General features: G+C 27.8%; 51 protein-coding genes and 5 pseudogenes (1 of these 56 cut by a window edge). 11 read left to right on the forward strand and 45 right to left on the reverse strand.

Annotated features, from left to right (window positions below):
• The 3 genes from KHQ81_08185 to KHQ81_08195 form a co-directional block, all read right to left on the reverse strand.
• Positions 1-1,794, reverse strand: the 5' portion of a protein-coding gene (locus KHQ81_08185) for a hypothetical protein (protein ID QVK16884.1). 1,227 nt of this gene lie to the left of the window's left edge; only the first 1,794 of its 3,021 coding nucleotides appear in the window; the start codon lies at positions 1,792-1,794; its stop codon lies beyond the left edge, outside the window.
• A gap of 430 nt (positions 1,795-2,224) precedes the next feature.
• Positions 2,225-2,374, reverse strand: a complete 150-nt coding sequence (locus KHQ81_08190) for a TetR family transcriptional regulator (protein QVK19597.1) — start codon at positions 2,372-2,374, stop codon at positions 2,225-2,227.
• A 269-nt stretch (positions 2,375-2,643) separates the two neighbouring features.
• Positions 2,644-2,931, reverse strand: a complete 288-nt coding sequence (locus KHQ81_08195) for an HXXEE domain-containing protein (protein QVK16885.1) — start codon at positions 2,929-2,931, stop codon at positions 2,644-2,646.
• A 333-nt stretch (positions 2,932-3,264) separates the two neighbouring features.
• Between KHQ81_08195 and KHQ81_08200 the strand changes: the two genes are divergently transcribed.
• Positions 3,265-3,471 carry a hypothetical protein gene (locus tag KHQ81_08200; protein QVK16886.1) on the forward strand — a complete coding sequence of 69 codons (207 nt, stop codon included), beginning with the start codon at positions 3,265-3,267 and terminating at the stop codon, positions 3,469-3,471.
• Positions 3,472-3,574: 103 nt separating this feature from the next.
• Here KHQ81_08200 and KHQ81_08205 read toward each other — a convergent pair.
• The 7 genes and pseudogenes from KHQ81_08205 to KHQ81_08235 form a co-directional block, all read right to left on the reverse strand.
• Positions 3,575-3,799 (reverse strand): annotated as a pseudogene (locus KHQ81_08205) (hypothetical protein).
• Positions 3,800-4,122: 323 nt separating this feature from the next.
• Complete coding sequence (locus KHQ81_08210) at positions 4,123-4,917, reverse strand: helix-turn-helix domain-containing protein (protein ID QVK16887.1); 795 nt, start codon at positions 4,915-4,917, stop codon at positions 4,123-4,125.
• Between the two features lie 386 nt (positions 4,918-5,303).
• Complete coding sequence (locus KHQ81_08215; protein ID QVK16888.1) at positions 5,304-6,092, reverse strand: class I SAM-dependent methyltransferase; 789 nt, start codon at positions 6,090-6,092, stop codon at positions 5,304-5,306.
• 378 nt (positions 6,093-6,470) lie between these two features.
• Entirely contained in the window at positions 6,471-7,046 is a 576-nt protein-coding gene (locus tag KHQ81_08220) for a hypothetical protein (GenBank protein ID QVK16889.1), read from the reverse strand.
• Between the two features lie 234 nt (positions 7,047-7,280).
• Positions 7,281-7,823, reverse strand: coding sequence for a GNAT family N-acetyltransferase (locus tag KHQ81_08225; GenBank protein ID QVK16890.1), 543 nt, complete (start codon positions 7,821-7,823; stop codon positions 7,281-7,283).
• 308 nt (positions 7,824-8,131) lie between these two features.
• On the reverse strand, positions 8,132-10,237 hold the full coding sequence (locus KHQ81_08230) for a 5'-nucleotidase C-terminal domain-containing protein (protein ID QVK16891.1): 2,106 nt from the start codon (positions 10,235-10,237) through the stop codon (positions 8,132-8,134).
• Positions 10,238-10,909: 672 nt separating this feature from the next.
• Positions 10,910-12,355 (reverse strand): amidohydrolase family protein, encoded by a 1,446-nt coding sequence (locus KHQ81_08235; GenBank protein QVK16892.1) that lies wholly within the window; start codon positions 12,353-12,355, stop codon positions 10,910-10,912.
• 931 nt (positions 12,356-13,286) lie between these two features.
• Between KHQ81_08235 and KHQ81_08240 the strand changes: the two genes are divergently transcribed.
• Both KHQ81_08240 and KHQ81_08245 read left to right on the forward strand, forming a co-directional pair.
• Positions 13,287-13,847, forward strand: coding sequence for a cupin domain-containing protein (locus tag KHQ81_08240; GenBank protein ID QVK16893.1), 561 nt, complete (start codon positions 13,287-13,289; stop codon positions 13,845-13,847).
• Between the two features lie 1,083 nt (positions 13,848-14,930).
• The gene (locus tag KHQ81_08245; protein ID QVK16894.1) at positions 14,931-16,364 is read left to right on the forward strand and encodes an InlB B-repeat-containing protein; all 1,434 of its coding nucleotides are present in this window, start codon (positions 14,931-14,933) and stop codon (positions 16,362-16,364) included.
• 288 nt (positions 16,365-16,652) lie between these two features.
• On the opposite strand, the gene KHQ81_08250 is transcribed toward KHQ81_08245, so the two are convergent.
• Positions 16,653-16,802, reverse strand: coding sequence for a hypothetical protein (locus KHQ81_08250; protein ID QVK16895.1), 150 nt, complete (start codon positions 16,800-16,802; stop codon positions 16,653-16,655).
• Between the two features lie 83 nt (positions 16,803-16,885).
• On the opposite strand from KHQ81_08250, the gene KHQ81_08255 reads away from it, so the two are divergent.
• Positions 16,886-17,743: a hypothetical protein gene (locus KHQ81_08255; protein ID QVK16896.1), complete on the forward strand. Its 858-nt coding sequence runs from the start codon at positions 16,886-16,888 to the stop codon at positions 17,741-17,743.
• Between the two features lie 579 nt (positions 17,744-18,322).
• Here KHQ81_08255 and KHQ81_08260 read toward each other — a convergent pair.
• From KHQ81_08260 to recJ, 13 genes and pseudogenes are all read right to left on the reverse strand, one after another.
• Entirely contained in the window at positions 18,323-18,625 is a 303-nt protein-coding gene (locus KHQ81_08260; protein ID QVK16897.1) for a hypothetical protein, read from the reverse strand.
• Positions 18,626-18,710: 85 nt separating this feature from the next.
• Positions 18,711-19,619 (reverse strand): flotillin family protein, encoded by a 909-nt coding sequence (locus KHQ81_08265; GenBank protein QVK16898.1) that lies wholly within the window; start codon positions 19,617-19,619, stop codon positions 18,711-18,713.
• 87 nt (positions 19,620-19,706) lie between these two features.
• Positions 19,707-19,935: pseudogene (locus KHQ81_08270) on the reverse strand (D-aminoacyl-tRNA deacylase).
• 45 nt (positions 19,936-19,980) lie between these two features.
• Complete coding sequence (locus KHQ81_08275; protein QVK16899.1) at positions 19,981-20,472, reverse strand: GNAT family N-acetyltransferase; 492 nt, start codon at positions 20,470-20,472, stop codon at positions 19,981-19,983.
• 130 nt (positions 20,473-20,602) lie between these two features.
• Positions 20,603-20,797: a hypothetical protein gene (locus KHQ81_08280; GenBank protein ID QVK16900.1), complete on the reverse strand. Its 195-nt coding sequence runs from the start codon at positions 20,795-20,797 to the stop codon at positions 20,603-20,605.
• Positions 20,791-21,453, reverse strand: coding sequence for a hypothetical protein (locus KHQ81_08285; GenBank protein ID QVK16901.1), 663 nt, complete (start codon positions 21,451-21,453; stop codon positions 20,791-20,793). The genes KHQ81_08280 and KHQ81_08285 overlap by 7 nt, the downstream gene beginning before the upstream one ends.
• 113 nt (positions 21,454-21,566) lie before the next feature.
• Entirely contained in the window at positions 21,567-22,346 is a 780-nt protein-coding gene (locus tag KHQ81_08290) for a hypothetical protein (GenBank protein ID QVK16902.1), read from the reverse strand.
• A 232-nt stretch (positions 22,347-22,578) separates the two neighbouring features.
• Entirely contained in the window at positions 22,579-23,175 is a 597-nt protein-coding gene (locus tag KHQ81_08295; protein QVK16903.1) for a type IV toxin-antitoxin system AbiEi family antitoxin domain-containing protein, read from the reverse strand.
• A 197-nt stretch (positions 23,176-23,372) separates the two neighbouring features.
• Positions 23,373-23,684, reverse strand: a complete 312-nt coding sequence (locus KHQ81_08300; GenBank protein ID QVK16904.1) for a hypothetical protein — start codon at positions 23,682-23,684, stop codon at positions 23,373-23,375.
• 213 nt (positions 23,685-23,897) lie between these two features.
• The gene (gene dtd, locus KHQ81_08305; protein QVK16905.1) at positions 23,898-24,344 is read right to left on the reverse strand and encodes a D-tyrosyl-tRNA(Tyr) deacylase; all 447 of its coding nucleotides are present in this window, start codon (positions 24,342-24,344) and stop codon (positions 23,898-23,900) included.
• A 129-nt stretch (positions 24,345-24,473) separates the two neighbouring features.
• Positions 24,474-26,666 (reverse strand): bifunctional (p)ppGpp synthetase/guanosine-3',5'-bis(diphosphate) 3'-pyrophosphohydrolase, encoded by a 2,193-nt coding sequence (locus KHQ81_08310; GenBank protein ID QVK16906.1) that lies wholly within the window; start codon positions 26,664-26,666, stop codon positions 24,474-24,476.
• A gap of 36 nt (positions 26,667-26,702) precedes the next feature.
• Complete coding sequence (locus KHQ81_08315; GenBank protein QVK16907.1) at positions 26,703-27,215, reverse strand: adenine phosphoribosyltransferase; 513 nt, start codon at positions 27,213-27,215, stop codon at positions 26,703-26,705.
• A gap of 21 nt (positions 27,216-27,236) precedes the next feature.
• Positions 27,237-29,453, reverse strand: a complete 2,217-nt coding sequence (recJ, locus tag KHQ81_08320; GenBank protein ID QVK16908.1) for a single-stranded-DNA-specific exonuclease RecJ — start codon at positions 29,451-29,453, stop codon at positions 27,237-27,239.
• An 83-nt stretch (positions 29,454-29,536) separates the two neighbouring features.
• On the opposite strand from recJ, the gene spoVB reads away from it, so the two are divergent.
• Positions 29,537-31,063, forward strand: a complete 1,527-nt coding sequence (gene spoVB / locus KHQ81_08325) for a stage V sporulation protein B (GenBank protein QVK16909.1) — start codon at positions 29,537-29,539, stop codon at positions 31,061-31,063.
• Here the strand turns inward: spoVB and KHQ81_08330 are convergent.
• Positions 31,053-31,697: a DUF421 domain-containing protein gene (locus KHQ81_08330; protein QVK16910.1), complete on the reverse strand. Its 645-nt coding sequence runs from the start codon at positions 31,695-31,697 to the stop codon at positions 31,053-31,055. The two genes, spoVB and KHQ81_08330, sit on opposite strands and share 11 nt — an antisense overlap.
• Before the next feature lie 92 nt (positions 31,698-31,789).
• On the opposite strand from KHQ81_08330, the gene KHQ81_08335 reads away from it, so the two are divergent.
• From KHQ81_08335 to KHQ81_08345, 3 genes are all read left to right on the forward strand, one after another.
• On the forward strand, positions 31,790-32,164 hold the full coding sequence (locus KHQ81_08335) for a TIGR04086 family membrane protein (GenBank protein ID QVK16911.1): 375 nt from the start codon (positions 31,790-31,792) through the stop codon (positions 32,162-32,164).
• Between the two features lie 88 nt (positions 32,165-32,252).
• Positions 32,253-32,669 (forward strand): hypothetical protein, encoded by a 417-nt coding sequence (locus tag KHQ81_08340; protein ID QVK16912.1) that lies wholly within the window; start codon positions 32,253-32,255, stop codon positions 32,667-32,669.
• Positions 32,653-33,030, forward strand: coding sequence for a hypothetical protein (locus tag KHQ81_08345; GenBank protein ID QVK16913.1), 378 nt, complete (start codon positions 32,653-32,655; stop codon positions 33,028-33,030). Before KHQ81_08340 ends, KHQ81_08345 begins: the two co-directional genes overlap by 17 nt.
• A 358-nt stretch (positions 33,031-33,388) precedes the next feature.
• Here KHQ81_08345 and KHQ81_08350 read toward each other — a convergent pair whose 3' ends face one another.
• The 6 genes from KHQ81_08350 to KHQ81_08375 form a co-directional block, all read right to left on the reverse strand.
• Positions 33,389-34,009 (reverse strand): flavodoxin family protein, encoded by a 621-nt coding sequence (locus tag KHQ81_08350; GenBank protein QVK16914.1) that lies wholly within the window; start codon positions 34,007-34,009, stop codon positions 33,389-33,391.
• Between the two features lie 19 nt (positions 34,010-34,028).
• Entirely contained in the window at positions 34,029-35,951 is a 1,923-nt protein-coding gene (locus KHQ81_08355) for an FAD-dependent oxidoreductase (GenBank protein ID QVK19598.1), read from the reverse strand.
• A 32-nt stretch (positions 35,952-35,983) separates the two neighbouring features.
• On the reverse strand, positions 35,984-36,520 hold the full coding sequence (locus KHQ81_08360) for a nuclear transport factor 2 family protein (protein ID QVK16915.1): 537 nt from the start codon (positions 36,518-36,520) through the stop codon (positions 35,984-35,986).
• A gap of 56 nt (positions 36,521-36,576) precedes the next feature.
• A complete protein-coding gene (locus KHQ81_08365) occupies positions 36,577-37,164 on the reverse strand; it encodes a TetR/AcrR family transcriptional regulator (GenBank protein ID QVK16916.1) in 588 nt (195 codons plus the stop codon).
• 305 nt (positions 37,165-37,469) lie between these two features.
• A complete protein-coding gene (locus KHQ81_08370) occupies positions 37,470-38,144 on the reverse strand; it encodes a hypothetical protein (GenBank protein QVK16917.1) in 675 nt (224 codons plus the stop codon).
• The gene (locus KHQ81_08375) at positions 38,145-38,324 is read right to left on the reverse strand and encodes a hypothetical protein (GenBank protein QVK16918.1); all 180 of its coding nucleotides are present in this window, start codon (positions 38,322-38,324) and stop codon (positions 38,145-38,147) included. It abuts the gene before it with no gap.
• Between the two features lie 61 nt (positions 38,325-38,385).
• Here KHQ81_08375 and KHQ81_08380 point away from each other — a divergent pair, with 61 nt between their 5' ends.
• The 3 genes from KHQ81_08380 to KHQ81_08390 all read left to right on the forward strand — a co-directional run bounded on the left by KHQ81_08380 (position 38,386) and on the right by KHQ81_08390 (position 41,241).
• On the forward strand, positions 38,386-38,643 hold the full coding sequence (locus KHQ81_08380) for a hypothetical protein (protein QVK16919.1): 258 nt from the start codon (positions 38,386-38,388) through the stop codon (positions 38,641-38,643).
• A gap of 854 nt (positions 38,644-39,497) precedes the next feature.
• Positions 39,498-39,944 carry a transposase family protein gene (locus KHQ81_08385; protein ID QVK16920.1) on the forward strand — a complete coding sequence of 149 codons (447 nt, stop codon included), beginning with the start codon at positions 39,498-39,500 and terminating at the stop codon, positions 39,942-39,944.
• Positions 39,931-41,241, forward strand: a complete 1,311-nt coding sequence (locus KHQ81_08390) for an ISL3 family transposase (GenBank protein ID QVK19599.1) — start codon at positions 39,931-39,933, stop codon at positions 41,239-41,241. Before KHQ81_08385 ends, KHQ81_08390 begins: the two co-directional genes overlap by 14 nt.
• A gap of 124 nt (positions 41,242-41,365) precedes the next feature.
• Here the strand turns inward: KHQ81_08390 and KHQ81_08395 are convergent.
• The 14 genes and pseudogenes from KHQ81_08395 to KHQ81_08460 all read right to left on the reverse strand — a co-directional run bounded on the left by KHQ81_08395 (position 41,366) and on the right by KHQ81_08460 (position 57,470).
• Positions 41,366-42,921 (reverse strand): annotated as a pseudogene (locus KHQ81_08395) (IS66 family transposase).
• Positions 42,922-42,998: 77 nt separating this feature from the next.
• Entirely contained in the window at positions 42,999-43,352 is a 354-nt protein-coding gene (gene tnpB, locus KHQ81_08400; GenBank protein QVK16921.1) for an IS66 family insertion sequence element accessory protein TnpB, read from the reverse strand.
• Positions 43,349-43,666 (reverse strand): IS66 family insertion sequence element accessory protein TnpB, encoded by a 318-nt coding sequence (locus tag KHQ81_08405; protein ID QVK16922.1) that lies wholly within the window; start codon positions 43,664-43,666, stop codon positions 43,349-43,351. Before KHQ81_08405 ends, tnpB begins: the two co-directional genes overlap by 4 nt.
• A 503-nt stretch (positions 43,667-44,169) precedes the next feature.
• Positions 44,170-44,640, reverse strand: coding sequence for a phage integrase N-terminal SAM-like domain-containing protein (locus KHQ81_08410; GenBank protein ID QVK16923.1), 471 nt, complete (start codon positions 44,638-44,640; stop codon positions 44,170-44,172).
• Between the two features lie 239 nt (positions 44,641-44,879).
• Positions 44,880-45,353 carry a hypothetical protein gene (locus KHQ81_08415; protein QVK16924.1) on the reverse strand — a complete coding sequence of 158 codons (474 nt, stop codon included), beginning with the start codon at positions 45,351-45,353 and terminating at the stop codon, positions 44,880-44,882.
• Between the two features lie 41 nt (positions 45,354-45,394).
• On the reverse strand, positions 45,395-45,538 hold the full coding sequence (locus KHQ81_08420; GenBank protein QVK16925.1) for a hypothetical protein: 144 nt from the start codon (positions 45,536-45,538) through the stop codon (positions 45,395-45,397).
• 332 nt (positions 45,539-45,870) lie between these two features.
• Positions 45,871-47,111: pseudogene (locus KHQ81_08425) on the reverse strand (IS110 family transposase).
• A gap of 146 nt (positions 47,112-47,257) precedes the next feature.
• Positions 47,258-48,055 (reverse strand): annotated as a pseudogene (locus KHQ81_08430) (recombinase family protein).
• Between the two features lie 470 nt (positions 48,056-48,525).
• Entirely contained in the window at positions 48,526-49,068 is a 543-nt protein-coding gene (locus tag KHQ81_08435) for a hypothetical protein (protein QVK16926.1), read from the reverse strand.
• Between the two features lie 3 nt (positions 49,069-49,071).
• Positions 49,072-53,901: a hypothetical protein gene (locus KHQ81_08440; GenBank protein QVK16927.1), complete on the reverse strand. Its 4,830-nt coding sequence runs from the start codon at positions 53,899-53,901 to the stop codon at positions 49,072-49,074.
• A 12-nt stretch (positions 53,902-53,913) separates the two neighbouring features.
• A complete protein-coding gene (locus KHQ81_08445; GenBank protein ID QVK16928.1) occupies positions 53,914-54,276 on the reverse strand; it encodes a hypothetical protein in 363 nt (120 codons plus the stop codon).
• The gene (locus KHQ81_08450) at positions 54,273-55,838 is read right to left on the reverse strand and encodes a hypothetical protein (protein ID QVK16929.1); all 1,566 of its coding nucleotides are present in this window, start codon (positions 55,836-55,838) and stop codon (positions 54,273-54,275) included. The genes KHQ81_08445 and KHQ81_08450 overlap by 4 nt, the downstream gene beginning before the upstream one ends.
• 17 nt (positions 55,839-55,855) lie before the next feature.
• Positions 55,856-56,422: a hypothetical protein gene (locus KHQ81_08455; GenBank protein ID QVK16930.1), complete on the reverse strand. Its 567-nt coding sequence runs from the start codon at positions 56,420-56,422 to the stop codon at positions 55,856-55,858.
• Between the two features lie 694 nt (positions 56,423-57,116).
• The gene (locus tag KHQ81_08460; protein QVK16931.1) at positions 57,117-57,470 is read right to left on the reverse strand and encodes a hypothetical protein; all 354 of its coding nucleotides are present in this window, start codon (positions 57,468-57,470) and stop codon (positions 57,117-57,119) included.
• Positions 57,471-57,671: the final 201 nt, after the last annotated feature.

The raw sequence follows: 57,671 nt of genomic DNA on the forward strand, positions 1-57,671 counted from the left end.
TTCATTCAATCCTTCATTTAACTGCATTAGAATTGGGTCTGGATTATCATCAATAATGTGATCGATTATGAATTCATATTTTCCTTCACAATATGTATCTACTTGAATATAATATTGTCCAGATTCAAAAAAATACATGCTTTCCCCAATATCTTCATTAAAATCTAACTTTTCTCCATTAGCATTATAAAGAGTAAATTTCATATCTCCTGTAATATAAGAAGTTCCATAATTATATTTAAATCTGATACTATACAATCCTGAATCCTCAATTTTAAATTTAAAAACATCATCTTCATAGTTATTGTATGAATGTGCTTCGTAATATTCATTTAGAGGTATTTCTTTAACATTTTCTGAAATGTAATCTGGGTGATCATCATTATATTCATTATAGTATTCAATATTTAAAGTAAAGTCTCCTATATTATCATCTACTAAATAAACAACAATATAATAAAACTTATTGTATTGAGAATCTGATAAAGTTTTAATTATAGGTTGTTGTACATGTTGATTAATATCATCAACATACAATGCTCTAATACTTCCATTATCAGTATTGAACGTGATATTGGTATACCCATAACTTTCATTAAACTTGTATATTTTATAATCACCTTTATAATCTAATGAATCTTCAATAGTCATATGATCATTAATAGTTAAATCTACAGAATCATTTATTGAAATTAGCCTGTGATCCATTTTGAATCTAGCATTTTCAAAATTAGCATCACTAATGACTGTATTATTTATATCATCTAGAGATAAAGTATATTTTAAATTTTCAATTTTTATTGAGTTTAAACTATTTATTGAAAACATATCTATTAAATCAGTAAAATCAAATTTAGCTGTTCTAAATATACCCGTTTCCTGTTCAAATACTAACTCAATTTTTATTTTGCTATCACTTATATTATCCTTCATTATTACATTTGCATTACCTAGTATATCATCAAAATATTTCTTTACATTAGCTAAACTTGACAAATTTATTAAGTATTCTAAAGAATACCCTTTTTTACTATCTTCTCCATAATTACTTTCAGTAATTATAGGGTTAGAAGAATTTACTATTGATGTTATAATATCTCCATACTCATTATAACCATTTCCTTTTTCACCATAAATCTTTTCAAAACTAATAGGAGACTTATAGAGAGTATCTTTATCATAATTTTCACCGTAATAATAAGTATAGTAGTTTTCTCCCTCTAATGTATAAAACACCTTATTGTGATATTTATTACATTTAGTATTTATCTCAACAATTTTATCTATATTATCAAATTTTGAATTAACTTCGACACCTAATACTGATTTTTTTTCATTATATACAGTTTCAATTAACATATTCTCTTTTAATGAAAAACTTTCTAATAAACTAAAGCTACTCATTGAGCTATTTAATGTTATAATATAGTTCTTATTATCACCATTACCACATAAACCTTCAATTTTTATATAATAATTATCTGTCGGTGACAGTCCTTCAAATGTTAAACCAGTTATATCATCCTTCATAGATATTTTATCTTCAATTATACCATTTTTATATAAAACTGCCTCTAATGTATCTAAATTTATAACTTTATTATCATCTATTATATTAACATCAAATGTAACCTTAGAATCTTTAAAATACAAGTTATGAATAACTGCAATTGGATTTTTGCCTTCTGTTTTTGGTAATAAATCACTTTCTAATGAAGAAAACAGATCAGATTCACATCCAGATATCATAAATACACTAGCAACAAAAATAAAAATATAAATAAATTTCTTCATTTATTAAATGCTCCCCTCTATTTTCTAAAAATATATATACCTAACAGTATATAACTAGTATTACTTAAAAGAATTTGTTTGTCAATATTGTTTTTGTGAAATATTTAAAATATAAAATGATATTGTCTCTAGTCAATAAATAGAAAGAAAAAAAAGGAGTTACACATTATCGTTATTTATAATGAATAACCCTAACTTTTTTAAGTATTCTTAACAACATCAGTATAATTTAACAAATAACACTTTTGAGACAAGCATGTAACTAAATCCATCAGTAGGGTAGTATTTCTATAAATTAATCATCAGATACTTACAGTTCTCTTTTAATACATTTTGTATCTGCATTATACCCTTGGATTGAACATTTATTTCAAGTAATAATAATTTACATAATTTTTTTAATTAATGATTTATAATATTATTTGCTAAGTTATAATAACTTAATTGCAACTAAAATTAAGTTATCTTTAGAACCAAAATAGTAACTAATCGCAGCAGAATTAATATTTGATAACCTACCTATTTCTCTAATACTATTATCGCAATTACCATTTTCAGTTTCTAATACCACTTTTACAATTTTTTCTTTTTTCGATTTATTAACTCACATTATTTTTTAACTTTCTTTAAAAAAGTTATTGAATTTTCCAGCTAATTTATGAGCGAAAACTAAGTTAATCCAGACAAAAATTATTCCTATAACACTCCACATTATTAGTAATAATATCTCCATATCACTGTTATTATATATAAAACTTATGGCATATAATGAATATATCATTGCAGGAACTGTGGTTGCAATAGCAGGTATATACTTCTTAAATATTATCCATTGGATGATATGTACTACTAAATGAACAAAAAACCTATTAATACACCAAGCCATAAATAGTACCAATTAAATATAATTGATCCTAATGTAATTAAGAATAAAATAATAAATTCTTCACTTACAGCTAATGCAAAAGCTTCTGTACTAAATTCATTATATACCTTAGAAATTTTAGAAAACTTTTTAAGCAATACCAATCTATTCCTCTGGATCCACCATTTCATAAATATAATTTCTTCAAAATCATGTAACATAAAAACAATTGGAAACAACCAAATAACACTAACAAATTCTATATTTATCATTCTCTTTCTCCCTTCTAATCTTTTTAATAATAATTTAGAGTTTTTTTCAAAAAGAAGTATACCATTATAGCAGATTGTATCTCCCTATCAATCACACTCTTAGTTATTTAATCACTGATTAAATTGTATTTCTATTTTACTCATCTGTAAATAATTAGTTTAATTTTTTTCATCTAAACTTTGATGATTAATTAAAAAAGAATCCTCTACAGATGAGAAATCTTAATAGGGTACAGTAATAACGTAAATATTTTAATAATGACTATAAATAAGGCTTACCCATATTGAGGTAAGCCATCTGATTCTTTATTCAAATTTGTCATTAAAAATATATTGGCTGTTGTTAATCTTCATGCTGTGTATGATTGGTTGTTGCTAGTATCAGGTATTTATCATACAGTAGCTGATTCAACAGCAAGAGTTGATACTTCCGTTGTATCAGGTTTAATCATTGGTATGCTGTATATACCTTTTGCATTAGTTGGTTTTTTCTTAATTAGAAAAGAATGGAGCAAAGTTATATCTCAGTCTACAACATAAAGTAAATATAATCGAATAAATGTTTTTTTACTTGTAATACCATTTATGATTATAACATACCTAAATAATTTATTTCCATAAATATCTACTTTGCTTAGATTTTTTAAACCAATGTCCTAATTGTTTGCTCTTCATCAATTCCTAATTTTATTAAGGATTTGATTTGTTTACTTGGTACTTTCCATTGTTTCCAAATGATTACTCTTATACGTACACGAAGTTTTTAGTCTAATTTGGTCATGAAATATTTCATTTTACTTATTCTAAAGTAGTTTATCCATCCAGTAATTAGTTGTTTTATCTTTAATAGTCGATAGTCTAGGGTTATACTCCAACACTATTTGTGTGTTGTTTTAGTTATCGTTAAACAATGCCTTACGTCCTCTTTGTTTATACGTACTTAGTAACATAGTAAAATTTAAATCCTCCAAAACTTCTTTAAGTGTATAAACAGAATCGTTCTCAGGTAATCCAATTTCATATAATTTAAATTTAAAAAACTGTTGTCTTTTTTCTGAAAATTAGTTATCATAGTTATATTTTAACAAATATAACGCAAAAAGAGCAACTCCTAGTAGTTGCCTTTTTTGTTTTTGAAGAGCTTTAGTTATTAAATTTACCGATAGCCCCTTTGTATGAAATCTCTATTATTTAGATTAACTCACAAAAAGTTATAATTGAACCATCGATAGTTGTAACATTACAGGTTCTGCCTCCCCATGGTTGCTCTTTTATTTCTGAAATTTTATTCCAACCATTTTCTTTCACAAATGAATAAAGTTTATCAATTCCAGTAATATTTGTGAATAGTATTACTCTTTTATCAGGCTCTCCATAGAACATATGAAATCCATTGAAATCTGCTATTTTCATATGCACTAGTTCTCCTGGAAAAGGCAATACACAACCATAAGTTCCAATCCCTTCATCATTTCTAGCTTCAACACCTGCATACCATCCTAAAACATCCTCAAACCACTTTGATGTTTTATCCATATCGTTAGTATAGTATACTGCACCATTATCTTGGACTGAATATCCTCTCTTGCTTAAATCTTTCATTCTACCTGACTCTCCTTCTAACATTGATTGAATAGAAATTTTTGCAAATGAGTCCAAAGAACACTGTCTCCGTCGTGCTGCCAAAGGTGTGACTCCATAAAACCTATAAAATGCACGAGTAAATCCTTCGGGTGTACTATAACCATATTTAAATGCAATGTCTATTATTTTCATGTCTGTAGATAATACATCTTCTCTTGAAAACGAAAGTCGTCTATTTCTAATATACTCACCCAGTGTATAGCCAATTATTAAAGAAAAAAGTTTTTGAAAGTGGAAACTTGACATATAAGCCTGCTTAGCTATGATACTGTATTCAAGTTTCTCACAAATGTTATCTTCAATATAGTCAACAGCTTTTTGGATGTTAATAATAGAATCCATTTGCATTCACCTCCTATTCACTTATATTGTAAGGTATTAAAACATAATCATCTTGATAGTTTTTGCTTGAATTTGTCATAAGGATAATATCAAAAATAAAAATATACCTTGAATCATTATTCTGGTTCATCAGGTTGTATACAACGGTGGTTTATGTATAAATGTACTATTAAATATATTAAAATTATATCATCCTTACAATGACAACATTATGTCAGCTATCACTTGATAATATATATTTTAAGGAATAACTGATTTGTATATAAATAATTATTAGTTGTTTTAAACTAAAAAACTGAAACCTTGGTTACTTATGGTATGGCTCTCCTTACTAATTATATTCACGGTTTATTCTTATCTTGTTTAACTGTTATTTGTAAGCATATCTACTTCTTTAAGAAGAAAAAGGTTATTGCAACTTCTTCTTCAAATATTCCTTTAGAATTAATGCTTAACAAAGTTTCCTTTAATTCATTTTCAAACGTATCAATATTTTCTCCTAGTAATCTTTTATTACAAAATGAAGTAGAGTATAAATAACCAATTAAGTTTTCAATATTCCACTCATAAATGAACTTATAATCTCCTTTTTTCATTAAATGAAACTTACTTTCTTGAATATACTCCTCATGTAATTTATTCTTTGTAGGATATTCTCCCTTTCCAGCTTTTCTTTTTTCTCCTAACCATTTCTTAATTATCTTCAGAGTTTCTTTTTGCCATAACTTCTTACCAGTCCAAACACTGCCACCTGCTAAAATAACCATACCTCCAGAAGGCTTCAAAATATCGTATGATTTGTTTAGAACTAATTCTCTATCCATCCAGTGAAATGCATTACCACATAATATTAAATCAAATTGTCCTAATTTTGAATCAATTTTTTCTGATTCCATTGTTATAAAACGAATATTATGAGCATTTTTCTCTAATCTAATTCTTCTCGCTTCATTTACCATTTCTTCATTTATATCGATACCAATTACCTGTTCAAAGCATTTATGTAATGGAATTGATAATTGACCTGTACCACATCCTAAATCTAAAAGATTCTCTTTACAGTCAATTTGATAAAACTTTAGTATCATATCTAACAAATGTTTTGGATATTCTATTCTAAATTTAGAATAGTATTCAGCTGTACCTGTAAATAATTCTTTATTTGAAAAACTCATAGCTTGACTCCTATCTAATTTTTATCATCTCTATCAATATGAACCGCACCTATTTATGGTACGGTTCACCATAACTAAATTAATACAATATATATTCTACATAATTATGGTATAACAGCCTAGTTACAATATGAAACTTCCCTAGTAGGATGGCTAGGGAAGTTTTGGACATTTTATCCTCTTGGGCTATTGGTGAACTATTTCACTATAACTAGGGAGTGGTATTGAAAATGATTTTATTTCTAAAATAATTATCAAGATTACATTTCAATTTAATAATCTTAATTTCAATTATAAATTGGAAATTGTTTTTCTATTAGTATTTAATTACGTATTAATTAGAAATAGTGGATTTTTATTATACTTATAATTTCATATTTATTCGTTCAAAGATTTTACGAAAGAACTAACGACATTCTTCCTATTATTTGAAGTTTCAAAATAAGGCAAGTCAAATTTTAAGCATTGTTCTTTTAACAATTTACTTACTTCCACAATTGAAATACAATTTTCCATGTTTTCTTTATCAGATAAATAATATGTGTAATCATTTGGTGTATCGTATGCTTTCAATATTTCATATCTTTCTTGAACTGTAACCTCTGATGTTATAAAGTAATAAATATCACAAATAGAACCATCTATATACTTAACGAAATCTTGTGGCAAAAGTTGATAAATATCAATTACCATTCCATAATCAAGCTCATCATATTCACCACTGTCCATCATTGCACAGATAAACGGTGCCATTCTTGCACTTATATTAACAAGGTTATCACATGGTTGGATATCAGCATCCGAATCAATTCCTGTTTCAGGAAAGGTTTTTTCAATTCCAGCAATAATTGAATCCATGCTAATATGTTGATACCCGAATTTTTTTGAAATCATCTGTGAAATTGTACTTTTACCAGCGCGCGGTACACCTGCAATAATTATATGCTTTTTCATGTTACCTCCTAAAAAAATATAGATTTTTTTATCTAAAATTCCGATTTACCTTATACTTGATTTCTTTCAATTATAACATATTTTGAATAAACCACTGCTTAACTTATTATATTATATTTTATTACTTATAAAAAAGCCTTAACCAAGTAAAAATCAATGGCTAAGGCTATAAAACTCACTTACTTGTAATACGGTTCACCGTACTTCACTAAACTGCGGTTTTTATGGATAGCTTTATTCATATTCTTGATTTAAGAATTCTGATTTATATAGCTTCATTAAGTATTCCTCTGTTCCATAAGATGTATTTATTGTCTTATAGTATTTAAATCCTACCTTCTCATATGCCTTAATTGCAACAATATTACTAGGTTCTGGACCTATTATACAACATTCTGAATCATTTAAATCAAATGCATGATTAGATAAAAACTCCTTCAATATTTTAGATCCTATACCTTTATGGATATACTCCTCTTCACCTATAAATAAGTCCATAGCAAATGACTTTTCTTTTGCATCAACATAAATACAATAATCTGGAAAATCATCAATCAGATATGTTTGAATATAGCCAACTCTCTTATCATTACATTTTATTATGAATGGATGTATTGGCTCTTCACCTGTAATTTTGGGAATGAAATCGCTATATACTTGTTCTAGAGTCATACCATCTTTCTCATACCACTCAATAACAAAATCAGTGTTTAGCCATCTATGTAAAAAATGTAACTCTTCCTCTTTCAATCGCTCAAAAGTTATTATATGTTTCATCATTCTCAAACCTTTCAGTATATATTTTATCTATGAATTCAAAACGGTAAAGTTATTATCTAAAATTGCACTTGTTTATGGTACGGTTCACCGTAACTATTTAACACTAATAATGAATATTGCTTATTAATAAACCAGTTATCTTTTAATGACAAGCTTCTTTAACCTCAATCTTTAAAAATTAATTTGTGAATACTTCTATATCTTTCATCAATTAATATCCTAAATTATTTAACGAATTAATTTAGACTTGATTTTAACTTTTTTTATACCTTGATAATTATTTTGTGTATCTTTAAGTACCTTTTTCAAGGTGTTGAAACATATTTTAAGCCAATTGAAGCTTCTGGATTTGTTATAGGAGAGAATAATTGATCAGCTAATCCTTTTATTTTGATGTCTTCAGCAAGGATGTCTCTAATATAAACACCTGTATCTGTATCACTACTACTTCTAACACTATCCAACTGATCCCAATAATAAACATAACTTATTATCGCTACTGTATATGTTTCTGAATAATTTAGTACAACATCATCAGCCAAAGTATAGTAAACGGATGAACTATTGAGCAATTCTTCAATTTGGGTGTATGTTCCCTCAATTAACCAAATTGTGTTATCAAAAGGACTAACTTCATACATTTGATTCAGAGTTACATTTTCACCTGCTGTGATTCCACCAGTTGAACGGATACCTCCTTTATTGCTAATAGCAATATCTGCTCCTGTAGCCTCTAACATTACATTTCCAGTCCAATCAAATAATTGACTTTTACTGGTTATTGTTTCACCGGATATTGCCAATACCTCATTACCTAATTCCTCACTGTAGTCATCAATGATTTCCTCAACCATTGAGTCATATTTAGTTCCTGCTAAGGAAACGTCTATTATATCTTCTGTATATTCAGTTACATCCATTGAACTTAAATCGATTGTTAAAGTGATTTTACCAAAATAGTTACCGGAACTTCCTGCTTGAATATATGGCATTTCCAATCCATTATCCCTGCTTATCGCTCCCATTTGATAAGAATGTGTATGTCCGTTAATCACAGCATCCACTAAATAGTCTCCATTTTCATCTTTTAAATATGCTAAAGCAGTATCATTAGACTTGCCGCCATGAATATTGACGACAATAACATCAACACTCGATTGTTTTAAAGCACCCGCTATTTCTCTTACAGAATCGGCAATATCCAAATCAAAATAGTAATCATCTACCTTATCATAGGCAATTGAAGAATAGACATTTCCAACATAACTGATGATGCCTACCTCAACGCCTTCTCTTTCGACTACAACAGAATCTAAAACATTTCCTCCAGATACTGTCAATAAAGAATCGTCAGATGTTAAATAAATATTGGCATTCAGTAGCGGAAAGTATGCTTCTCCATTTGATTCGTCTTTATCAAAATAATCCAATATTGTGCCAATTTCCCAATCGAACTCATGATTGCCGATACCCATCGCATCGAATCCCATCTCATTCATACATTCCAAAACTGCTAAACCATTTGTCATATTAGAAATAGAAGTTCCTTGAAACATATCACCATTCGCAATTAAAACAACATCATCCAAACTATTTGTATTTCTTATTTCATTAATCAAATATGACATATTAGACAATCCATCGGTTCCGTCCTCCTCTTGTTCTATATAGCCGTGAAGGTCATTGACCGTTAATATTGTCAAAGGAAAAGAGTCATTAATCACAGTCTCCTCATTCACATCAGTAACTAATAGGTTCCAGTATTGTGTATTGCTGCCACTGACATTAAGCATATATCCTTCGACTGTAATCGTATCTCCTGACATTTCACTTAGACTTAGGCTTGTGTCATTCGTATATAACGATACTACAACACCCGTTCCTGGGATGAATAAATTCTGATAATCTCCACTGATTGTCAATGTTCCTGTTAGCCTAATATAGTCTCCAACTGAAAAAGCCTTTCCATATGTTGTTACTTCGTTGCCACTTAGCTCAGTGGCTTCAAATGTATAACCTTCCTCTGTAGATATTTTTGAAATTGTTGAACCGGTGCCATATTGAACCACTCCACTATCCTCAGAGGTCACTCCGGTTACCTCCACATAATCATTTACTGAAACCATTGGCATACTGTTTAAAAAAACATAAATAAAATCATTTCCGTCGTATATCAATACTCCTTTTGTGGTCGTACCAACGACTGTTGCTCTTGTGGTATATATATCTCCTACCATTCCACTCTTAATCTCAGTAATGGTATTTAATGTGGTTGTATCAGTGGTGGTAGTTTCTGTTTCCGTTGTAGAGGTTATAGTTGTTGTAGTTAAATTAATATTTAAATTTTCACAACCCAACAACAATATACTAACTAATAATAACAAATTCAGTATTAAAAACTTTTTCTTCATTTACTTCTCCTCCATAAAATTTATAAATATTGGTCCAGTTTCTTTCTAGTTTCCATTGTAACACTTTCCTGTTCTTAGAATCAATTATTATTGTAACAGGAACATCATTAACCAGTGAAACATCACTCATTGCATCAAAAATTTCTGTTTCAACTTCAATGTATACTTACCTTATTGCGATTATAAATCATATCATATTATTTGTAACATATAAATCCTATGCTGTAGTTCTAGTTAGGAGTGCATGTATATGACTCCCAAAAAATCTCAATATTGCTAGAAATTAAGCAAAATTATAATATTTATTAATCTTTTATTTAAGGCTATCAATAGTGAAACAGAGTACCAAAGTATATGCTAATCAGAGTCTCAACAGTATATTCATCAGTATATGCTATCCATAAATCATTACCTTTTCTTAAATCTCTCTTAATATTAATCAATGATAAATCCAGTTCCTCATCAAAATTACCAGTTTCATCTTTAATGTTTTCACTTCTTATCTTCTCATTAAAATGATCATATAATTTTTTAGTATAATCTGGTTTTGATGCAGTTGAAAAACCTGGTCAATTACCTTTGCAGGTGTCAGAAAAATGAGTGAAGTATGTTTCTTTTGGGGACAAGAATGCAACCAAATTTATAATATATAAATTATAAGTAATATATTTTTCATTCATTATTTGATTCTTTTGAGTAAACAATGATTCCTTCCTTAATAACATACCTGACTTCTTTCACATTCAATATATCATCCAGTGGATTTCCATCTAATACAACAATATCACCATACTTGCCTATTTCAATACTTCCTATTTTATTTTCTAAACCTAGAAGTTCAGCAGGTGTAAGTGTTGCAGTTTTAATTGCATTAAATTCACTCATACCATTTCTAACAAAGAGCTCTAGTTCTTTATATAATTGACCATGTGGAACATAACAGCTTCCACTAACACCAGCATCTACAGCTGCAACAATCTTAATTCCTTTAGTTAATGCATTTTTAAAGTTCTTTGGAAAATATTCATTATTAAGTTTTTCAATTTCTTTACACATGATAGAATAAAATTTATCATCTTTTTTTATACCATCTCTAATTTTTCCTAATGTTTTTTCACCTAATGTGTAAAATGGTTCTGGTACATTTTTCATCACCGTTTTATATTCATTAGAATTTTTAAGTAAATTAATATAATTATAAGAACAGAATCCTGTAGGCACCCAATATGTTCCTTTATTTTTCATTATGTCAAAAGTCTCATCATCGATTATACCAAAAGGCGTGTGCTCTATACTGTCAACTCCAAATTCTGTAGCAATTTTAAAATCTTTAGGATAACAAACATTATGAGCGGCTACCTTAAGTCCTCTATTGTGAGCTTCATTGATAATAGTCGATAAGACTTCAGTTTTCATACTAGCTTCAATTATTTTTTCCTTTAATCCCCTTTTCAATAATTCATGTTTAAGAGATTCATCATTTTCGATAAAAGGAATAAACTTTCCTGTTGTTACTGTTTTTATAAAATCTACACCTCTTCTATCTAATTCCTTAACAGCTTTTTTAGCTTTTTCTTTAGAATCTACATCAATTGATAAACTTGTTACCAGAAATAGTTTCTTAAATAAAAAACGCAATACCGCATTAAATGGAAAAAACATTTTCGTACTAAAATATCCATATGGTGGTGATAGTGCTGGACCTGAAGTAACAATTCTTGGTCCCTTTAATTTGTTTGCGTTTATTTTATCTCTAAATTTTAATACTGTATATCCCTTACCACCAGGCATATTTCTAACTGTAGTCACACCTGAATTTAAGGTTAGTAATGAGTTTCTCTTTAATTTCTTAAATACACTTTCAGCATACGGTTTTAAATAATCATCTACACCTGACTGCAAAAGATGAGCATGTGCATCTATTAATCCTGGTATTACCGTTTTACCAGTCAGTATTAAAACTTTAGCTTCTTTTGGAGTTGTTAAATCACCATATTTACCAATTTCAGTGATGATGCCTTCCCTTACGATTAATGACATATTTTTTAGTAATTCATTTCTTTTCATATCAACTAAGTTAACATTCTCTAACACTAAAATATTATCATTTTTAAACATATTATTCCCCTCTTTCCTTTATAATCTTAATCAATTTTCTATTGTACTACATTACTTAAAGGTGTTATAACATTCACCTTTCTTACCTCCTTGATAATTTCATATGTTAAATCATTATTAAGTGCTTTATTATTTACTCCTCTACTGATAATATAGATTTTCTTCTCAAATAGTTGTGTATATCGGGTTTTGTTCTTATTTCATTTTTATCTAATCCATTTTCAATAGATTTAATAACCGTCATCTAGTATAAATTCTATAACATTTAATCGCCAATACTTATCATCCTTTTAAAATTACGTTAATATCTTTATTTGAATTAATATCACCTCACATTCTTAATAAACCATATTTTAAAAATACTATTTATGAAATAAATATTTTGAATCTAGATTTTATAAATATTTTTATACATTATGATTATTTCGCCTAATAACCTCTAATTTTAAATTCGATTCGAATCATTTATTATCCAAAAAGATCTATCTTAATAAATTATTTCTCATTTATTATTTGAATTATTATATTATAACTTAAAACCTTTAATTTTTTCTAATAATTGACTTATAACATATTCAATTTGCTCTTCTTAATAACCCGTCATCGAAAATTGTATTCCATTCTCACTTATTACAGTACATTCATAAAATCCATAACTTATTTCATAAATGATAAATTTTCATCCTTTTAAATTGAGAAATTTAATTTCATTCAAAGACATATTTATTTCCTCCTATTAAGGTGAATCTTTTTCATGATTAGGTAACTTCTTTGAAGATTTCAAAAACATAAAATCTTTAAATATATTTATTTCCTCTAAAAAATTTATATTCTGAAAAAAAATTTTTTGATGTCAACTACTATACAATTACCATATTTAAATGTATTACATATCATATTATTAGGACTATGAAAGGGAGGAAGAAGAAGAATGAATAATAATTATAATTCATATCATAGCCCTTATTATGTTAATACATCAATCTATAACACAAATAATATGTATAACGGATATAGAACCTATCCATATCCTTACTGGGTTAATACTCCAATGTATAACTCAAACTTTTGGAGACAATTTATTGAATTAAAAGATTATGGACCAAATCCATTTGTAGTTAATATTGAAGAAGCTACAAAACAAAACAATAATTTCCGTACTACTTTATGGACAGGGGATCATTTACAACTTACTTTAATGAACATCAACCCTGGAGAAGAAATAGGGTTAGAAATTCATCCTAATCTCGATCAATTTATACGTATTGAAGAGGGTCAAGGACTCATAAAAATGGGTGATAGAAAAGATAGATTAAATTTCCAACAAAATGTATATGATGATTTTGCTTTAATTATACCTGCTGGAAAATGGCATAATTTAATTAATACTGGTAATAAACCTCTTAAACTATATTCTATTTATGCTCCAGTACAACATCCATATGATACAGTTCACAAAACAAAAGCAGATGCAGAAGCAGCAGAACATTAAGAAGAATTAATTCAATTATTTTACAGGCTACCAGTAAAACTTAGAAAGATCTAATCTAAAAAGTAAAAATAGGATCATACTGAAATTATATTTAAAAAATCTTGATAAATTCCACTCAGCGTTTCTAAAATCCTCTTATACTAATTGGATCAATAATAACATTTTTCTGCAACTTAACGAACTATAAATGAATTATTATATAGTAAATAACCATTGTTTCATTTAAATATATGCAAATAAATTTTAATAGGACCTTGGATATATCTCTAAGGTCCATAATTTATTTTTGAATAAAAGTACTATTAAAATCAATAGTATTAATATTTGATTTAGATATTCTTTTCCTTACAGATATACCATTTATTTTATAATATAAGATTAACGTATAGATTTGATTATGACCTAGATAAACACATGTAACTTTTAAGTCTTTCGATATTAACAATTTTAATTAACTTTTCCTAAACTCTTAATCTAGGGAATTTTTCATCTCATTATACCTTTTATTTAGTGCAGTATTTCTAAGTTTTATTATATATAATACTTAAATATTAACATATAAGTGTTATAATGTTAATATATATCTAGTAAATTTATAAAAAGGGAGGGATATCTAATAAAAAAATCATTAAGCTTTTTCTAATATTTATGATTTTGTTTGTAGTCACATTTTTATCTGCATGAGAACCTGATGGACTTTTTGACAATTGCAACGTCTTAAGAAAAATTGATTCATGCGGTAAAAATGGTGGAACCAAATATGGGGATGATTAAATTTTATTTGACATAATAGTAGACTTTGTATAGAATTTGACTTTATTATGGCAATAATATTTTCTTAATTTGAAAAAGCTAGAATTTGGACTTGTGTAATATCAATATAAGTTGAAAAATTATTGGGATTATAAGAAATAATTCTATTTAGTTTTTATGGAGAACTTTTTTTATAGTAATGTTAGTATAGAAGCATGGATATGATGATAGTATTATTATGTATACCAGAGTTTTATAAATTAAATTAATAATAAGGAGGTAAGAACTATTAAACTATTTAAAAATCTAGTAGTTGTATTTTTAATAATTATGGTAGGCATTATTGTTAATGGATGTACATCTACTTATAACGTGGTTTATCATGGTAATAATAATACAGGGGGGGATCCTGTTGTAGATAATACTGACTATATGGATGGTGAAACAGTAATCATCATGGATAATGATGGAAATTTAGAGAAAACTGGATTTGTATTTTCGGGATGGAATTCACAAGCTGATGGTCAAGGAACAGATTATCCTGTAGGAAGTACTTTTACCATTCACTCTAATACTGTCTTATATGCTAAATGGATTGAAGAAGATCAACAAATATCACGATATGCATCTTTAAAACAAATTAATGTAAAACCTGTCATATTAGAAATATATTCATCAAATCCATCCTATGATGTTGGTTATTGGCAAGATGTAAAGCTTGATGTATTGTCATTAACTTTTGGTGAAATAGGTTTTGAGGCACCTGCCTATGTTTTTGATGATTATTATGATTTAGAACAAGGTACTTATTATACAATTGATGATGTAGAATATGTAAACCTTCCTGTAGGTGAATACACTGAATTTGATATTGACAGTGATGCAAATTACTTTAAAAAAATGATATCAACCACAAATACATTGTCATTTAAGTCTTGTGTTTCCATTCATAACTTTGCTAAACCAACCTATGATGACCCTATTATACAAAGCCCATTTGCACGAACAGGTGGGTCAATACTAGAAGTTATTTCTCATGAAGATATAGATGTACCAATGGATATTACTACATTAACAGTTGAATCCACAGGCTTAACGCTTTCTGCCGCAGGTTTTGCAGAATTCGATATTCAGTTTATTTTTGACATTACAATAGGTGAAATACCTGATGAAGAGCTATACACAGTAACATATGATGGGAACGGTACAAATGAAAATGTACCTACTGATAATACGAATTATTATGGTGGAGCAACTGTAACAATAGAAGATCAAGGGAATATGATTTATGAAGATTATGTATTTAATGGTTGGAACACTGAACCTGATGGAAGTGGTACGGCTTATAATTCATTTGACCAATTTATGATTACTGAAGATACTATTTTTTATGCTCAATGGACAATGGTTACAGCACAAATATTTGCTAAAACTTTAAAACACGCAGAGATTAGTGGTAGCAATTATGATTCCAATAATGTTACATATTTAAGTGAAAATTTAGAATATGGGATGATGCAATATCTTTATGTCAATTATGATGAACATCCTACCCTTTCGATTTCTGAAATTGTAAATGTAGTCATAGACCCTAGTGACACAGAAGCAATCATAATTTATAAAATGAATAACAATGAAATAGGTTATGAAGAAGTCTTTAATGTACCTAATACAACAAGTAATCAAGTTGCCATTTCCGTTGAAGTAATGGTTAATGATCAACTTATCACTGCATGCATGATTTATATTAGAATGTTACCATAGTAAATATTATTAAATTTAGTATAATTAAAACGGATATAATTTCTATTATCTCAGACTGTTGACAAATTGCCTTTTTGTCGACAGTCTTTTTTAGTGGGAAATCTCCTGATAATTCACTTGAGCATGTTGCTCATAAATTAATATAAGTTACTTTCAACAAGTACATTGTTAATATCTTAATATACATAGCTTTCGATTTTTTTCCATATTTCATATTTTTTATTGATAAATCCATAGAGAATTTTTTAGTTTTTAAACTCTTATCTTTTTTAATTCGTCCTATAATTATTATCCTTTAAAAATTCCTGTTTCAACTTTAATACTTTCTTTTCTAAGTTTCTCAATAAAATCATCATCAAGACCTTTTGCATGTTCAAATTTTGCAGATTCAATAAAGTTTGGACGGTTCCATATTGAATTTCTATTAAAATTTATCAATTATATTTAAAATACATTTATTAAAAAGAAAAAATTTGATATAATATTTTTAATGTTTTTTATAAAATAATGTGGGAGGGTTTATGAAAAAATCACTGAAGAATTATGCTGAAAAAAAAGGATGGACCATTAACAAATCAATTGCTTATGGAGAAGAACGTGGATATTTATTCACTGTAATTCAAAGACAAAGATTTAAAAAATTTATTGTTCCACTAACACATATTACAGATGTAGAGCAAGAAAGTGTAAAAAACTTTTTGAATGATCAAAAAACTGAATTAAAATTACATGAATTTGGTTTTAATAATAGTGTTTTATTTATCAACGTAAAAGAAGTATTTAGTTTAATGACAGAAGATGAAATTAATTCATTATTATCAAACTTGACTAACTTTCTCATAACTAACAACATTGGAACTCAAAAATATTGTGTGTTTTGTGGATTAGAAAATCCTGATGATCAATGTTCATTAAAAAAAATTCAATTCCATACACATAATTATTGCTACGAATATTACTTAAGAAGTAAAAAGAAAAAGAAAAAAGATTTTGCAAGAAGAAATTATTTCTTAGGAACCATAGGCGCTTTATTAGGTGGGTTAATTGGAACTATTCCTTGGTTTATTGTAAGTTATTTTGGCTTTTATGCATCTTTTCTTGGATATTTAATCGGTATTGCTTCATTAAAAGGTTACAAAACATTAGGTGGAAAATATGGTTTTAAAACCCGTTGGATTATTCTAGTTTGTGTTTTATTCAGTGTTGTTTTTGCTGAATTGATGTCATACTTAATTTTATTAGCACCTGATTTTTCATTACTAAATTTATATAATATCATTCTTAATAATTTATTCAATTTTTTACTTAATATAGGTTTAGGCTTTCTATTTGCATTTTTAGGAATATATCGTTTATTTAAAGATTTAGGTGAAATTTAATACTCTTTTAAAAAAGTCATGTAAATAAATTTACCCTAAAATACATTTAGAGCTCCTAAATTATGTATAAGTTCTTTCTAATCAGGAGGATATATAATATTAGTAGGCAATTATAGATTGAAATTCATCTTCGATCAATCTGTTTTCTAATTACAACTCCTTGAGACTTTCAGACTGTTATTATTTCAAATGTATATATAAATTATATTTCAAAAATAAAAAAATAAAAGAGGAAATGACATTTAACTGTGATTCCTCTTTATTTATCTATTTTGGAAATGGATTATAATTGTCACAGGTCCATCATTACTTAATGAAACATAGTTCCAAAAATACCTACTTCAACTTCAGTATTTTCTTTCTTAGTTTATCATTAAATTCACCATAAATTGCTTTTGCTTGTTCAGGTCTTGTTGATTCAATAAAATTTGGTCTATTTATTTTCTTGTATAAGCGAATAAAATTTTAATATTGTTACAACCTTTTAAAAACCCAAAATATTGTCTATCTAATTTTATAAGATGTTAATAAACTTAAATAATATATTAACTCATAATGTTGTATAAAAACACCATTTATTTATAAAACAAACAGATATATAAATGCAACTATCAATCCTAATAAAGATGGTACATGTGCTATTGTAATTCTCAATATTCCATGTTCTCTAGATAAATTATTCAATATATTTTTTCTAATAATAAAATATGAAGATAAAATAGAAATCAATGCTGGTACACCCCATAAAGTTAAAGTCAAATATAGATCCTTATCTACCTCTATATAAACCGACAATAATATTAGTATTATTAAATAATTGACATTAGTCATATATGCTGCTGAATAGAAAAGGATTTTTTTCTGTATTAATTCTGTATTCATGTTCTCCTCCTTGGTTATATCATACTATATACTTGATCTTATCTACAGTCAAAATATTCAAAATTTATTGTACAAAATTATCTTACTAATAATAGACCTCAAATGCTTTACAAGTAATCTTCATTTCAACTCCGTTTAGTAATTTAATATGGATTTGCTGCCAATTTGAATCTGGATTATCAGACAATGCGTTATTATTTCCGTTTGATTTATCTACATCATTGATTAATATTTCTGACACTGTAAAATTATCCCGCTTTCCCAACAATTCATAACCAATATAATCTATGCATTTAATTATAACATTTACATCTGGTTTTCTATTTAAATAGATAATTATCTTGTCGTTACCTAGTTCAATTTTATTAATTTTACTATCAGCCAAATTTTGACCGGTTATGTTCATTAGATCTTGTTTCTCTGTTCCCCCTCCAAATGTACTTATACAATCAAAGTTAATGCGAATCGGTTTTATACCTATTTTTTCAAGTTCATCAGTAGCATTGCTATAGACACCTGACATAAATTCATCGTTGTTCATGTTTAATTCTTTAGCATTCTTATTCTTTACCAGTGACCGCAAATTGCCAACTAGAATATCTTTTGTTATATCATGAATCTCTTCATGGGAAAGTCCGAGCAGACATTCTACAGCATTTTCCCTAACTCCCTCTTCAGTTGATATACTAATGGTAAATTCGGCGTCTATTTCAACAAAAACATTATCTTTTGATAATGCATTTTTTAATTTAATTTCGCCCTTAATCGGCTTAAGATCTAAATATTTATAACTCTGTATTATCGGCCATATAAAGGCTGCTCCTCCATGAATACAGACAAATCCTCGCGGTTCCCCATTCTTATCATTTCCTACTCTACCATAGATAACCATAAGTTTATCTGCAGGACAACGATGATAACGACTAAATATAAATAAAGCATAAATTAATATTAATACAAAACTAATAATAATGATAGGTAAAATTTTTTCCATAATCTCCTAAAGTCCCCTTTCAAAAATACTAATTTAATTATAAGTCAAAAATGAAAAATATAAAAGAGGAATCGACGTATTTAAAGTCTATATCCTCTTAATATTTGATTTATTTTTAAAATCAATTATTATTGTCACCGGTCCAACATTAACTAATGATACTTCCATATACTCACCAAAAATTCCTGTCTCAACTTTAATATTTTCTTTTCTTAATTAATCATTAAATTCATCATACAGTGCTTTAACTTGTTCTGGTCTTGTTGAAACTAGGTCTATTTCCTTTTTTAGTATCAGAATATAATGCGAAGTGTGTTTTTTAAGAGACAAAAATCGGAATGATAAAGTTCATCAATAATGTCTATACCTCATTTAATTTATTTAATAACAACATACTTGGTTCTTCAAAATAAACTGGTTTTTTATTTTTATCTAAATAATGATAATCATAGTGCTGTTTTTTTATAAAATCTGTAAATCCAAATGAATGATACATTCTTGTTAACTTTTCTTCATTTTCTGGATCAACACCAATAGTTACCTCGTTAAAACCTTTATCTATTACATGTTCTAAGACACGTTTCATAAGAGCCTTTCCAAGTTTTCTTCCTCTATAAGCTTCCTTAATTCTGAATGCACATAGATAAGCTCTATTTTTACCATTTGCCTCATCAGCGTCAACTGAATTCCAAAATATATACAATTCACCTACTAGATTATTTTCTTCATTTTCTATAGTCCAAAATTCAATATTCCCTTTTTCAATTCCCTCTACAAAATAATTTTCAGTGGGGCTATACTTTTCTCCCCATAAGATTCTTACTTCTTCAGATGTCCCTATCCTAATATTCATATTATCACCTACTTCAATATCTTCGTTAAAACATACATATATTATCTAGTTTTATTATAGCCTAGAGGAGCATCTATTTATATATTTTTATCAATAATATTTGTCACTGGCCTATCAAAAGAATGATTAATTATTTATTAGTTTTAATAGATTTTAAAGGATTACCATTAAAATCTAAATAGTAAACATTTTCTTCGAAATCTTTAACAATAATTTTATCTTTTTCAAAGATTAGATTATTATCATCATCAGGAGAAACAAAAATATCTGCACCATAATATTCCCAATCTATTCTACCCTTTTTATTTATTCTCTTAATTACCATTTCACCATGGGTAATATAAAATTGATCAAAAGAATAGATATAAAACATATACTATCATCAACTTTAACTTTCCAAACTAATGATAAATTAAGAGTATTTAAACAAAATAAAGTATCACAGACGGAAATCAATAAACGTTTACCATCAATAATAACATTATCTGTGTTTACTGGAGCATCGAAGGAACCTGCCATGAGTAATATAGATTTAATAATTTTATTCTTTTGGCTTAATTTTAATCCATATTTAGAACAATGGCTGTTATAATCATCACTTTTATAAATTTGAGAATAATTAATATGGTTATCATTAGAATTTAAAGAATATGTATATTCATAAAATAATTCAATAACATTATTATCTGATTTAAAAACTAATCCGCCACTCTTACAATACCATATATTATTAAAGTGATGTGATATCGAAGCACAATCCATGGCTTCTTCTACTGAATGGTGTAGCGTATCACTGATTACATTCCAATTTATATCACATGAAAATAAATAATAATCATTATGCCCACAAGTAGAAATTACTAAAGCAGTAATATTTTCTTTATGATCATCATAATGAACATATCCAAAATGATTTGCCTTCTTATTTCCTGTAAAATATAATACATCAGCTTCATCTAATTTGATTGGAACTTGATTCATATAACCACCCTATTCTATCTTGTTCAATCATATATCAATTATAAATTAAAAAGTAAATATATAAAAGATAAATTGACATTTAAAAAGTATAGTTCCTCTAAATTTATTTAGAATCAATAATGATTATCCATAGATTTAGAACCTTTTACATAAGCAAGAAAATCTTCTTCTATTTCACAATTAGTATTTTTATTTATAATAATTTGATATATATTTAAAGATATTTCTTTATGGTTCTTCCATCTCCGATCTAGTTTTAATTTCTTACCGTTATGAGCAATGAGCACGACTTTTTTACTTTTATATTCAATTTTTATGATGTCTATCCATAATCTTCTTTTATTAAAAAATAGGTATTTAACAACAATAGAATTTTTATTTAAATAAACTTTATTATGAGATAATGAAATTAAGAAAAAGAGAAGATATGTCCAAAGAAAAATGTATAGTACGAGTAATAGATTATATATGGAATCGTTAATCTTATAAAATGAAGCTAATAATATTGTCCAAAAGAACATTAGCATGAAATATATTAATATCTTATAAAATAAGACGATTAATCTTTGACTATATTGTTTATAAATGTTGTCATAAGGATCATTCTTACTTGAATCTTCTCTAAGCTCTACATTATCTTTAGTGAAATTTATCTCATTATAAGTTAGTCTTAAATACTCAATAAGAGAATGATCTATTTTGCATGTAGGATTATTTTTTAATATATTCTTATAAATTTGAAAGTACAATTGATTATAATTTTTCCAAGCGGATTTAAAAAACGTTAATTTTGTGTTCGTATTATTAAATAGAATTACAGTATTTGATCTATACTCAACCTTAGAAATTTCTTCCCATTTTAATATTTTTCTTGCTTTTTTATAAAATCTCATAGACTGTATAGAAATCTCTTCAGAATTAATAAATACTTTAATATTGCAAAACCACTTATAGAATAAAGTAAATATCCACCTTTGAGAATGAGTAGCTCTTTGAATTTTTAACACGACAATCTTCTAACAAATTCTTCTTGACAAAATAATATAAGTAATTGCTGAAATTGAATATTACTTTCTTTAGATTTATTTTTTAATTTTGCTAATGTTGATTCAGCTATATTCCCCACTATAACCACACTCCAATGAATGTTTTTACTTTTCCTTTTATATTTAATAATTTAGAATATTTATATAATAATGTAAGGTTTTTTTTATCATCTTTTAAATAACTCTTTATTGCTTGATTAAATATTTCTTTATCTAATTTTTTTTCATATTTTAATACGTCACAAATAGTACGATCTCGATTAAAAATGTTAATTTTTATCCCATCTAGTTGATAATTGGTTAAACCAATATTCATATATCCTTTTTCAATGTAAAATGGTTCTATACTAGGATAGTCAATTTTATACTTGCTTTTTTCACTATCTTTATCAACGGCTATTTGCCATGATGATGGTATCCTATCTGTATAATCGTAGTGCATAAGTGCACTTTCCAAGAAAATTACAGAATCAGGAAACAATCTAGCTATGATTACCTCATCTTGAGTAAAATAATCACTAAGTTCGTAAAAACCATATTTAATTTTAATAATATTACCATCTTCAACTAATCTTTTTATTTGTCGACTTGTAAGTCCTAATAAATTTAGTTCAGATGTTTTTAATATTCCACCATTTTTTATAAATTCAGACTTTACATTTTCAAAATCAAACATTTTTGCACCTCAATATCCGCTTCCGAAAATAAAAGCGGGTAATTTAGTGTAATATTAACATAAACTACTAATAAATACAAGAATTAAAAAATAATATTAGTTTATTTATGTTGATATAAAACACTTTAACTCAATAAAATTAAGGCCAAATAAATCAACATGAATATGTTTAATCTTAAACACCAAAATATAATTTATCAATCACTTGTAAAAAGATTATTACCTAAACAAGTAATGTATTTTTTCTCAATCAATATCAAGTATAAATAATTATATATATCGTTAATAAATTTTTTAAATTCTATATCTTCATGAATATCAATATTTTTATATATTTTACGTTCTTCTCTAAAAACTTTAAGCATTTGATTGAAATATAAATCCTTCTCATTGGATTCTTCTAGAGAACTAACAAGTAACTCATATAACCCTAAATCACTAATATTTTCACCATTTGGGTTTTTAACATGTATAACTTCTCTTCGCCGTTTTTTTACTTCGGTAAGCATATCAAAATATTTTATCTCGATTTATTTAATTTTTTTCCAGTATCACTTGATATTTTAGATATAACTTTCTTAACTTGGTTTAATATTCAATACTATCTCTACTTTCTATTTAGTTTATTGGATAACAAAAAAAGATATGAAACTTTTTAATATATTTTGACTAGACATTACTTTTCACAATTTTTCAATGGTGGACTCTCCCTATAAAAACACCTATTTATTTTTAGAATCAATAACAATTGTTACTGACCCATCATTAACCAATGTAACATTCATATGCTCACCAAATATGCCTGTTTCAACTCTAATATCTTTATTTTTAAGTTCTTCATTAAATTTATTATATAACTTTTCTGCATGATCAGGTTTAGCTGAGTCAACAAAACTAGGTCTATTTCCTTTACGACTATTTGCATAGAGAGTAAATTGACTGATACTAAGTATTCTACCACGAGTATCAATAAGCGATTTATTCATTTTACCTTCTTCATCTTCAAAAATACGCATATTAATAATTTTTCGTACTAGATAATCTATATCCTCTTGCGTATCTTCATGAGTTACTCCAACAAGTAACATCAACCCATCATCAATTTGACCAACTATTTTCTTTTCAACTTCAACCGATGCACTACTTACTCTTTGGATTACTATCTTCATGTAAATTTCACCTATTTCTATCTTAATTGAATTTTTGTTTCAAAAAAATACTATATTATTTAAATATAGTATTAATATATCCTATTTATATTCTTGATTAATAATTTTTTTTGTTCTTTAAATCTAGATTTATTTTGTAATTCGTTCAACAAAATAAATATCTTTTATTTTCTTTAGATTAATGCCAATATTATTTAATCTAGTGACATCTTCAACTAATACTTTAATTTTAACAGTAGCTGTACTATCCTTATTGATATTAGCTGATACAGCGACTAAATTAACACTTAATGCATTAATTGAATTAATCACATCTGTTAATAAATTATTTCTGTTAAACGCCGTAATCATTAAATCAACTTCAAATTTTTTACCTTCCAGTTTATCTGACCAATAAACATCAATTACACGCTCTTTTTCTGAATCAGTAACATTTTTACAATCTGATTTATGAACTGTAATTCCTTTTCCTTTGGTCACATAACCTACAATTGAATCTCCTGGTATAGGGCTACAACATTTAGAAATCTTTACATGTGGATTATCTAAGCCATCAACAACAATTCCTGTGTCACTTGATCGATACACTCTAATTTTATCTTTCGCTTTATCTTCATTAAAATGTTCAAGAATTGCTTGCGCATCAAAAGTTGGATTATTATTTTGAGCTTTTTGAATAATCGTTTGTATAGAAATAATTTTCTTCCCAACGGCATATAACAAATCATCTACAGAATTAACACCTTGTTTTTGAAACTTACTAATATACTTTTCATCACTTAAGAAATCCATCACACTAGGGACTTTACCTTCTAATGCTTTATTAACTAAATCTTTTCCTTGTTCAATAATCGAACTTCGATTTTGTTTATTAAAGAATTGTCTAATTTTTCCTTTAGCATGTTGTGTTTTAACAATTTTTAACCAGCCTTCACTTGGTCCATAAGATTGTTTAGATGTTTTGATTTCAACAACATCTCCAGTTACTAATTCATAAGTTAAAGGAACAATTTTTCCATTGACAATTGCACCAACGGTTTTATCACCAATTTCACTATGAATACGATAAGCAAAATCAAGTGGTGTAGCACCAGCAGGAAAATCTAACACATCACCGTTTGGTGTGAAAACATAAACATTCGCAGAAAAAATATCATCTTTCATAAGCTCGACTATATCATCTGCTTCATCATTTTCTGTGTATTCAACCATTTCTTTATACCACTTTAATTTTTTCTGGATTTCAATATGTTCTTGCTCTGCGGTATTATTGCGATTTTCTTTATATGCCCAATGAGCTGCAACCCCAAATTCGGCAACATTATCCATTTCTTTCGTTCTGATTTGTACTTCAAATATTTTGCCATTCGGACCGATAACTGTTGTATGTAAGGATTGATACATATTTGGTTTAGGCATTGCGATATAGTCTTTAAACCGCTTCGGAATCGGTTTAAAATTAGCATGAATAACTCCTAATACATGATAACAAGTCGCCTCATCACTCACAATTAGGCGTAATGCTAATAAATCAAAAATCTCTGAAAATTCTTTATTTTTTTCACGCATCTTTTTATGAACACTATAAATGTTTTTAATACGTCCTTTAATTTCATATTTAACATCATGTTCGTCTAATAAGAGCGATAATTCTTCAATCATATTAGCGATACCTTGTTCACGTTCTTTTTGTTTTTCATTAATTAACCCGGCGATATAATAATATTCATCAACATCAATATAGCGTAAACATCGATCTTCTAACTCGGATTTTAACCGATACATACCTAATCGATGAGCAATCGGAACAAATATCTCAAGCGTTTCTTTACTTATTGATGTTTGTTTTTCTTTAGGCATATATTTTAACGTTCGCATATTATGAAGCCTGTCGGCTAATTTAATGATAATAACACGTATATCTTTAGCCATCGCTAAAAACATCTTCTGATAATTTTGAGCTAAAGCTTGTTCTTTTGAAACAAATTTAAACTGACCTAATTTAGAAACCCCATCCACTAAAGTAGTAATTTCTTCACCAAATTCTTGAGTCATCTCATAATAAGTCACACCTGTATCTTCTAACACATCATGTAACAGACCTGCGGCAATCGTATTCGGACCAGCATTAAAAGTTGTTAGAATAGTAGCAACTTCTAACGGATGAATAATATACGGTTCTCCTGATTTACGAAATTGATTATGATGCTTCTCTTCAGCATAGTTATATGCTTTTTCAATTAAATCAAGGTTAGCTTCATTTGTGATATAAGTTTTCGCTGTTTGCATCAATTGTTCAAATTTTAACGTTATTTCTGGCATACGATTCACCACCTTTAACTTCAGTTTATTATTTTATTAATATTGAATTAATGAAAAAACTTCGTAGTCTTTTAGTTTATCTCTTCCTTTTAATTCATTTAATTCAATTAAAAAGGCACATCCAACAACAATTCCACCTAATTGTTCAATAAGTTTAATACTTGCTTCTACAGTCCCACCTGTTGCTAGTAAATCATCAATGATGATCACTTTTTGACCTTTTTGAATTGCATCTTTATGAATACATAATTTATTTGAACCATATTCTAAATCATATTCATATTCAATTGTTTCTCTTGGTAATTTCCCAGGTTTTCTAACGGGTACAAAACCTAGACCTGTAACAGCTGCAACAGGTGTACCAAATAAAAATCCACGTGCCTCAGGACCAACGATTAAAGAAGCACCTTTGGCAATCGCATATTCACTTAATTTATCAATTGTATATTTTAGGGCTTCTCCATTTTGCATTAAAGGCGTAATGTCTTTAAACAAAATTCCTTCCTTTGGAAAATTTGGAACATCAGCTATATATTTTTCGATTTGCATTTGAATATCCTCCACAATATATTAATTTTTTAAAATCTTTATTAAATCTGAACTTGTAGATAAAATGAGCTTTTCCTTTAACTCAACTTGATTTATGATTTGTTGAAAGGTCTTTGATTCTGTTAATTGCCTTTTGACAGGATTCTCCACAACAATAATTTCATTATCCTTTATTATAACAAAATTTAGCTCAAAAAACACCTGTAATGAAATGTTTTGTATTTTTTTATTAAATCCTAGCTTTTCTAATTGATTAATTAATTGTTCATCATTTTGCTTAAACTGTTTATATTTTCTATATACCTGATAAATTCTCGCTAATTTCGCACGTGTGATTAAATGCTCTTGGGAAAATAAGTCATCATATTTAAATAATATATAAACATTAAAAACATTTGGATGATTCACAATATGTTTTAAATCTTCAAAACTTTTAGGTAAATCAATTAAAACAACATCACTTGAAAGATTTAATTCATTAGAAAACATTTCACCTTGACTATAACCATAATCTTTCTCAAAATAGAGATAGGTTAAGTTTTGATCACTATAAACTGTTTCATCAAAAACTTTATTTCTATAATCAAAGAATTGTTTATGGCTACACTTAATATCTACAATTTGAAATTGGTTTGTAATTGTATTATTATATTCATTTAATTCAAAAGTGCCAACAACATCAACCAAATCATTATTATTTATATTATAAAATAAATTTCCCATATTAAAAGCAATTGCGTTCAAAAAAAACTTATTTTTTCGTAATTTTAGTTTTAAATGTTTATTTTTTTCTCCAACAGGCTTACAAGTTATGACCTCAATGTCTTTTAATAAAAACAAAGGTTTTTGATTATTAATACCAAAGGGTCTAAATTTATCTAAATCCCTCGTTAATTTACTACTAATCATGTTTTCATTCAGTGAACAATCAATCTTTAGGTAATTATTTAAATTAGCTTGTGCTAGCTCATGTAGTCGTTCTCTAAACAACGAAAGATTTTCCTTTTTCAAAGTTAATCCCGCTGCCATCTTATGTCCACCAAATTTATCAAGCAAGTCTTTACATTTTTCTAAGTTTTCGTGAAGTGGAAAATCTTCTAGTGTCCTTGCTGAACCTTTATAACCAAATTCAGTTTCTGTTAAAACAATAATTGGTTTATGATAAATGGCTAAAAGGCGATTACAAATAATCCCTAAAACCCCTTCATGCCAATTCTCTTTAGCAACCACAATCACATGATTCTGTGATAAATTATGCATCGTAATTTCTTCAATTGCTTCATCAGTTATTGTACTAATTTTAGTTTTTCTATCATTGTTTAAGGCCTCAATATCACTAACTAATTCTTGAGCTTCTTTTATATCTTCTGTTGTCAAGAGTCTTACAGATACATTTCCTGTATCCATTCTTCCTGGGGCATTTAATCGTGGACCATAAATAAAACCTAAGGTATTTTCATCAATTATTTTAATATTAGCCATTTGTGAAAGTAACCGAAGTCCTAGATGTTTTGTTCTTTCTAATTGTTTTATTCCCCATTTGACAATTGTACGATTTTCATCATGTAAACTAACCATATCACAATAAGTACCTAGACAAGCTAAATCAATTAGATCATAAGGAACTTCGCCTAATAATGCATGGGCGAGTTTAAAGGCAACCCCACTTCCTGATAAATCTTTAAAAGGATAGCTCTCTCCTACAACTTTTGGATGTAAGATGGCATAAGCACTAGGTAATTGTGACTTAGGTTCATGATGATCAGTAATGATTAGATCAACCTCAACACTTTTTAAATACTCTCCCTCTAAAATTCCTGTAATTCCATTATCAACAGTAATAATAACTTTAAAGTCATGATTTACAAACGTTTCAAAAGCTTTTTGATTTGGTCCATATCCTTCATTAAATCGATTGGGTATATAATAAAAAACATTCGCATTCATTTTTTTTAGTGTTTTATATAAAATCGCAACGCCAGTCACACCATCAACATCAAAATCACCATAAATCATTATTTTTTCATTTTTTAATATTGCTTCATTAATTCGCTTAATAACTATATGCATATCCTTAAATAAGAAAGGATCGTATAGTGATAATTCATCACTCAAAAATCGACTTTTTTCAATATCATTCAATAAATTACGGTTTTGAAACAATATATTCATTAATTCTTCTTCATTATTGACTTCATTTTTAGACAGTAAATTCCATTTAAATTGTGAATCTAACATAATAATCACCTTTTTACTCATAAAACTAATTTAATATAATTATAATTGTATAAGAAAATGTTTAATTTGAAAAGGTGAAAACAATGAAAAAGCAAACATTTATACAAGGAACCATTATTTTAGTTGTTGTGGGAATGATTGTTAAGGTACTTGGATTAGTTAATAGAATGGTTATCGCACGATTATTAACCTCTGAAGGTATTGGTATCTATATGATGGTGATGCCTACTTTTGTCTTACTTATATCACTTGCCCAATTAGGATTTCCAATCGCAATTAGTAAACTAGTCTCAGAAAATAATATTAAACAGCGTATTTCCAATCAAACCATCGTATTAAAGGCTTTACGAATTAGTTTAATTAATAGTTTATTACTCATAACCATTTTATTACTTTCAGCCAAATTTCTATCTTTCAATTTATTAAATGATAAAAGAACTTATTATCCAATTCTATCACTTGTTTTTTTTGTTCCTTTAGTTTCATTTTCAAGTATTATTAAAGGTTATTTACATGGCTATAAAATAATGGGCGTCCCCTCATATAGCCAATTAATTGAACAAATCGTGCGTATTACAACAAGTATTAGCTTAGTCATTATTTTACTCCCTTATAGTATTGAACTTGCGGTTTGTGGAGCGATTCTATCAATGTCAATTGGAGAAGCTATCTCATTAATCTATATGATCTATAGAATAAAAAATAAACGTTCATGGAATCGAATTATAAAAAAAAGAGTTGAAAATAAAACCTATGAAAAAAACATCATTAAAGACATTTTAACCATCTCACTCCCCGCAACTGGTAGTCGATTAATTGGTTCTTTATCCCATTTTTTTGAACCAATTATCTTTTCTTTTGCGATGATATCTATTGGAATAAGTAGTCATTATGTGACAAGAATATATGGTCAAATTACAGGTTATACAATTTCATTATTATTAGTCCCATCCTTTTTGTGTGTTGCTGTCTCCATCCCGCTCATTCCGATTATTTCAGAAGCTCATACAAAAAAAAATAGCGAGAAAATTAGTCACTATTTTAACCTTTCCATTTTTTTATCATATTTATCAGGTGGTATATTTACCATAATTCTAACACTTTATCCAAATGAATTAATGAAACTATTTTTTAATACAACCGATGGTGTTGTTTTCCTATCTTATATGGCCCCATTATTTTTATTTCACTATTTTCAACTTCCAATTACCTCAACATTACATGCCATAGACAAAGCAAAATCAGCAATGATGAACACTTTAATAGGAGCTGCCATTAAACTATTTCTAATTTATATATTAGTTAGTACACCTTATATTAATGTCCATGGATTAACAACCGCAATTATAATAAACTCTATATTCGTTACTGTTGCTGATTTTATTGTTTTAAGTAAAACAATAAAAATGAAATATAATTTTAAAACCATTTTTACTTCTATATATTTACTAATATTTACTTATCTAGTAGGAAGTTTACTGAAAATCTCACAATTTATCAGTAATGCATTTATTAATATGTTTATCTTAATCATTCTTTATACAGGTATTGTATTTCTATTTAACATAGGAGACATCAGAAAAATAAAAAATCAACTTATTAATCATTAGGATTAAGCCTAATGATAAATAATTCATCATTTTCATAATTGGCATATAAAACTTTACTAATATCATCATAACCTTGTTCTTTTAATAATTGTTTTACTCTTTCTTTATCAATATCTAAGTAATTAAAATTCTCTTCAATAAAATGACCTGAAATAATTACAGGTAATGGTGATATATTTCTTTCTCCTTTTCTAAATACTGATAAGGTTCCACCTATTTCTAAAATTGCATAATCTACCTCAGATATAGAACGTATCTCCTTATCTCTTAATTGATTCATTAAATCATCAAATGAATAATTTTGTTTTTTCATTTCTTGATAATTTACTTTACCATTGGCAACAATTACAGAAGGAGTCCCCTCTAATTTCTCACGGACTTTAACATTTTTGAGTGTAATATAACTTAATAATTTCTGTAAAAGAATGAGTAAAGCGATGACAATTACAGAGTGGATAAATGGTTTATTTATATTTTCAATAGAGAAGACAGTAATTTCAGCAATCATCAAAAAGACAATGAGGTCTATAATACTTAATTCACCAATTTCTCTTTTCCCAAGTATCCGGAATGTGATATAAACTAATATGTAACTAAAGAAAGTCCGTAAGAGAATTTGTATCATTTCATACATGTTATCACCTTAAATTATTTATATATATTTCATTTATTTATTCTATTCAGATTAATTAAATCATATAATTTTATAGAAAGGCAGGGTTTTATATGATTAACAATTTCAAAAAGAATGTTACCATATTATTAATATGGCTTATATTATCTTTAATTATAATCGCTGTTTCATCTATTTTAGTTTATTTCAAAATAGTTAGTGTAGAAGATAAATCCATTTACATTTTTGTTACTGGGGTTTTACTATTTATAATATTAGGATTTTTAAGTGGAAATATTAAACAAGCAAAAGGTTTATTAAATGGTATCATGTTATCAATTTTTATGATTATCATCTTATTACTTATTCAATTTTTAGGACTTGAATCAAAGATGTCATTAAGTACCATCGCTAAATATGGAATATTTATCCTTTCAGGTGGTTTAGGTGGGATATTTGGGGTTAATTTTAAACCCATTGTTAAGTAAAGAGTCCACATTAAGTGGGCTTTTTTAATAAAAAAAATGACACTAAACGACTGAATATATGCTATAATAGTAAAATGAAGGTGATATTATGAATCAGAAGTTTGAATACTACATTAAAAAAATATTAAATAAAATTTTACTCCAATTGATTTCATTAATATTATTAAGTGCCCTATTAATTATTTTAGCAACTGCTCTTAAGTTTAAAGTAGGTCCATATCCTGCACCCCTTTTATATTCTTTTATGGGCATTTTGTTACTAATCGGTATTATGATTAATTATATATCCTATAGAAGAAATATTTGGTTATTAAAACATTATGAAGAAGATGAAGATAACACCATAGAGCACATTAATAAGTATAGAAACGATGTTAATAACTATAATCTCCAAGATTTTTTATTTCATCTGTTTAATAAAAAATCTTATAAATATTACGATGAAGCAATTAAGACTTTAAATAGAACGATAGATTATGAGAGCAATAATGAATCAAGTATTTGAAGATAATATTAAACAAATTCAGAGGATCTTCGAAAAGCGTATTCTAATAACTTGGATTATTATAATCTTATTTTTACTTCTAGCATTAAGTTTAACATTCTTTTATAGTGAATATATCCTCTATATTATATTTTTATTTATCATCGCTATCCTAACATTTATTATTAAACTGATATTTAATCAAGCAAATAATAAATTAAACACCCTATTAAATACCTACCAAAATAATCCTGAAGAAGTTAAGGATTATTTAGTCGTTCTAATTCAAAACGCTAAAAACAATCAACATAATTTCATTATGAAATCCTATTTTCACAATATTATCACTTATTATATAAAGGCTTTAGAGGCATTAAAATAAACTAAATAATTATTTAAAAGACAGAGAGACTGTAATCAAATTCTGGCTCTATAATACTTTGTATTAGCAATTATCCCGATAAAACTTCACATAGTCTCCAAAATCTGCATTAGACAGAATATTTTGAAAACTAATTCTTATAGCCTATCAAAATTACAACATTATACATTTCATCAATACGTCTTAGAGTTACCACTTTAAATTGGTAACTCTTTTTTTCTTGATTGTATGGACATAATATTTCCTTCTTCACTTTATAATAAAGATCTATAAATAAAAAGAACCATGTAACATTATAAATCACATGACTCTTATTCAAAGATATAATATTTAATAAAATTAATTTGAATGAGGTTTATCACACAATCATTTCTCTTAATTTTTTTCCTAATAAGTCTGCTTCTTTTTGTTTTTCGATATCATTTTCAAATCTATAGAAGACGCTATCATCAATTTTAGCATTATCTCCATACATCATTCTAAAAGCACTATTTGGACAGGATTCTCCTTTTCCACATTTATAACAAGAGACATTTCCACCTACTGTTATATGACCTATTTCATTCATTTTATATGATTTAAAAAGTCTTGAAAATTCTTGTGCTACTAATTCTTGATCAAAAGCTCCACCTGAAACAGAAGCTGTTATTTTTTTTGCTAAATGATTATCATGAAACAAGGGGAATAATCTTTCAAAGAACGATTTTGCCAAAGAATTAAGTCCACCCATTCTTGCTGGTGTTCCAAAAACAACTGCAGGGGCTTTAACTATTTTATCAAGTACTTCATTTATATCATCTTTTAATATACATTGGGCTGAATATGCACATTTTGTGCAACCAAGACATTGTTTCATATCAATTCTGTGTAATCTTATTATTTCGTAATCTAGACCAGTTGCTTCAAGTACTCTTCTTAGAGCCTTTTCAACAACCCCATTTTTGACAGTACTTCCACTAATTCCAATTATTTTTTCCATAGTTAATCTCCTAATTATATTAAATATTCATTCCTGCTTGGAATCCTTCTTCTACCGCTTCAAGTGCACTTCTAACTTCACTAGCATCTCCAATCAACTTAACGCACTTACTAATATATCTCATTTTTTCATATAATACATTATTCGAAACTGATCCAAGGGCTAAAACAACTGTATCAACGTTTTCTAATTTTATTGATTTATCACTTGTTTTTATATTAACATATGTGTCCGATATGCTTTCAACAGTTGAATTTGTGTATATAATTACGTCATGCTCTTTCATATCTTGTAGCAAGAAATATCTTACTGCAGGTTGTCCTTTGGCAACTAGTTTATCCATTTTTTCTACTATGGTAACTTTTTTACCGTGATTTGCTAGATGCTCAGCTGTTTCAGCACCCACTAATCCACCACCAATAACAACTACATTTTCACCACTATTAATTTTTCCATTTAAAATGTCTTGTGCTAGAACAACATGTTTCTTTTCAATACCTTCTATTTTAGGTACAATTGGTTTTACTCCAGTAGCAAAGATAATAGCATCGGCTGATGACTCGGTTAACATTTCTTCTGTTACTTGCGTATTTAAGTGAACACGAATATCTGATTTTTTTATTTCTTGTACCATATTTCTTATAAACTGATTTATATCACTCTTATTAGGTGGTATGGCAGCTTGTAATAATTGTCCACCTAATCTGTCTTTACTTTCATACAAGTCAACGATGTGTCCATTTTTTGATGCTGTTATTGCAGCTTGCATCCCCGCTGGTCCTCCTCCAACAACAGTAACTCTCTTCTGATTTACTGTTTTTTGAGCTTGTACTTTACTTTCATTTCCAATTACAGGATTTACTAAACATTTAATAGGAAGTTGTTGAACATTTCTTCCTGCACACCCTTGTAAACAACCAATACATTTATTAATACTTGTATACTCACCATTCTTAGTTTTTAAAGGCAAATATGGATCAGCTATCGACGCTCTCCCCATTGAAACAAGGTCAGCTTTGTTTGTTCTTATAATTGAAGAAGCCAACAGTGGATTGTTTATTCTTCCAACTGTAATTACAGGAATGTTAACTACAGCCTTTATTTCTGCTGAGATATTACTACTCCATCCCTCTTTAACTGCTGATGGTGGAATAATATATTGAGAACTAGCATAAACTCCATTGCTTACATGTATTGCATCAATACCTGCTTCTTCCAAGATTGAAGCTATAACTACACTATCTTCAGTAGATAACCCACCTTCAACAAATTCATTAGCTGACATTCTATAAATCAATGGAAAGTTTTCTCCAACTTTACTCCTAATATCAGCAATTACATCGAGAGGAAGTTTCATTCGAGCCATTAAATTTCCACCATATTCGTCAGTCCTCTTATTTGAGAAAGGTGATACAAATTGATTAATTAAATACCCATGAGCTCCATGAACTTCTACTCCATCAAATCCAGCCTTTTTAGCTCTTAGTGCTGCCTCTCCGAATTGACGAACGATTGCCTTGATTTCGGAAATAGACAATTCTTTAGGTATTTCATTTATGGTTGGATCAGGTAAAGGTGATGGTGCCACAGGTTGACATCCTGTAATCTTGCGTGATGTCTGTCTTCCAGCATGATTCAATTGAGCAAAGACTTTTACATTATATTTGTGTAATCTATCTGTTAAAGTTTTATGGCTGTCTATTTGATAATTATTCCATAATCCTGGCAATTTTAAAAATCCTCTTGATTCTTTTGATATTGCATAATTTTCAGGTATTATTATTCCCCATCCGCCTTTAGCCTTTTCTTCCAAATATGCCATATAAACTTCACTTGCTGTTCCATCCTCATTCGCAAAAATAGTTACCATTGGTGGAACAACTAGCCTATTATTTATTTTTATATTTCCAATTTTAATTGAACTAAATAAATTATCTGTTATCACAAATATTCACGCTCCTATTAACATGATAATTACTTAATAAAATCATAGCTTAAATCTTCTTTATTTCTTTTTGTTTTATATTTGTCAGAAAACTTCTCACTCCATACAGCTGATGCATCATGATTTTGATTCCAATCAAACACTGTAACTCTATGTAATATTTTCCATTCATCATCTCTTTTTTCTAATTTAAAGAAGTGTCTTCCTCCTAGAATACCCTCCTTATCAACACCGTTTTCTTCGTGAACATGATAGGCCCAAACATATGTTTCAGCAGTAGCTTGATTCCCATCTACCTCAATTAAAATATTGCTGATTCTGTGTTGGGTTACTTTTAAATTAGCAAAACCTTTCATAGCTTCTGGTGCAAACTTCCATGCATTATCATTCCAATAAAATAATTCTGGATAGATAGGCTCTTGATGTTCTTCAATCCCTTCAGGCCAATAAGTTGACTTCATTAAGTCTTCATCCATACGATCAAGTGAACGAGCATGTCTATACATTAACTGCTCAATTTCTTGTCGATCCCAAACTTGTTGTAATTTTTTTTCTAAATTTTCCATGATGTTCTCCTTTAATTATATGACTGGTCGTCATTTATATTTTATTTAATAAAACTCTACACAAGTAGAGTTATTACTAATAAATCATAGAAATCCTCTAATGATTTCACATTCCTTGTTACTTTTGCTCTAATCAACGTTCCATGCCAACTATTAAATATAAATTCCGCTAATTTTTGACTTGACGTTGTGGTATGCATCATATTTTGCTTTTGAGCTTCGTAAATATTCTTACTAAGTTTACCTATTATCTCATCTTCAATTTTCGATATGACTTCTTGAATTGAATCATTTACTCCACTCATTTCTTGAGCTATTTTTCCAACAAAACAACCTTTGCACAACATTTCATCAGTATTAACATCTAAAATCATCTTTTTGTAAAACTTCTTAATTCTTTCTAAAGGATCTAAGTTCTTATTATCCAATATATCAAATTGCTCTTTACTCATAGATGAATAATAATAGGTTAGGGCTTCTTTAGCATAATCCTCCTTATTCTCAAAATAGTTATAAAGCGACCCTTTAGGAATACATGCAGCATCAGTTAAATCCTTAACACTAGTTCCGTTGTATCCTTTTTCATACATGACATTGATTGATTTTTCTAGGATTTCATTTTTTTTCTGTTCTCTTTTATCCATACATATATTATATGACCGTTCGTCATATTTGTCAACACCTTTTTTACTTTCACTTTTTATCTTAAACAATCATGTTTAAATTATAAATATTACACCACTCTTAAACCCTCTATTTTCATAAGTTCCTGAATTTCTTCATCTGTAATATAATAGCTACATGTCTCTTGTTCATGGGAAATATTAATTTTACGAAATTTTATTTTCAAATTAATTAATCGATTTTTATCTTAGATAAATTAATCTAAATTATTAGGGACAACAATGATTCCTTCTATTCTAAAAGATTCACTTGTTTTACTTCATTATTAATAACGATTCATTCCAGTTACAATCTCATATAATTCTTTTGAAAATGGATTTTTAACATTGTTAGCCCCATAATTCACATATACTTTTCCTTGGCTTAAATCAACTCCAATAAACATTTCATTATGAGGAGACAAATTAAAACCATCATAATGAAGAAGATCAATAACATCATCATCTATATGATTGGATATTATTATGTTAACTAAATTATAATCTTCAAATGAATGCTTCATTAATTGCGTATATTTATATTTTTTTGATAATGAATAGTTTGTTTTGATATTTTTATCAGATAATTCTTCTACATAATAAATCCCATAATTTCTGCTTTTTTTGTTTGCTTTGTAGAAATTACTATTCACCTTCTTTATTTTATATTTAAAAACATTTAACCGATCTAAAATTGAATTTAAGTAATTACTAATTTCAATACCTTCTAAAAATTCATATTTTTTAATATATATATATTGTTTATATTTAGATTTATAATTATAATTATAAAGATATGATAGAAGAAAAAAAACAATGATTAGTAACGAGCCATCTTTAAACATTATGACATAAACCAATAAAAAAATAATACCTACAATACCTAAAATTAAAGTGATATAGTAATTAGTCCTATATATTTTTTCATTATTTTCTATATTTAAATAGTCACTTTTTAACATTTAAAAATCTCCCAAATTTTTCAATGTATTATCAATAACCCATCTGTTAAAATCATCATATGTTTTTTTAGTTCCATATTTTACCTCTTTCACAAAGTCTTTTATATTTTGATATGCTTCATCTAATCTATCAACACCTAATGTAATTGGATAAACGTGAGCGTCATATTCTCCACACATTCCAATAATAAACTTAATATGAGATAATCCTTCTAAGAAAATAAACTTAGGAGGATTATTAATGACTAAAGAAGAATTACGTATTGAATGGGAAAAACGTATTAAAGATTTTAAATCTAGTAAAATTTATGTTAAACATTGCATTATTAATTCCATAAAATTATCAGCTACATCCATAATCTTATCAGCTTCTTCTTCAGTATATAAGTTTAATGATGATTCCATACCAGGATATAGATCAACAAATATCATTGCAAGTTTCTTTGGAATATTATCAAAATTTTTAAGTTCAATAATAATTTTATTCAAATTGTCATAAATTTTCATTAACTTATATTCATTTATACCTTTACCAAATCTTAATTCAATTAATAATCCATCATCATTTACAAGATTTTTTTCTAAAATTTAAATTAGTTCGTATAACATAAAAATCCTCCATAATTATTATAATAATGTTATTGTACTAGATGAAATAAAACCTTCTATTAAAACTTCTTGAGATGATTGTTCCTAGTGTTATGGTGTTATTGTTTTAATCTGTTATTATTCCATTCTCATAAATTTTTCTTACAATAATCAGTTATTATAAATTATTTTTTGATTCAATGTCTATAAATATGTTTCTAAGTGATTTAAAAGTCACTCTATTTTTATAGTAATTAAACTTTTCAATATCTAAATTGTTACTATCAACATATTCATAAATAAATTTTAATATTTCATAATATTCTTTATAACCTTTTTGCCATTCTTTATCTAAACATTCATTATTAATAAATAAATCATAGTTTTTATTAAAATCTACAATATCGTTTATGCAATATGCTTGAATTGCTTTCCAAAAATATCTGTATACTATTATTTTATTATTATGAATTTTTTTATATAATAATCAAAATTATTAAAATCGTTATTTTCATAAAAGAATATTGCTAGTAACAAACAAATCCGTTGTTCATATAAACTTATATTCTTTTTATGCAAACTCTGTAAGCGTCAAATATAACACACATAAAAAATCCTCATTAACTAAAATGAGGATTTTTCTTATGTGTTTAATTTACAATTTTCAGGTAGTTCATCGTAAGCGTCAAATAGGTTCTTTCCAAAGTTATTGGAATTTTATGTAAAAATATGTTATAATAAAGGTATCAAAAGTGGAGGTACCTTATGGACGAAATAATTAAAATGCTTGACGAAAGTCTTGATTACATATCACATGAGTTAATTGATGATACTTTATACATTAATGTAAAATCAAATAAGGAGTCACTCCCATGTCCTCTATGCGGAGAGGAAAGTACAAAAGTACATTCTAGATACAATAAAAGCTTTCAGGACTTGCCATTACAGGGGAAAAAAGTTGTTATTGCACTAAAAAATAAAAATATGTTCTGTACAAATCCAAATTGTAAGAAGTATACATTCTCAGAAAGCTTTGGTTTTATTGATCAAAAAGGCAAGAAAACGAAAAGATTAATTGATGAAATTATACGAGTTTCTTTGACACAAAGTTCTATATCGGCGGCAAAATACCTTTCAGATACGACCGTTGAAATCAAGAAAAGCTCAATTTGTAATTACCTAAAAAAAAACTCTAGTCATAAACAAGAGTGAAGTTAAATATGTCTGTATAGATGACTTTGCGATAAAAAAGAGAAAATCATATGGAACAATTATGGTAGATATTGAAACTAAATGTATTATAGACTTATTAGAATCAAGAGATAGTATGAAAGTTACGGAATGGCTTACTACGTTTCCAAATATTAAACTCGTCTCACGTGACGGCTCAACAACTTATCGCTCGGCTATTGCAGACGCTCATCCTAAAGCCACTCAGGTAAGTGATCGTTTTCATTTAGTTAAAAATTTAGTGAAATCCATATCAAAGTATATGAAACGAATAATTACAGGTCGCATTGAAATACCACTCATATCACAAGATGGAAAGAAACGTTATGATTATCTTTGTGGTTTAAGCCGTAGAGAAAAAATTATTGAAGCCAGGCGTTTATATGCAAAGGAAGGAAATAGCTATGATACGATTGGAAATAAGTTAGGTGTTTCACCAACAACAGTTGCTAAATATATAAAAATGAAGGAAGAAGATATACCTAAAGAGAAAATAACTGTACGTGGAAAAGAGCACATCAACGCCATTTCGAAAGTGGAACAGAAAAGAAATAAGGTGCTAGAATTATGGAATAAAGGGTATACAAAAAGAGACATATCAAAGAAAACAGGATATAGCACTACAAGCATTGATACTTATCTCAAAGGTGAATTCAATCCTGTGCACGGACAATATGGAACAGGCCGAAATGGTAAATTAATGCCATTTAGAGATGAAGTTATTGATATGCGTGCTAATGGGATAACATATAAGAAGATTACAGAACATATAAGGGAAAAAGGATACACAGGAACTGTAGATGGATTGAGATTTTTTATCTCAAAAGAAAAGCGTTTAGCTAAAGACACCTCATCTACAAAAGAACCTACAGAATTTTTAGACAAACGTTTGATCAATAAATTATTATATAAACCACTTGAAAAGGTAAAAGGGATCACGGAGAATCAATTGAATGAATTTTTCAAAAAATATCCAGACATAAAAGTACTCTTTGAAAGACTAAAAGAATTCAGACTTTTGTTACTTGAAGATACAGAAGACAGTTTAAGTAAATGGATTAAACGGGCAAGAGAATCTGAAATTCAGGAAATTGATAGTTTCATTAATGGTATACAAAATGACCAAGATGCCGTAGAAAATGCCATAAAGTATAGTTATAATAACGGTCTAGCAGAAGGAAGTGTTAATAAACTAAAATCTATAAAAAGGATTATGTATGGCAGAAATAAATTTGATCTACTGAGGTCTAAAGTATTATTATTGGAATCATTAAAATGATAGATTTAAGTAAAGTAGGCAAATAAAGTCTACTATTAATTTTTACTATAAATTCAATAACTTTGGAAAGAACCGTCAAATATAACACACATAAAAAATCCTCATTAACTAAAATGAGGATTTCTTATGTGTTTAATTTACAATTTTCAGGTAGTTCATCTGACCAAGGTAATAATGTGTCTAGAATTTGTTCATCATTCAAATCTACATTTGGTAATCTATCAAATAAATAGGTTAGATATTCAATTGGTTTTATATTATTCTCCTTCGCGGTTTCAATAACACTATATATGATGGCACTTGATTTTGCTCCTTTAGGAGTATTAGAGAATAACCAGTTTTTTCTTCCAATCACGAAAGGTTTAATTGATCTTTCAGCTCTATTATTATCAATTTCTAATCTTCCATCAAGTAGGTATCTTCCAAGATTATCCCATTGATTGAGACAATATTTAATAGCTTTACCAAGTTTACAATTAGGTAAAATTTCTTCTGCTTGATTTTTAAGCCATACTAAAAAATCATCCAAAATCTCTCGACTGTCATTATTTCTTATTTCATACTTTTCTTCAGGTGTTAAGTCCATTATTTTATGCTCAATTGAGTATAACTGATTACAGAAAGTTAATCCCTCTTTCGCAATGGACACATCATCACTCGATAGAGCTTTTACTATTTCGGCAAATCCTCTCCTCGCATGTGCCCAGCACCCAACAAGTATTACATTAGGAATATTATGATATCCAGTATATGCATCCACCTGAAGATATCCTTTAAATCCTTCAAGAAACTCTTCGGGATGTTTACCTGCTCTTGTCGTCTGATAATCATATAAAACAATTGCTTTCCCCTCTGAACCTGTTCGATAAAGCCACATGTAGGACTTTGATTTTGCTTCTCTCCCGTTTTCCTTCAATACTTGGGTAGTTGTCTCATCTGCATGTAGGATATCTTTTTGAAGTAATAATTTATGCATACGATTATATAAGATTTCCAACCAAGCAGCACCTTTAATTACCCAGTTAGAAAGATTTTGTCGCGGTAAAAATATTCCCAATCTTTCAAATTGTTTCTCTTGTCTGTAAAGAGGTAACCCATTTGTATATTTTTGATCCATTATATACGCAATTAAAGATGATGAAGCTAAGCTTCCTGGTATTGCAGGATAAGGCATATTAGCTTTTATTATAGGCGTTCTAATTTCACTTTTCTCACATAATCGACAGGATACTATATGACGGATATGTTTCTTGATTTTTACTTTAGGCGGAATAACTACAATTTCAGTTCTTTCTTCAGTACTCATTTCATGAAGTAGAAAACCACATTGTGGACAATCTTTTTCTTCAGGATAATAATGTATTTCTTCAACAGGAAGAGTTTTTAAATAATCAGTACTTTTTTTCGTCCTTTTTTATTTCTAGTATAGGTAATTTTTTCAAGTTTAGGTTCTTCGCGATTTAAATTTGATTCCTTTTCAGCTTCATTAAATAATTCTAGACTTTGTTGATTAGGATCAATTTTCTCGCTAGAAGATCCAAAACGCTTTTGTTGATATAATTTAAAGAACTCTTCATAATTTTTCACTTTATTTTGAAGTTCTACTATTTCAGAATCTTGTGATGAGATATATTCAATTAATTCTTCTTTAGTTAGTTTATTTAAGTCTACTTTTTTCATTGCTTTTCTCACCTTTTTTTGATACTTTATTTTACCATAAAATTAGAAAAAAGTCTAATTATATAAAGAAAAGGGGACTATACAATTCCCCTTTGCTTAACCTCTTTAAAGGCCTTTCCATTACGTATTTCATAACCATCTAAAAACCAATAAAATTCTTTTAAAGTCGCACTTGTAATCTCCTGTTCACTTTTAGGCCAATTAAATTTACCACTTTCTAATCGTTTTTTATATATCCAAAACCCATTATAATCCCAATGTAAAATTTTTAAAATTTGTCTACTTTTATTACAGAAAACAAATAAGTTATTTGAAAATGGATCTAAATCAAACTGTTTTTTTACAATAAGAGATAGTCCATCAATTGATTTTCTTAAATCAGTATATCCTGTCGCGAAATAAACTGTTTTTACGTCCTTGAGGCTAATCATAATTCTGATAACACCTTTACCACATCTTTTAAATGATTCCCGTTGAACCCTGGTTCAACCTTTATATTACATTTTCCTATTTTAATCGTTATACATTTTTCTTCATTCATTTCAACCATTTCATGATTAACAGGAATGGGTATCCAATTAATTTCTTGTGCTTGATTTTCATTTTGATTATTCTTTTTAATCCAATATAGAAGTTGATGTAATTTATACCCATTTTCCCTACACCATTTTGATTTTGATAATCCACTTTTTTGATATTCTTCAATTCTTTCTTTCCATTCAGATCTTAACTTATTATAATTCATTATAAAATCCTCCTAACATATTAGCTAAGAGGATTATCTCATATTATTTTCATAAATTAAATGTGTGCTATATTGTACGCTTACCAAACTCTTTATTTTTTTACTGAGTATAAGTACTTTATTATAATCATTTTTTGAAATCAACATTAATAATTTTTTAGATTTTTAATGAAAAATCTATAGATATAAATGTAGAGATCAAAATCGCTATAATAAATATTGGTATAATAAATTCCCAATGAATTATTGTTTTATCATCCATACTAATTTTTCCTCCCATAATAAGCAAATTAATATATATAATAATTAAGCTGGTATTGGATTTATTGGTTTTGGTAAAGAAGGATTGTCAATCAAATACTTTCCTATAGCAGGTACTATTAATTTTACTAAATAACATGTAACAACAATCTCAGGTGTATTGAATGCAATTGTATTGACACTATATTTTTTATCTTCTCCATATATATTACAATATATATCAGCTAATTCAATAATATCATTTATATGTCACAAAGTCCGCTAACTCTTACACCTGTGAACATGAGAATCTGAATTATCATTCTATCTCTTAACCTTACTTTCTTTTGATTCTGAATGTAGAAAAGTATTCTCTCAACTAACCTATCTGAAAATACTTCTACTTGATGCTCTGAACCTGAAGCAATCTTAACTCTATCCTTTCTAAGGTCAATTACAACCTCATTCATGTATCCATTTTCTATCAAATAGTTACTTAAGGATATGAAACTATTTATTTTATTATTTATAGTTGTAGGCTCGTAACCATTCTCAATGAGATTATTCTTGTAGCTTGTTATGTAGAATCTTTTAAGAGTTCCCTCAAATTCTACTCCCATTGATTCTAAATATTTAATTAATCCTGTTACATCTCCAACGTAACTCTCTATTGTTTTAGTACTTTTTCCATCTTCAAGTAGATGTCTTTCAAAATCTTTTACAATTGTATTCATTGTATTTCTCTCCTTTCAGTTTTCGTGCAAAGAAAAAGACCAACACAGAAATTTTATTTCCCATGTTAGCCTTAGTCTTAACTCGATGCAGAATTATCATTATGTAGTAATATATTCTTATAAATTTATTGATTTTTCTTATTACTTTTAGTTACCTTAAATATGCAGTAAGTTATATTTAAATTTTGAATCGAGTCTAATAATATTTTCTTCTACACTTAATAACTTATAGTACTATACTAATCCCAATATATAATTTTAATATTTTTAATTTCAGTTTCTTTTAAAACTTCTGCCATAGTCTTAATAGTTCCATTATTAGTAATGTACATCATTTCATTTTTATCTATTTCACTTATTTCCTCATAAGTACTTATATCACTTGGAGAAAATTCATCTAAACCTTCATTAAAAATATCTATTATACTTTCTTTACTTATACTTGTTGATATCAAAATAGAATCTGCATATATAAAAGTCTTTTGTTCATTATCAACCAGTTCGTCTTTATATGCACACACCATAATCTTTGCCTCATTATCACACTTAAGAATATTATCCAATACATTATTTAGATACTCCAACTGCTCATCATCAATTGAAAAACGATAAAATCTATTCGTTATGCATAAAAAACCTTCTAAATCTAATAAAATATAATCACAATCTTTATTTAGCATTTGTGCTTTTTTAAGTCCATTAATAAACTCCATTACTATATCATCCTTTCTAAATAATACTCTTTATCCATTATCTATTTTGAGTATTGAGGTAATGTTTTAGCATATTTTATAGCTTCTAATAATCCCTTATTATACTTAGGTCCAAAATTTCTTCTTACATCCATTACATCTAAGTACATTCTTTGTCTTGCACTTAAACCTAAATCTGTTTTCATTGTCCTTCTCCCTTTTCCTCTAAAGGTTCGTGTTAATGCATGGTCTGATTTAGTCATTAACACTGCTGGTCCATTACTTCTTGAGACTCCGATAGTTTTATAATAAGCATTTTGAGCTATATGATGTCCTACTTCATCTGCTCCTTTTGATGCATCAACTACAGAAAACTTTCCTCCTAATACTTTATTAGGGTTACTCGCCCCCTTGGCATAAAGTAAAATTTATACTAAGCCAAAAATCTATACTTTAACTCTAATTTTCACTAACTAATAATATTAAAACTATTTAAATATACATATAAAAAAAGTAGTATTGATTACTACCTATTATATCATACTACCTTTTTTTCTTCCATATTCTTGTCTCTATATTCAGTTTTAATTTTAAGCATTCCATATATGATATTAATTAACCGTCTTGAAATGCATATTAAAGCTTGAGTTTTAGTTTTACCTTCACTAATTTTTCTTCGATAATATTCATAAAATATCGGATTAATTGGTTCTTTTGTCCCTTTCTTCAATTTCACTATTTGTATTGCTAAAAAGAATATCGCTGAAAATAATCTTCTGTTTTCTTGTCTACTTGCTTTTGTTAATTCACTATTTCCTGAACTCATTGTATAAGGTGCTATTCCTGCTAATCTCGCTAATTTATCAGCATTCCTAAATCGATTAATATCGCCTATTTCTGAAATAATTCTTCCTGCCATCACTGTATCTACTCCAGGTATTATTTCTAATTTTAACCCTAATCGATTAAGTATTCTTTTAATTTCTAATACTATCTTCTTAATCTCTTCTTTTTTATGTTTCATTTCATCTAATATTGAACGAATTAATAAATCATTAGTTTCTATATATTATCGTTTTAATTCCCCATCACTTTCAATTAATCTTAAAATAGTTTGTGCTTTATTGGTACTACAACTATTTCTACTAACTTTTCGTAAATCTTTCGCTAAATCTTCTACACTCAACCCTCTAAATATTTCTTTGATGGGTATGTATACCAAAAATAAAGAGCTGTCTTTCCATCAATCTCACTAAACAATCGATTATAACATGGGTAACTAATGACTAATTTTTCATGTAATTTATTTTTTAACTTGACTTCATTAAACTTTAAATTTTCTCTTCTTCTGGCTAATTGACTTAATGAAAAGTAAATATCAAGTGGTTGAGCATCAGGTAAACGGTCTAAATCATCTAATACTTTTTTCGCAACAACTTTTGCGTCTTCACTATCACTTTTTGATTTCATCGGACCTTTATTTTTATTATTATTGATATAACTGGTATTTACATCTTTTACTATATATCCGTTTCTAATTAAATAAATCGCTAAATTACGACCATATCCATATGCATTTTCCAGACCAAATACAGGTATTAACCCATATGTGTTTTTCATATTGACAAATTCAATTAACTTATCAAATGAGTTAGGATTATTTTTAAAGGTGATTTCACCTATTTTCTCGTTGTGCGGTAAAAGAATTACCGCTGTATGTGTATATTTGTGCAAATCAATTCCGACATAAACGTATTTATATTCTACTGTAAATCCCATAATTATTATTTCCTCTCCTATAATGTAATCAATCATTTATCTAAAAATATACCGGCAACCTCGGCTATGAAGCGTTAACTATTTAAAGTCCGCAAGGGGGTCTCAGCCTATCTATATTTCTAAATACCTAAGTAATTTGAATTTATTTATTTTCTTCTTGAATTTTTGCTTAATGATGATTGTACTTTCCCAAAAGTAATCTTATTGATTAATTCAGGATGATTTCCTTCATATGTGATTTTATTGTGTCTTATATTTCCTTTGTAGAAATCATTTCTTAAGATTTCTTTTATCGATTGAACACTAAAGGATTTATTTTGATTGGTTTTATATCCTTCACTATCTAAATATCTTTTGACTTTATGTAAACTACCTAATTCTAAATACTTTCTAAAAATACAGTCAACGATAAACGATGTATTTGGATCAATCTCAATGTGTGCTTTATTCCATCTATATCCGATTGGTGCTGTTCCACATGCTTTATTTCCACTTTTCGCTTTTGTCTTCCTACCTTTTGAAAGTTTTAAATTGATATTTAATCTTTCATATTGGTCTAATAACTCCATGATTCCGTTTAAAAAGAAATCATTGGGGTCTTTATAATATATCGTATAAGTCGGTTGTTCAATTGATATTACATCAGCCTTTAATTTCTCTAATTGTCTAACTATAAAGACTTTCGTCATATCATTTCTCTATAACCTTGATGTATTCAATACTACAACCTTGTTAATACCATTAAAGTTATTAAATAAATCAGTTAATCCATCTCTATCTACTTCAGTTCCGCTTATTCCTTCATCTATAAATATTTGAATTAATTCATAATTGTTTTCTAAACAATATTTTTTAATACTATCAATTTGAGTTTGTAAGCCATATCCTTTTTCAGCCTGTGTTGATGTACTGACACGAACATAACCAAATACTTTCACATATATCACCGCTTTTTTTATTTTATTTCGTTTTTTATAACATAAGACCTTTCTTGTATTTTGTAAACCATTATGACTAATATTTTACATAAACCATACATTTTGACTTATATACTTATAAATCTTAATGGTTCTTCCTATAGATGATTTGATTGCAAACATTAACTGATTATCATGTTAATTAACTTGATATAATTTACTATGGTGTAATACTGTATATATTGTCATTATGTTTATTTGATAAATTGGAAATTATAACTTCAGTTAATATATAATACAAGTGCTGTTTTTTTAAAGGGGAAAATAAAAAAAGTTTAAATTTTTTCATTTAAACTCAATTCTCTATTGTCTGCTTGGTTTTAATTATAATGATAATAAAATATATCGGTTAAAAATAAAATTCATGAGAAATGATATCTACTAGTTTACTTAAATAAAAAAAGCAGCCATAACGAATTGCTATGACTACTATTTTTTTATATTTTTTTAGAAACTATTAAATTCAATTGTTCTAAATCTAATTTATTTAAATCTTTAGTTATTAACGCCATTAAAACTTCTGTTAATTGTGTAAAGAGAATATTACTTGAACCTATTTCCGAATAAGCACCTATATTAAAATTAATTATTCCAGAAGGTATAATAATATCTTTTTCCAAATTTTCAAAATATGACAAAATTGAGTTAACATATTCTTCCTTTATGCCAAACAATACAACTTCATTAATGTTATTTAATAAACTATCCTTAAAAACCTCGATATTTTTTTCTTCTGAATAGTAAATGTTAACAGTTAAATAACCAGTACTATCAGGAACAAAATTACAACCTAATAAAGCATAATAACTACTATTCCGTGGAAGTTTGACTTCACAAACTATTTGACTTTTTTGTAAATCAAACAAATTTGCTTTTACCTTTGTTTGTTTTATTTTATTAAAAATTAATTGCCTATTTCGAAAATCATTTATCCATAATCTTGCTAATTTATATCGACCTAATTTATCTAATACTAACACTTTTTACCTCCAAAAATTACTCCAATTTGAATTAAAATATCCTGGATACATATTAATTACATCTGCGTGATAAACACTGAAACGAGAAACGCCATACTTTTGTAATGCCATTCGATGTGCATCACTATAACCTATACCACGAGCCATATATGTTGCTTCTGATAATTCATGTATATAAAAACTTGCATCTGCACCACTTATTTTTCGTCCACTTGCAAAAGCATCATTAAGTCTCCTTAACATCGCATTATTTGGAGCAAAATCATCAAATTTTGACAAGTGTGCTTCAACAATATTCAATCCCTTTTCTGATACACTTATTGATTTTCCATCTAATACACCAAGCCCATTGCCTCTACCTTTGTAAGCTGGATTAAAAGCCCCTGTAGCTTTTTTTACCCCCTTAGCCATTAGTTGTGCAAATTTACTTACACCAAAGGTCATTAACGCCAAAGTCATATCTATAGCTACATGTTGAGCCCATTCTTCATTTATGTAACTGACAAAGCCATTCAAAAAACCTTTGTCACTTTGAAACCCAGCAATAGCTGCACATGTGCCTATTACCAATCCTCCACTAAGAATCGTACCTATGAAAATTGACCTAAATACCGGAATGAAAATCGCCATTATCAAAGCCACAACAAATAATACTATAGCTATTGCTTTACCCGTACTACTATGAAATAAATTTCCCCAGTAGACTTTCCAAAAAATTTGCCATCCACTTAAACTTGGTGGATCCCAAGTAAGTTTAGTATTTGTTGCTATTGTATACCCATTATAGTTCATATTCACAGGATTTGCAACAGTTAATAAGTACATATTTAACCCATAAACCGTTCCAGCATTCACCATAGCAGTTTCCGGAGATAACGCACTTACATATTGCTTCATAATAGGTGAATAATACCTACCATTAATATAATATAATCCACTTTCATTATCATAATACTGACTTTTCCAGCGAATAGGATTAAGTGTACCTATATCAAAAATTTTATCATCCTTTTTGATTGAACAATTTCCCCATGAGTCATATTCATAAACCACAACTTCATTACCGTTATCATCAAAAATAGCGAGGACATTATCCAGAGCATCTTTTACATAAAAATAACTCCTCCACTTTATTTCATCTATTAAAATCTGAAACCCCATTATTCCTTCAGCATTATACATATACCTTATTTCTTTTCCATTGCTCAACCTTTCTCCTAAGAGTTTTGCGCCATCAAGATAATAAGTTGTAGTATTTCCAGAAATTTCTTTCTTGAACCGTATACCTTGATTGTTATAAGAATAAGTTGCGATTTTTGAACCAATATATTTTTTAAGTAAATTTCCTCTTTCCCATTCCATGTTCACTGATTTCAAATTCGTTGACATATATTTTGTGCAGTTGCCCAGATTGTCATAATCAAATTCATAATGATAATCATTATAACGGAAATCAGTACAATGTAAGCCAACCAGTCTACCTTTTTTATACATGTATTTTTGCTCATATGTTTTTACTGTCGTGCCGACACTTTCTGTATTTATGCTACCGTCTTTATTATAAGTATATGTTTTTGTATTTGCATCATTATCAACTTTTTTTTCTGTTTTTAACCGATTTGCTTTATCGTAAGTATAGCTGATGATTTCTGTAGAGATTGTAGTACTCCTATCTTTTTTCGTGAATGAGCTTGTTTCTATATTACCTCGATAGTCATAAGTATAATCAAAAACATATTCTGGATGATGTGTTGGATCCCAGGGAGTCGATTTATATAGCTTGGTTATAATGTTTTTTTTAAGCAATGTATTAGGTTTATACTTAGTATCTTCAGTAAAAATTGCAACAGAATCCATTCCATAACAATGGTGTATTTTACCTTCAATTCTTCCTAAATTATCGTAACTATAAAAAGTTTTACCAGTGTCATTTGTCTCTTTAATACGTGGATTTAATAATTTTTCTTCTTGATTTATTATTAACGTGTTATTAGATTTATACAAACCATTATACTCGGTTTTGTTCTCTCCAGATGCCTTAATTGAAAAAAAAGGTGTACCATCACTATTTTTTATATCATATCCTGTTACATTATTAGAGTCATCATAATGATAAATATATGTCCTATTCTCATAAGGATCATACATCTTGGTTACTTCTGTTGCTCCAACGCTTGCACCATTAGTGCCTGTTGAATCCTGTCTTTTGAAAGTGGTTATATTACCACCTTCATCAGCAAATTTTGTTCTTCCATATTTATCCAACGTTACGGTGGAAATGTCTGGATTATTTTTATCCCTATACTGTTTTGTCGTGATAGTACCGTCTGTATGATTTATGATTTTTTCTACAAGTAAATCTTCAACTTTTTGATTTCCGTTTTTATAGGTTAAATAATACTTGCATGGTTTCCCTAAAACATTATAACCAAATTTAAAGCCATACATATCATTTGAATTCCAGCCTATTGGTGTAACCTCTAACAATCTGCCATTAGAATCGTGATGTATATAGTTTTTCCCACCGGTATCGATATCATTTTCTATAGTCTTAAACTTATCTTTGAACAGATTATATCCAAAAGTTGTAGTAAGCTTATTGCTTGCATCTTCACCTTTCCCATTATATTCTATTTTATCTATATTTCCGAATGGATCATTGTAATAAGTTTTTGTATTGCTTTTGTAATCTGACTCGCTTTTATCACTAGCGTTTGTGCTTACATTAAAAGTGAGCTTTTCCCTTAGGTCATTCTTATTTTGAATGGTCTTACTTGAAAGGATTCCATTTGTATCATAATCATATAACGTCTGTACTTCATATTCATCCTGTACCATCAAAATTTTCCCTGTTAAATCTACATAAGATTCTGTATAACTAGAAACAGAACCCTTATTAGCCTCAGTTATTTGGCGAATACAATTAACTGTTTTACTACCGATTTCTATATTTTTTATAAAATCTAATTTCATATAAGTTTTCAAGTTATTATCTGGTGATGTCAATTTACGGTAAAATTGGGCACGTGGTTTGTAACTTCCAAAATTATCCTTTTCAAACTCTATCGGAAATTTTTTGTCAGATCCAGCACTTAATACTACACTATTAACAACAATCTTTTTTGTTTTATCACAACAAGACAATACAAAGTTATTATTACTTTGAGATTTTTTTACTCTTTCTTCAAAAAAGCTCAAATATGTCGACTGTATATCATTCTCAGAAATATAAAAGTCTTCTGTTATACTAGGGTTTTCGTTGTTATACTCTATACTTGTAACCATATCTAAAGAAAGCAAACTTTGACTGTTGGTCAAGCATAATTTTGATACAGAACTATATGAAAGACGCATGTCAGCTATTTTGACTGTTTTAGATGCATATTTGTCTTCAAACTCCAATTTTATCGACTTCAAATCTTTGTAAGGTATATAAACCGGAATAGAAATAAATTGCCAACTATTAACTGCGCTATTATCAAATGTTCCAAAACTTAATTTTTCAGTTTCAGTTTTAAACGGTTCAGATGAACTTACTGTTATATTTATTTTTGAACTTCTCATTTGTTGATTTAACTTTAGCCAGAAACTACAAGTATAATGGACATAATCTAAACATTTCTTTTCTCTATAATCCTTTAGCTTTTGATTAATTTCCGCAGACAATACAGTACTAGTACTCCATACATATGCTTTTCGTGTATTTATTGATTCCACGTCATTTCCTTGACTTATCATTGATTTTCCAGGGATTTTTTCAAGTGATCGTAAATCATTTACATCTCCGTTATTAGCTTCTAAAATAGAAGTAGTAAAACCTTTATCATTAAAATAATAAACCATTTTAATTTCTTTATCATTTGTCACTATGGTATTTTTAGGATTATATTCAAATTCATTATGGCTTATTTTATCCTCGTCTATTGTTTCAACGCCCCCGGAAATTCTATAATCGTTTTCTCCACAAAATATATCATCACCACAGAACAAATCATCTCCACAATACAATGCCGGAGGCTCATTTGAATAAGTAAGTGATAATTTTGCCACTCCAGTACTAACCTTATTTATTTTGTTTCCTGTATAATTAAACTTCAATGCGGATTGGTCTTCCATAGAAATGGTATAATCCATTTTCCCATTTGTATAACTAAATAATGCAATATTTTGTGTAATACCCTCTGCTGTCATAGTGATTTTTACAAGTTTATTACTTGAATCATAATAATAATTATAAATCTTCTTTACGATTAAGTTAGTTTTACATTTAATCGTTTTTAAAAGTCCATTAGTAATGTCGTAATCAAAGACAATTTGAGCACCCTTTTTCCTACCATCATAAATGGATTTTAACTTTCCATTTGTATAATTAAAAGATTTGACTATATCTGAATTTTGGCATGATGTAGTACTTACCAATCTATCCGCTTTAAATTTCATTTGATTACCTTGTTCATCGGTTATGACTTTGTTTGATGAATTAACAGTTAAGATTAATCCTAAACCCGTGGTATCATAATATTGATCACCTTGAAGTTTCTCAAATACATGTTGATACCCAGCACCATCTAAATAAACATAATTATCGTTTTCATCTTTGAATATGTATTGCTGTATATCAAGCTTCCAACCATTCCCCATACAAGTATTTATGTTACTAGGTAATTCTATCTGTGAATTGTAAATATGGGATACTCCAATTTCATAACCGTTTGAACCCATGGTAATGTCAGGGTGTTCAAAGAGTAAACGACCCGTATAAAGATTGACTGCTGCACCTCCAGCTGTGCAGCTATATTTTAATTGTGATTGATTTATTTTACTATAATCCATTATTCTTACTCCTTAATCATATAACCTTTGTAATTCTTTCGGCGAACGAGTATTTATTGTATTCACTTTTTTTGTTAAACTAACTAAATCTTCAATGATTTCACTGATTTTATCCTGATTAACATTCATCTTTTGATTTATCATCAGTTGTGTAATATTTGTCATGACATATGCTTTCTTCTCTTTTCCGGTATAGTGAATAAAGGTTTCTGCTTCTTCAATAAAGGGGAAGATTGCGGATCTGATTTTTAATAGTGTCTGTGCAGCTTTCTTAGCTTTAGTATTCTTAATAAACTTCAAGATAAAAGTGATGATTGTAATCAATAATCCAAGTGACGTTCCTGCTAATGACAAATACAATTCCAAATCTTTCATAGAGACCATCCCAGTTCTTTCAATACTTCTTGTACAACCTCTTTATCTTGAATTAACTTCATGGTATTTGCTGTATCACAGAATATTCTTCTGTTGCCTCTTCCGGCAATATAGATTAGATCATTTGGTTCTGATTCGATAATCGCCTTTTTAATTGCTTCCATGCGATCAACAACAATATTTGATGGTATTAGGTTATTTAAATATCTTTGCATTTCTTGTGCTATACTCAGAGCACTTTCCGCCGCATTATCATTACTAGTTAAATAAGCAAAATCAGCATTTTCTTTTAAGTAATCCATGGCATATCGTCGAACACTACTTCTTTGATTAATATATCGTTCCGAAGAGAAAGTTTTATCCCAACTAACAAAACCACTTCCTACAGCTCCTGTAACTACCTTAATTTTATTAACTTTGGAATTTGCTTGATACTTTTTAAAATTTTCAAGCGCCGGTATTAAAGATAGTCCGATAACAATTGTTCGATTATTAATTTTAATTACTTCTTCCCGTCCAGGAATTACAATATTACTTATGCATTTATTAAAAATATTTGCATCAAAAATATTTAGAGCCTCCATGATAGCAATAGCACAAGTAAAATTAATCGCATTGTGTGGAAGAATAACATTTGTCTTAAAATCATAAGAATTATCTTTAACCCTCATTTTCATTTCTAACCCATTTAAATCACTTTTCATGTCATATAATAAGCAGTCAAGATTAGTATAATCAGCGTTACGAACTTCACATATATATTTTGTTCCATATGTAATTTTAGGCCGATTGTTTAGTTTTAATATCTCATTGAACTCTTCTCTGGTAATACTTCCTGTCAAACCAAAAACACATGTACAATCTTCGTCTACAGGAATATTTTCAAAAAGAGATTTTTTAATTTTAACATATTCATTAGGCGAATAATGTTCTTCATTATGTTTAGGATTTATATTAGTTAAGGCTCTGACGATGAAAGGAATTCCATCTATTAAACCTTTTTCAATCGAACTTTCATTAACCTCCATAACTACATAGTCAGCTTGATAAGCCTCTGCTTCTTCAATGATGTTAAGTAGCACGTTTTCATTTTGTAAAGGTATTTCACAAGGTTCGTTTACATTGATGTAACTGGCCGGTGAGTCAATTCTGATACTACTGTACAGAACAGATTTATATCCTAAGGACTTGATATATTCATGAACTAAAAATGCGGTTGTAGATTTTCCTTTACTACCGGTAATGCCGATGATTTTGATTGAGTCTATATTGTTAGTACTAACTACAGTATTAGGTAATGGAGATGATTCACCTTGTTTAACTATTTCGTTTATTTCATCTAATATTGACAGTTCATTACTTTGTTTGTAGGTTGTAGCGTTATGTGATCTAGTTAGGGACGGTTTTTCAACAGATAATTTCTGTTTAAATTTAGTTTCATAGTTTGCATCATAGCCTAAGTTTTTTTGATAAACATTACGTACACTGCTTGTTCTTCTTTTGTCTTCAGGTAACTGATTGTTTCTGTCCATTAATAGTTGTTTTAATTTTGATAATTTCATAATTTCCTCCTTAATATTTAATCTAATGGGTTCGTAGACGTATTAATATAGAATACTCTTCCCATTAATTTTGTAACATATTTCGTACGTGCAACGTCGGAATAAAACTCTATATAGAAAGGTAATATTCTTGAAGAACTACCTGTTGTGTTGTTTAAACTTTGCGTTTCATCTATCTTTACATCTACGTAACTTGAGGTAAAGTAAACAACGGATCCTACTAAATATTGATTAGGGATTGATACTTTTGTATAAAATTTTGTGTCTTTATCTAAATAATTAATTCTAAATATTTTTGATTGTAGAGTTCCTATTTCTTGTGTCCAAGTTACTTTTAAATCCCCTACTGGAATAAAATATTGTTTGAATAGAACTTCTTGTAAATACTCTATATGACTAAATGCAGCATTTAGGTCTTGTGCTTTCAATGGTGTACCTACTTCTGTAATAGTTCCTTCATATCCATTTCGAGATAAATCTACAACCATTTCTTGTATGTTTCCATCTGAGCCATACTCAATATTTTTGACTTCTAAGCGTCGACGATTTGGATATTGTGCTATTCTATCTTTAAAATCAGCCATTTGTTTAATCTCCTTATAATAATTTCATTAATATTTCTTATATATTTTATTTTGATCATGTTGCATTTCTTTCACATTTTAATATCATTGTTTTACAGCAGAACAAAAAACATTAATATATATCTGTTCATCTAAATATGACTTAAAACTTTTATCACCCCCCCAATTTCATTTCTTTATATAGTTGGCCATACAATACAAAGAAATATTTGTACGATATCTATCGTAGTATTTTTAAGATTTATAAATCTTTTATATTTTTATTATACCTGATATTTTTCGACACACAAAGGGAGGAAATCGCCCGAAAAAATTGTTGAAATTTGTAAAATATTGTAGTATAATTTTAAATTTATATTAATATATAAAGATGAAGATATTATTTTTAAAATTCATAAAAATATAATTTTTAGATGATCTTGATTTTTTCATTTAAAGTTTCTTATTTATACATATATCAGAAACAATAATATCTATGATGCATAATCAATATAAATAAATCATTATTTTTTGTGAACAACAATTTAAATTAAAAATTATAAAGTCCTCACCTATTAATTAAGGTGAGGACAAAATATATCCAGTAGGTTATTTTTAAATATGTAAAAGTGTTAATTTCCTTAAACTAGATCGTAATTATGGTTCTTTGAACAAATTTCAATGAACAGTTGAATACAACTATCGATTTAAATTTCTAATTTAGTTTTAAAAAATACTTATTATCTAATAATCTATCTAATCCTTTTTCACATAATAACTCAAAAGCTAACTTGTTAAATTTTTTTCTATAAATATATAATGTTTTTACATCTATATAAAATTGATCTGCAATAGTCTTATAATTAGTAACTTCATTTGATAAATAAAGAGATTTAAATATTTGACTAAAATTTGTATGATTATCAATATCATATATTTCATAGTAAATTTCTAAATTATCAATTAATTGTATACATTGTTTTTTAACAGCCTCATTTCTAGAATCTTGGTATTCATCAATTCTATATTTAAACGATAGAAATGATAATAAATCTTTGTTTCTTTTCATAATTTCCCCCAATAATTGAAATAAAAGTTAGTTCTAAAGTTTCATCAATTAAAAAATAAGTAATTCTTTATATAATATTAGTCAATTCTTTACAAATGTACACCAAATAACACATTTTTAGCAATACTTATAAAATTTAATAAACCATTCATATAATTTATTCACTCTTCTTTAGTCATGTTAGATTTTTGAGACTAACAT

Source organism: Mycoplasmatota bacterium, assembly GCA_018394295.1.
GTDB lineage: Bacteria > Bacillota_I > Bacilli_A > Haloplasmatales > Haloplasmataceae > JAENYC01.

What these genes read in the sequence shown, in the direction of transcription:
- KHQ81_08230 (QVK16891.1), bottom strand. Translation starts at nt 10,237, where the DNA reads ATGAAGAAAAAGTTTTTAATACTGAATTTGTTATTATTAGTTAGTATA.
- KHQ81_08210 (QVK16887.1), bottom strand. Translation starts at nt 4,917, where the DNA reads ATGGATTCTATTATTAACATCCAAAAAGCTGTTGACTATATTGAAGAT.
- KHQ81_08440 (QVK16927.1), bottom strand. Translation starts at nt 53,901, where the DNA reads ATGGATTATAGTAAAATAAATCAATCACAATTAAAATATAGCTGCACA.
- KHQ81_08195 (QVK16885.1), bottom strand. Translation starts at nt 2,931, where the DNA reads ATGATAAATATAGAATTTGTTAGTGTTATTTGGTTGTTTCCAATTGTT.
- recJ (QVK16908.1), bottom strand. Translation starts at nt 29,453, where the DNA reads ATGTTAGATTCACAATTTAAATGGAATTTACTGTCTAAAAATGAAGTC.
- KHQ81_08300 (QVK16904.1), bottom strand. Translation starts at nt 23,684, where the DNA reads ATGCTTACCGAAGTAAAAAAACGGCGAAGAGAAGTTATACATGTTAAA.
- KHQ81_08265 (QVK16898.1), bottom strand. Translation starts at nt 19,619, where the DNA reads ATGGAAAAAATTTTACCTATCATTATTATTAGTTTTGTATTAATATTA.
- KHQ81_08375 (QVK16918.1), bottom strand. Translation starts at nt 38,324, where the DNA reads ATGTGTGGAGAATATGACGCTCACGTTTATCCAATTACATTAGGTGTT.
- KHQ81_08220 (QVK16889.1), bottom strand. Translation starts at nt 7,046, where the DNA reads ATGAAAAAGCATATAATTATTGCAGGTGTACCGCGCGCTGGTAAAAGT.
- KHQ81_08260 (QVK16897.1), bottom strand. Translation starts at nt 18,625, where the DNA reads ATGAATACAGAATTAATACAGAAAAAAATCCTTTTCTATTCAGCAGCA.
- spoVB (QVK16909.1), top strand. Translation starts at nt 29,537, where the DNA reads ATGAAAAAGCAAACATTTATACAAGGAACCATTATTTTAGTTGTTGTG.
- KHQ81_08290 (QVK16902.1), bottom strand. Translation starts at nt 22,346, where the DNA reads ATGAGATTTTATAAAAAAGCAAGAAAAATATTAAAATGGGAAGAAATT.
- KHQ81_08310 (QVK16906.1), bottom strand. Translation starts at nt 26,666, where the DNA reads ATGCCAGAAATAACGTTAAAATTTGAACAATTGATGCAAACAGCGAAA.
- KHQ81_08370 (QVK16917.1), bottom strand. Translation starts at nt 38,144, where the DNA reads ATGTTAAAAAGTGACTATTTAAATATAGAAAATAATGAAAAAATATAT.
- KHQ81_08315 (QVK16907.1), bottom strand. Translation starts at nt 27,215, where the DNA reads ATGCAAATCGAAAAATATATAGCTGATGTTCCAAATTTTCCAAAGGAA.
- KHQ81_08335 (QVK16911.1), top strand. Translation starts at nt 31,790, where the DNA reads ATGATTAACAATTTCAAAAAGAATGTTACCATATTATTAATATGGCTT.
- KHQ81_08235 (QVK16892.1), bottom strand. Translation starts at nt 12,355, where the DNA reads ATGTTTAAAAATGATAATATTTTAGTGTTAGAGAATGTTAACTTAGTT.
- KHQ81_08445 (QVK16928.1), bottom strand. Translation starts at nt 54,276, where the DNA reads ATGAAAGATTTGGAATTGTATTTGTCATTAGCAGGAACGTCACTTGGA.
- KHQ81_08215 (QVK16888.1), bottom strand. Translation starts at nt 6,092, where the DNA reads ATGAGTTTTTCAAATAAAGAATTATTTACAGGTACAGCTGAATACTAT.
- KHQ81_08385 (QVK16920.1), top strand. Translation starts at nt 39,498, where the DNA reads ATGGACGAAATAATTAAAATGCTTGACGAAAGTCTTGATTACATATCA.
- KHQ81_08365 (QVK16916.1), bottom strand. Translation starts at nt 37,164, where the DNA reads ATGGATAAAAGAGAACAGAAAAAAAATGAAATCCTAGAAAAATCAATC.
- KHQ81_08460 (QVK16931.1), bottom strand. Translation starts at nt 57,470, where the DNA reads ATGAAAAGAAACAAAGATTTATTATCATTTCTATCGTTTAAATATAGA.
- KHQ81_08415 (QVK16924.1), bottom strand. Translation starts at nt 45,353, where the DNA reads ATGGAGTTTATTAATGGACTTAAAAAAGCACAAATGCTAAATAAAGAT.
- KHQ81_08455 (QVK16930.1), bottom strand. Translation starts at nt 56,422, where the DNA reads ATGGCTGATTTTAAAGATAGAATAGCACAATATCCAAATCGTCGACGC.
- KHQ81_08340 (QVK16912.1), top strand. Translation starts at nt 32,253, where the DNA reads ATGAATCAGAAGTTTGAATACTACATTAAAAAAATATTAAATAAAATT.
- KHQ81_08245 (QVK16894.1), top strand. Translation starts at nt 14,931, where the DNA reads ATGGTAGGCATTATTGTTAATGGATGTACATCTACTTATAACGTGGTT.
- KHQ81_08330 (QVK16910.1), bottom strand. Translation starts at nt 31,697, where the DNA reads ATGTATGAAATGATACAAATTCTCTTACGGACTTTCTTTAGTTACATA.
- KHQ81_08405 (QVK16922.1), bottom strand. Translation starts at nt 43,666, where the DNA reads ATGAATTATAATAAGTTAAGATCTGAATGGAAAGAAAGAATTGAAGAA.
- KHQ81_08225 (QVK16890.1), bottom strand. Translation starts at nt 7,823, where the DNA reads ATGAAACATATAATAACTTTTGAGCGATTGAAAGAGGAAGAGTTACAT.
- KHQ81_08410 (QVK16923.1), bottom strand. Translation starts at nt 44,640, where the DNA reads ATGAATACAATTGTAAAAGATTTTGAAAGACATCTACTTGAAGATGGA.
- KHQ81_08240 (QVK16893.1), top strand. Translation starts at nt 13,287, where the DNA reads ATGAATAATAATTATAATTCATATCATAGCCCTTATTATGTTAATACA.
- KHQ81_08285 (QVK16901.1), bottom strand. Translation starts at nt 21,453, where the DNA reads ATGAATCAAGTTCCAATCAAATTAGATGAAGCTGATGTATTATATTTT.
- KHQ81_08380 (QVK16919.1), top strand. Translation starts at nt 38,386, where the DNA reads ATGACTAAAGAAGAATTACGTATTGAATGGGAAAAACGTATTAAAGAT.
- KHQ81_08275 (QVK16899.1), bottom strand. Translation starts at nt 20,472, where the DNA reads ATGAATATTAGGATAGGGACATCTGAAGAAGTAAGAATCTTATGGGGA.
- KHQ81_08350 (QVK16914.1), bottom strand. Translation starts at nt 34,009, where the DNA reads ATGGAAAAAATAATTGGAATTAGTGGAAGTACTGTCAAAAATGGGGTT.
- KHQ81_08420 (QVK16925.1), bottom strand. Translation starts at nt 45,538, where the DNA reads ATGAAAACAGATTTAGGTTTAAGTGCAAGACAAAGAATGTACTTAGAT.
- tnpB (QVK16921.1), bottom strand. Translation starts at nt 43,352, where the DNA reads ATGATTAGCCTCAAGGACGTAAAAACAGTTTATTTCGCGACAGGATAT.
- KHQ81_08255 (QVK16896.1), top strand. Translation starts at nt 16,886, where the DNA reads ATGAAAAAATCACTGAAGAATTATGCTGAAAAAAAAGGATGGACCATT.
- KHQ81_08280 (QVK16900.1), bottom strand. Translation starts at nt 20,797, where the DNA reads ATGGTAATTAAGAGAATAAATAAAAAGGGTAGAATAGATTGGGAATAT.
- KHQ81_08360 (QVK16915.1), bottom strand. Translation starts at nt 36,520, where the DNA reads ATGGAAAATTTAGAAAAAAAATTACAACAAGTTTGGGATCGACAAGAA.
- dtd (QVK16905.1), bottom strand. Translation starts at nt 24,344, where the DNA reads ATGAAGATAGTAATCCAAAGAGTAAGTAGTGCATCGGTTGAAGTTGAA.
- KHQ81_08345 (QVK16913.1), top strand. Translation starts at nt 32,653, where the DNA reads ATGAATCAAGTATTTGAAGATAATATTAAACAAATTCAGAGGATCTTC.
- KHQ81_08295 (QVK16903.1), bottom strand. Translation starts at nt 23,175, where the DNA reads ATGTTTGATTTTGAAAATGTAAAGTCTGAATTTATAAAAAATGGTGGA.
- KHQ81_08450 (QVK16929.1), bottom strand. Translation starts at nt 55,838, where the DNA reads ATGAAATTATCAAAATTAAAACAACTATTAATGGACAGAAACAATCAG.